Annotated in this window: 37 protein-coding genes and 1 tRNA gene (1 of these 38 cut by a window edge); 17 read left to right on the top strand and 21 right to left on the bottom strand. The window is 61.0% G+C overall.

Annotated features, from left to right (window positions below):
• Positions 1-506 precede the first annotated feature (506 nt).
• From Q0106_RS07630 to Q0106_RS07620, 3 genes are all read left to right on the top strand, one after another.
• Positions 507-1493, top strand: a complete 987-nt coding sequence (locus Q0106_RS07630; RefSeq protein ID WP_297611107.1) for a malate dehydrogenase — start codon at positions 507-509, stop codon at positions 1491-1493.
• A gap of 131 nt (positions 1494-1624) precedes the next feature.
• Entirely contained in the window at positions 1625-2149 is a 525-nt protein-coding gene (locus Q0106_RS07625; protein ID WP_297611105.1) for a putative toxin-antitoxin system toxin component, PIN family, read from the top strand.
• A 540-nt stretch (positions 2150-2689) separates the two neighbouring features.
• The gene (locus Q0106_RS07620; RefSeq protein ID WP_297611102.1) at positions 2690-4213 is read left to right on the top strand and encodes a sodium:alanine symporter family protein; all 1524 of its coding nucleotides are present in this window, start codon (positions 2690-2692) and stop codon (positions 4211-4213) included.
• Between the two features lie 104 nt (positions 4214-4317).
• Here Q0106_RS07620 and Q0106_RS07615 read toward each other — a convergent pair whose 3' ends face one another.
• Positions 4318-5169, bottom strand: coding sequence for a PHP domain-containing protein (locus Q0106_RS07615; protein WP_297611099.1), 852 nt, complete (start codon positions 5167-5169; stop codon positions 4318-4320).
• Positions 5170-5287: 118 nt separating this feature from the next.
• Between Q0106_RS07615 and Q0106_RS07610 the strand changes: the two genes are divergently transcribed.
• Positions 5288-6187, top strand: a complete 900-nt coding sequence (locus tag Q0106_RS07610; RefSeq protein ID WP_297611096.1) for an Hsp33 family molecular chaperone HslO — start codon at positions 5288-5290, stop codon at positions 6185-6187.
• An 11-nt stretch (positions 6188-6198) separates the two neighbouring features.
• Here the strand turns inward: Q0106_RS07610 and Q0106_RS07605 are convergent, their stop codons facing one another.
• The 8 genes from Q0106_RS07605 to Q0106_RS07570 form a co-directional block, all read right to left on the bottom strand.
• Entirely contained in the window at positions 6199-6633 is a 435-nt protein-coding gene (locus tag Q0106_RS07605; protein ID WP_152158851.1) for a septum formation initiator family protein, read from the bottom strand.
• Between the two features lie 125 nt (positions 6634-6758).
• Positions 6759-8048 carry a phosphopyruvate hydratase gene (gene eno / locus Q0106_RS07600; protein ID WP_297611092.1) on the bottom strand — a complete coding sequence of 430 codons (1290 nt, stop codon included), beginning with the start codon at positions 8046-8048 and terminating at the stop codon, positions 6759-6761.
• Between the two features lie 79 nt (positions 8049-8127).
• On the bottom strand, positions 8128-8982 hold the full coding sequence (gene kdsA, locus Q0106_RS07595; RefSeq protein WP_152158853.1) for a 3-deoxy-8-phosphooctulonate synthase: 855 nt from the start codon (positions 8980-8982) through the stop codon (positions 8128-8130).
• 115 nt (positions 8983-9097) lie between these two features.
• Complete coding sequence (locus Q0106_RS07590; protein ID WP_295488950.1) at positions 9098-10750, bottom strand: CTP synthase; 1653 nt, start codon at positions 10748-10750, stop codon at positions 9098-9100.
• A 210-nt stretch (positions 10751-10960) separates the two neighbouring features.
• Positions 10961-11875, bottom strand: a complete 915-nt coding sequence (locus tag Q0106_RS07585) for an alpha/beta hydrolase-fold protein (protein WP_297611087.1) — start codon at positions 11873-11875, stop codon at positions 10961-10963.
• A 90-nt stretch (positions 11876-11965) separates the two neighbouring features.
• Positions 11966-12997 carry a cation diffusion facilitator family transporter gene (locus Q0106_RS07580; RefSeq protein ID WP_297611083.1) on the bottom strand — a complete coding sequence of 344 codons (1032 nt, stop codon included), beginning with the start codon at positions 12995-12997 and terminating at the stop codon, positions 11966-11968.
• A gap of 273 nt (positions 12998-13270) precedes the next feature.
• Complete coding sequence (argG, locus tag Q0106_RS07575; RefSeq protein WP_139688728.1) at positions 13271-14599, bottom strand: argininosuccinate synthase; 1329 nt, start codon at positions 14597-14599, stop codon at positions 13271-13273.
• A 227-nt stretch (positions 14600-14826) separates the two neighbouring features.
• Complete coding sequence (locus Q0106_RS07570) at positions 14827-15501, bottom strand: NUDIX hydrolase (protein ID WP_297611080.1); 675 nt, start codon at positions 15499-15501, stop codon at positions 14827-14829.
• A gap of 365 nt (positions 15502-15866) precedes the next feature.
• Between Q0106_RS07570 and ansB the strand changes: the two genes are divergently transcribed.
• Positions 15867-16907, top strand: a complete 1041-nt coding sequence (gene ansB, locus Q0106_RS07565) for an L-asparaginase 2 (protein ID WP_297611077.1) — start codon at positions 15867-15869, stop codon at positions 16905-16907.
• A 204-nt stretch (positions 16908-17111) separates the two neighbouring features.
• Here ansB and tnpA read toward each other — a convergent pair whose 3' ends face one another.
• Positions 17112-17450: an IS200/IS605 family transposase gene (gene tnpA / locus Q0106_RS07560; protein WP_297611075.1), complete on the bottom strand. Its 339-nt coding sequence runs from the start codon at positions 17448-17450 to the stop codon at positions 17112-17114.
• Between the two features lie 127 nt (positions 17451-17577).
• Between tnpA and Q0106_RS07555 the strand changes: the two genes are divergently transcribed.
• The 9 genes from Q0106_RS07555 (at position 17578) to trpA (ending at position 26499) form a co-directional block, all read left to right on the top strand.
• Positions 17578-18732, top strand: a complete 1155-nt coding sequence (locus Q0106_RS07555; RefSeq protein WP_297611073.1) for an RNA-guided endonuclease TnpB family protein — start codon at positions 17578-17580, stop codon at positions 18730-18732.
• A gap of 123 nt (positions 18733-18855) precedes the next feature.
• Positions 18856-19689: an ADP-ribosylglycohydrolase family protein gene (locus tag Q0106_RS07550; RefSeq protein WP_297611070.1), complete on the top strand. Its 834-nt coding sequence runs from the start codon at positions 18856-18858 to the stop codon at positions 19687-19689.
• Between the two features lie 123 nt (positions 19690-19812).
• Positions 19813-20049 carry a hypothetical protein gene (locus Q0106_RS07545; protein WP_297611068.1) on the top strand — a complete coding sequence of 79 codons (237 nt, stop codon included), beginning with the start codon at positions 19813-19815 and terminating at the stop codon, positions 20047-20049.
• 49 nt (positions 20050-20098) lie between these two features.
• Positions 20099-20524 carry a helix-turn-helix domain-containing protein gene (locus Q0106_RS07540; RefSeq protein ID WP_297611066.1) on the top strand — a complete coding sequence of 142 codons (426 nt, stop codon included), beginning with the start codon at positions 20099-20101 and terminating at the stop codon, positions 20522-20524.
• A gap of 81 nt (positions 20525-20605) precedes the next feature.
• The gene (locus Q0106_RS07535; protein WP_297611064.1) at positions 20606-21244 is read left to right on the top strand and encodes a carbonic anhydrase; all 639 of its coding nucleotides are present in this window, start codon (positions 20606-20608) and stop codon (positions 21242-21244) included.
• Positions 21245-21702: 458 nt separating this feature from the next.
• Positions 21703-22761 (top strand): anthranilate phosphoribosyltransferase, encoded by a 1059-nt coding sequence (gene trpD, locus Q0106_RS07530; protein ID WP_297611061.1) that lies wholly within the window; start codon positions 21703-21705, stop codon positions 22759-22761.
• Complete coding sequence (gene trpCF, locus Q0106_RS07525; RefSeq protein WP_297611058.1) at positions 22758-24341, top strand: bifunctional indole-3-glycerol-phosphate synthase TrpC/phosphoribosylanthranilate isomerase TrpF; 1584 nt, start codon at positions 22758-22760, stop codon at positions 24339-24341. Before trpD ends, trpCF begins: the two co-directional genes overlap by 4 nt.
• Before the next feature lie 46 nt (positions 24342-24387).
• Complete coding sequence (gene trpB / locus Q0106_RS07520; RefSeq protein ID WP_297611055.1) at positions 24388-25620, top strand: tryptophan synthase subunit beta; 1233 nt, start codon at positions 24388-24390, stop codon at positions 25618-25620.
• A gap of 51 nt (positions 25621-25671) precedes the next feature.
• The gene (gene trpA, locus Q0106_RS07515) at positions 25672-26499 is read left to right on the top strand and encodes a tryptophan synthase subunit alpha (protein WP_297611052.1); all 828 of its coding nucleotides are present in this window, start codon (positions 25672-25674) and stop codon (positions 26497-26499) included.
• A 91-nt stretch (positions 26500-26590) separates the two neighbouring features.
• On the opposite strand, the gene panF is transcribed toward trpA, so the two are convergent.
• From panF to Q0106_RS07485, 6 genes are all read right to left on the bottom strand, one after another.
• Entirely contained in the window at positions 26591-28108 is a 1518-nt protein-coding gene (gene panF, locus Q0106_RS07510) for a sodium/pantothenate symporter (RefSeq protein WP_297611049.1), read from the bottom strand.
• Positions 28105-28455 carry a YhdT family protein gene (locus Q0106_RS07505; RefSeq protein WP_297611046.1) on the bottom strand — a complete coding sequence of 117 codons (351 nt, stop codon included), beginning with the start codon at positions 28453-28455 and terminating at the stop codon, positions 28105-28107. Before Q0106_RS07505 ends, panF begins: the two co-directional genes overlap by 4 nt.
• Before the next feature lie 223 nt (positions 28456-28678).
• On the bottom strand, positions 28679-29593 hold the full coding sequence (locus Q0106_RS07500; RefSeq protein ID WP_297611043.1) for a uracil-DNA glycosylase: 915 nt from the start codon (positions 29591-29593) through the stop codon (positions 28679-28681).
• The gene (gene rimI / locus Q0106_RS07495) at positions 29590-30084 is read right to left on the bottom strand and encodes a ribosomal protein S18-alanine N-acetyltransferase (protein WP_297611039.1); all 495 of its coding nucleotides are present in this window, start codon (positions 30082-30084) and stop codon (positions 29590-29592) included. The genes Q0106_RS07500 and rimI overlap by 4 nt, the downstream gene beginning before the upstream one ends.
• On the bottom strand, positions 30081-30818 hold the full coding sequence (gene tsaB / locus Q0106_RS07490; RefSeq protein ID WP_297611036.1) for a tRNA (adenosine(37)-N6)-threonylcarbamoyltransferase complex dimerization subunit type 1 TsaB: 738 nt from the start codon (positions 30816-30818) through the stop codon (positions 30081-30083). Before tsaB ends, rimI begins: the two co-directional genes overlap by 4 nt.
• Positions 30819-30966: 148 nt before the next feature.
• Complete coding sequence (locus Q0106_RS07485) at positions 30967-31467, bottom strand: hypothetical protein (RefSeq protein ID WP_297611032.1); 501 nt, start codon at positions 31465-31467, stop codon at positions 30967-30969.
• A 481-nt stretch (positions 31468-31948) separates the two neighbouring features.
• On the opposite strand from Q0106_RS07485, the gene ompR reads away from it, so the two are divergent.
• Together ompR and Q0106_RS07475 are read left to right on the top strand one after the other, a co-directional pair.
• The gene (gene ompR, locus Q0106_RS07480; protein WP_297611030.1) at positions 31949-32671 is read left to right on the top strand and encodes a two-component system response regulator OmpR; all 723 of its coding nucleotides are present in this window, start codon (positions 31949-31951) and stop codon (positions 32669-32671) included.
• A gap of 224 nt (positions 32672-32895) precedes the next feature.
• Positions 32896-34269, top strand: a complete 1374-nt coding sequence (locus tag Q0106_RS07475) for an ATP-binding protein (protein WP_297611027.1) — start codon at positions 32896-32898, stop codon at positions 34267-34269.
• Positions 34270-34366: 97 nt separating this feature from the next.
• Here Q0106_RS07475 and Q0106_RS07470 read toward each other — a convergent pair whose 3' ends face one another.
• Complete coding sequence (locus tag Q0106_RS07470) at positions 34367-34639, bottom strand: AbrB/MazE/SpoVT family DNA-binding domain-containing protein (RefSeq protein WP_139688709.1); 273 nt, start codon at positions 34637-34639, stop codon at positions 34367-34369.
• 742 nt (positions 34640-35381) lie between these two features.
• On the opposite strand from Q0106_RS07470, the gene Q0106_RS07465 reads away from it, so the two are divergent.
• Positions 35382-36914, top strand: coding sequence for a DASS family sodium-coupled anion symporter (locus tag Q0106_RS07465; RefSeq protein WP_297611023.1), 1533 nt, complete (start codon positions 35382-35384; stop codon positions 36912-36914).
• A 103-nt stretch (positions 36915-37017) separates the two neighbouring features.
• Here the strand turns inward: Q0106_RS07465 and Q0106_RS07460 are convergent, their stop codons facing one another.
• The 4 genes from Q0106_RS07460 to Q0106_RS07445 form a co-directional block, all read right to left on the bottom strand.
• Positions 37018-37512: a prolyl-tRNA synthetase associated domain-containing protein gene (locus Q0106_RS07460; RefSeq protein WP_297611020.1), complete on the bottom strand. Its 495-nt coding sequence runs from the start codon at positions 37510-37512 to the stop codon at positions 37018-37020.
• Positions 37513-37680: 168 nt separating this feature from the next.
• On the bottom strand, positions 37681-39099 hold the full coding sequence (locus tag Q0106_RS07455) for a DEAD/DEAH box helicase (protein ID WP_297611018.1): 1419 nt from the start codon (positions 39097-39099) through the stop codon (positions 37681-37683).
• 133 nt (positions 39100-39232) lie between these two features.
• Positions 39233-39309: transfer RNA gene (locus Q0106_RS07450), tRNA-Ile, on the bottom strand.
• A 144-nt stretch (positions 39310-39453) separates the two neighbouring features.
• Positions 39454-41427 carry the 3' portion of a sigma-70 family RNA polymerase sigma factor gene (locus Q0106_RS07445; protein ID WP_297611015.1) on the bottom strand. 342 nt of this gene lie beyond the right edge of the window, so only the last 1974 of its 2316 coding nucleotides appear in the window; its start codon lies off the right edge, out of view; it ends in the stop codon at positions 39454-39456.

Raw genomic sequence — 41427 nt, 5'->3', positions numbered from 1 at the left:
GCTGAAAATCAAAAGATTCCAGCTGAAATTAGAAATTAATGTGCGTCAGCCCTGGCTCGCGCGGAATCATCTTCCCGTTGTAGTGCTTCGTGGTGTAGCGCTCTTCGGCAAGACGCAGAAAGACATTCTTTTCCATTTTTATTGAATCTCCAAATCATTGGGAAAGGATCGAGAGATGCGGGGGCCGCGCGGAAAGCGCGCCCGTAGTCCCCGATCCCGGATGTAGAGAAGACTAGCAAACCTTCGGTTTGTTCGGCATCGACCAATCGGGGTAGCTGAAGCACTTTTCCGCAACATATTGTGTTTGAGGAGAGGCGCCGTCTCTCGAAAAAATGCAAATCCGAGAGCCTTATCCCTATGAAGCGCATAAGAAGGCCGCTTTCGGGCGCCTTCCTTTTGCGATTCATTGCTTCTTCACGCGCGTGCTTTGCTAGACTTCTCGCCAAATTTTTTCGCGGCGACTCAAAAGTCCCGACGACGGACATTTAATAAAAGAGAGAACTGAAATGAAGACTCCTATTCGCGTTGCTGTAACCGGTCCTGCCGGCAACATCGGCTACTCCCTCCTTTTCCGCATTGCTTCCGGAGCGATGTTCGGCGCTGACCAGCCCGTCATCCTGCAGCTTCTCGAACGCAACAATCCCGACAGCCAGAAGGCCGTGAAGGGCGTCATGATGGAGCTTGACGACTGCGCCTTCCCGCTTCTCGCCGGCGTCGTCAATTCGAGCGACCCGAAGACCGCCTTCCGCGACGCGGATGTCGCGCTCCTCGTCGGCGCCCGTCCGCGCTCGAAGGGCATGGAACGCGCGGATCTTCTCGACGCCAATGCCGCGATCTTCGTTGAACAGGGCCGCGCCCTCAACGAATCCGCGAGCCGCGACGTCAAGGTGCTCGTGGTCGGCAACCCCTGCAACACCAATGCCTGGATCGCCATGAAGAGCGCGCCGTCGCTGCCGGCAGAAAACTTCACCTCGATGCTGCGCCTCGACCAGAACCGTCTGATGGCTCAGATCGCCGCCAAGTCCGGGAAGACCGTCAACGACATCGTGCATCCCGCCGTCTGGGGCAACCACTCCCCGGCGATGGTGCCGGACCTCGAGCATGCCGAAATCTGCGGCCGTCCCGCCCTCGAAGGGATCGACCGCGCCTGGTATGAGGAAACGCTCATTCCGACCGTCGCGAAGCGCGGTTCGGCCATCATTGAAGCCCGCGGCGCGAGCTCCGCAGCTTCCGCCGCCTCTGCCGCGATCGACCACATCCGCGACTGGGTGCTGGGCTCGGGCGAGCGCTGGGTGACGATGGGCGTGCCGTCCGACGGCTCCTACGGCGTCCCCGAAGGCCTCGTCTTCGGCTTCCCCTGCGTCACGAAGAACGGCAAGTATGAAATCGTGAAGGGTCTTGAGCTCTCCGACTTCATCCGCGCGCGCATGCAGAAGTCGATCGCCGAGCTCGAGAGCGAACGCGACCACGTGGCGAAGCTCCTCGCCAAATAATCCGCGCCTTCCGCGGCCAAGCGCGCTCCATCAGAGAGCGCGCTTCTGAAAAAGCGAAAACGCGCGTCACCGGGACAGACCACCGGACCTAAAAGTCCGCTCTGTCCCGTTTTTCATTTCCGGGTCTTCCCATGATTTCTCCCTGTCTTCACGCCGCCGCAGCCGAACTCGCTTCCCGAACAATTCCCGTGGAAGGCTTCCGGACGCCCCACATCGTGCTCGATACGCACATCGTGATGGAGTGCTTCTTCTGGAAGGACGGGAAGGCAATGCCGCTTAAGACGGCTATTGAAGCGGGCAAGATTCGTCTCGCAGCCTCACGGGACGCCTTCCTCGAGCTCGCGGGCGTACTCTCCCGCCCGCAGTTCGGCCTCTCAGAAGAGGAAGTGGAGGCGATCCTGCGGCACACGGCTCAATTCTCCGACTTTGCGTCGCCCGAGCTCCTTGAGAGCGCGGCGGGAGGGATCTGCGTGCGCTGCCGCGACCCCGAGGATCAGAAATTTCTGACGCTCGCGCAAGCGTCGAAAGCCCGGGCGCTCGTCACCCGCGACAGGCTTCTCTTCAAGGCGGCAAAGAAGCTGAGGCGCGCCGGCATTGAACCGGCCTCTCCGGAAAGCCTCCCGGAGATTCTTCCGGACCTCTTCGGCGCGCCGTAGCCCGGACTCTCGTACCGGTCAGTTACCGGAATACGTACCAGATCATGCTCACGACGGCGTTGAGAATCCAGAAACCGCATGCAATGAGCGCGACCCAGATAAGAAAGCGGATGATGCGTGGAGCCATAGCGCGCAAAAGTCCTTTGAAAAGCGTTCTGAAGAGCCGATTATCTTAGACCGCTCAACTGGGGATTTCACCTAGCTCATTCCGGGGTTATCAAAAAACCGCTTTTTCAGACATTTTCCACTGTAAACAGTGATTATAAAATTTCCATATATTTCATAAATCTATATAGACCATCCTACCCTATTCACGGGATTAGCAGAAAAGACTTGTTGCAATCGCTCCTCATAGAATTGTGTTCCGGCATCGCACATCAGCTGTGATTTTTTAGTACAGCTTTCCAAGGTGTGAATCGAACTGCCGTGATTCATCCATCAATAACAAAAAGCAAGCCTGCCGGAACGGACCGAAACCTCACCGGAGCCGTTCATTTTTTTGAGGGGCAGAGCCCGCGTTTCTGAGGAGTTATCTTTCAAATGCAAATGGACAACCTGACTACCCTTGTCCAGAGCGTCAACAGTCTGCTCTGGGGCATGTACTGCCTGATACCGCTGCTTGTGGGCACGGGCATTTATCTCACCATTAAACTGCGGTTCATCCAGGTCCGCCGCTTCGGCGACGCCTTCCGCCAGGTCTTCGGCGGCTTCTCGCTTTTCGGCTCCAAAGCCGGCAAGGACGGCATGTCGTCCTTCCAGTCGCTTGCCACGGCGATTTCCGCTCAGGTGGGTACCGGCAACCTCGCCGGCGTCGCCACTGCGATCGCCATGGGCGGCCCGGGCGCCATCTTCTGGATGTGGCTTGCCGCCTTCTTCGGCATGGCGACGATCTTCGCCGAAGCCGTGCTCGCGCAGGTCTTCCGCGCCCGCGATGCTCACGGCCAGATCATGGGCGGCCCGGCCTTCTACATCAGCCGCGGCCTCAACAACAAGCCTCTTGCCGCCTTCTTCGCCGTCTCGATCATCATCGCGCTCGGCTTCATCGGCAACATGGTGCAGGCCAATTCCATCGCCGACAGCGTCTACACGGCCTTCTCGGTGCCGCAGTGGGCGACGGGCATCTTCGTCTTCGCGATCGCGGGCTTCATCTTCATCGGCGGCGTGCGCCGCATTGCGAGCTTCGCCGAAAAGATGGTTCCCCTGATGGCGGTCGTCTACATCGTGGGCTCGCTCACCATCATCTTCGCCAACTGGGAAATGATCATCCCGGCCTTCAAGGCGATCTTCGTGGGCGCCTTTGACCCGACCGCCGCGACGGGCGGCATCATCGGCGCGAGCCTGAAGGAAGCGATCCGCTACGGCGTTGCCCGCGGCCTCTTCTCGAACGAAGCCGGCATGGGTTCGACCCCGCATGCGCATGCGCTTGCCCGCGTGCAGCACCCCTGCCAGCAGGGCCTCGTCGCCTACGTCGGCCTCTTCTTCGACACCTTCATCGTCCTCAACATGACCGCGCTCGTCATTCTCGTCACGGGCTCGATCGACGGTTCGACGACGGGCATCGCCCTCACGCAGAAGGCCTTCACGGACGGCCTCGGCGCGATCGGTCCGGGCTTCGTTGCGGTCTGCCTCTTCTTCTTCGCCTTCACGACGATCGTCGGCTGGTACTTCTTCGGCGAACAGAACGTCAAGTACCTCCTCGGTCTTCGCTGGGTGCCGAGCTACCGCGTGCTCGTCCTCTGCTTCCTCATGCTCGGCTCCTTCCTCCATGTGGGCCTCGTCTGGGAGCTTGCCGACTTCTTCAACGGCATCATGGTGATCCCGAACGTGATCGCGCTCCTTGCACTCTCGGGCCTCGTCACCAAGGTGCTTAAGGACTACGAAGGGAAGTTCCTCGTCGGCGAAACGCCTGAATACGGCGCCCTCTCGCCCTCGCGCGGCGAGCCGATCGACCTCGCGCCCGAGAACGAAGGCGAACGCCGCCGCTTCCGCCTTCGCCGCAGAAACCGTCATGTGAATCTCGACGAAATGGATCAGCTGAAGGAAGAAGGCCTCGACCGCTTCTGATCAGAGATTCTGCTGAGAACCACTTAAAGGAAGGGCCGCATTCCCAAGAATGCGGCCCTTCTCTTTTGGGAAAAAGGAAAAACCGAATGCGGCTCAATGCGGGATTAATCCATATCGCGCGGGTAGCCGAACTTCACCCAGACGGGCGTGAGGTCCTTCGGGAGCGCGGGCTGCATGCCGGGAGAGGGGCGTGCGGACCTTGGAGAATGCCAGTCCGACCCCGTGCTCGCGAGGAACCCCATGTCTCGCGCCTTCTGCGCAAAGATGATGTCGGTCGCTCTCGACTGCGAGCCTGATGTGACCTCAATCGCCTCGCCGCCCGCCGCCTTGAAGTCCTCAAGGAGCTGGTCGCTCATCCAGTCGGCCGAGAATTCATAGCGGCCGGGGTGCGCGAGCACCGCGACGCCGCCTTCCTCGCGGATGAAGCGCACCGCGTCGACGGTGGCCGGCCACTCCACCCGCGCGTAGCCCGGGCGCCCGGGCTTGAGGTACTTGTCGAAGGCTTCCTGGTAGTTCTTCACGTGGCCTTTTTCAAGAAGCCAGAGCGCGAAATGCGTGCGCGAGAGCGAGGTCGAATTCTCCGCATAGTGGAGCGCCCCCTCGAGCGCGCCGTGAATCCCGACGCGCGCGAAGTTTTCGTCCATGGCGCGGCCGCGCTCAACGCGCTTCATCTGAGTGCCCGCGACGAATCCGGCAATCCCGGGACTATCCGGATCGAGACCGAGCCCCACCACGTGAATGCCCGTTCCGCCCCAGAGGGTGGAGAATTCAATGCCGGGAATGAACGCGATTCCGAGGCGCTTCGCCGCAGCCTCCGCAGCCTTTGTTCCCGCCATGGTGTCATGGTCGGTGAGGCTCATGAGCTTCACGCCGTTCTGAGCGCAGAGCTCCGGCAGGGCTTCCGGAGGGAGCTGCCCGTCCGAAGCGTTGGAATGCATATGGAGATCTACTGACATCGTTTTGTATCCGCTCGCAGAAAAACGCAAGAGAGTATTGCTTCTTCAAGTCTACTTTGACGGCGATCCCGCTAGAATCGCGGCCATCAGGAAACTTTTTTAGGATATTTAACTTCAAATGGACGCTCTTCAGAAGCTTCTTTTCGAACGCGCCAACGTGCGCGGTGAAACGGTAACCCTCGGCGACGAGCTCGCACGCGCCGTTGAACATCAGAATCTGCCCCTCGCCGCAAGGCGCTTTGCCGGGGAGCTCGCCGCCGCGGCGCTCCTTTCTGCCGGCGCCCTTCAGTTTGAGGGCACGGTTGCGCTTCAGATCGAGGGCGACGGCCCCATCCGCCGAGCGCTCGCCGAGGTCCGCCAGGGCTTCACCTTCCGCGTGATGATTCAGATGCGCGGGGACGCGGGCGAAATCGACCCCAACGCCGATTTGACGACCCTCGTAAACCAGACGGGCAAGGGCCGCTGCGCCTTCATCCTCGACCGCGCCAACCGGCCGGCAGAGGAAGCGCCCTATCAGGGCATCGTGCCGCTCGAGGGGAAGACCTTCGCCGAGGCGCTTGAAAACTACTTCGACCGCTCCGAACAGGTGGAAACGAAGCTTGCGCTCGCCGCCGACGAGCATGCTGCGGGCGGCCTCTTCCTTCAGAAGCTCCCGGGCGAAGGCGGAAAGCTCCCCAAGGACTTCGACCCCGAAGGCTGGAACCGCGTGAAGATGTTCGCCGACACGGTAAAGAGCGAAGAACTCCTCACGCTCGCTCCGGAAGACATCAACCGCCGCCTCTTCTGGGAAGAGTCGCCGCTCGTCACCTTCGAGACCACGCCGAAATTCGCCTGCACGTGCTCGCCCGAGCGCTTTGACGGCATCGTGCGTTCGCTCGGCGAAAAGGAAGCCATGGCGATCGTGGAGGAAACCGGCGGCATCGACATCAGCTGCCGCTTCTGCGGAAGCAAAAAGCACTACGACGCCGTCGACGTGAAGGCGCTCTTTGCAAACGCCTCAGGCCCGCACGAGGCCTGAAGCAGAATGGATTAATCGCGCCGGTCGCGGGCCCTCGGCGCCCGCAGGTTCTTCGGCGCGTGATAGAGATCCGACTTCTTGGGCTCAAAGGTAGGCTTTGAGCCCGCTTTTATATCGGGCGCATCGACATTTGGCATCGACTCGATGGCGTTCGTCTTCTTCTGCGCTTCTTCAGTCGTTTCGATCCGGAAGAGCACCTCATTGGGCCGGATCATGTTGAGGTCGTTTCTCGCGTGCTCCTCAATCGCGTCCTGATTGGAGACGAGAGAGGCGTATTCGGCCGCGAGCGCCTCGTTGCTTCTCCGCAGCTCCTCGTTCAGGGCCTGCTGCTGTCGCAGGCTCTCGCGCATTTCCTCAATATGGTCCCAGCTCGCCTTCCCCGCCCAGATCTGGTACTGGGCAAAGCAGAGACCGAAAAAGAGAATGAAGATGAAGAAGCGAACCATCGGTAAAAAAACGTGAGGATCCGACAGAGAGGGAATAGAAAACGGGCGCCGCAGAAAAGCCCTGAGGGTCATTTCTGCAGGACGCCCGCTTTTTTTGTCGTCAGCGTGTCCGCTAGCTTAGCAACTTAGCCGCGAAGCTGGTGGAAAGCACGGCGGCCCGGATAGCAGGCGACGCCTTCGAGATGCTCCTCAATGCGAAGGAGCTGGTTGTACTTCGCCATGCGGTCGGAGCGGCTCATCGAGCCCGTCTTGATCTGGCCGGCATTGAGGCCCACGGCGATGTCGGCGATGGTGCTGTCTTCCGTTTCGCCCGAGCGGTGCGAGATGACGGCCGTATAGGCGGCGGACTTCGCCATGTTGACGGCTTCGAAGGTTTCCGAGAGCGTGCCGATCTGATTCACCTTGATGAGAATCGAGTTGGCGATGCCGCGGTCGATGCCTTCGCGCAGAATCTTCGGGTTCGTGACGAAGAGGTCGTCGCCCACGAGCTGAACCTGATTGCCGAGCGCGGCGGTGAGCTTCGCCCAACCTTCCCAGTCGCCTTCGGCCATGCCGTCTTCGATCGAGATGATCGGATAGCGGCCGCACCAGTCAGCGAGGACGCCGATCCAGTCGTCGGCCGTCAAAGCGTCGCCCGAGGACTTCTTCATCACATAGCGGCCGTCGTCGAAGAATTCCGACGAGGCGCAGTCGAGCGCGAGGCAGACGTCGCGGCCCGGTTCGTAGCCGGCGGCGCCGATCGCGTCGAGAATCAGGTCGAGCGCTTCCTCGTGCGAGCCGATCGTGGGGGCGAAGCCGCCCTCGTCGCCGACGGCGGTCGAGAGGCCGCGGCCGTTGACGAGCTTTTTGAGGGCATGGAAGGTTTCCGCGCCGCAGCGAAGCGCTTCGCGGAAGCTCGAGGCGCCCACCGGAACGATCATGAATTCCTGCAGGTCGAGGTTGTTGTTCGCGTGCGCGCCGCCGTTGATCACGTTCATCATCGGGACGGGGAGCGTCACGGCGCCCGTGCCGCCGAAATAGCGGTAGAGCGGCAGGCCCGTTTCCTGAGCAGCCGCGCGGGCGACGGCCATGGAGACGGCGAGGATGGCGTTGGCGCCGAGACGGCTCTTGTTTTCCGTGCCGTCAAGGTCAATCATCAGGCGGTCGATGAATTCCTGGTCGGAAGCTTCAAGACCGATCACCGCATCGGCGATTTCGCCCGAAACGTTGCCCACAGCCTTGGTGACGCCCTTGCCCGAATAGCGGGCAGGATCGCCGTCGCGCAGCTCAATCGCTTCGCGAACGCCCGTCGAGGCGCCCGAAGGCACGGCAGCGGTGGCGATGCAGCCGCTTTCAAGCCAGACTTCGGCTTCAACCGTCGGATTGCCGCGGCTGTCAAGAACCTCACGGCCGATCACATCGATAATGGCGCTCATTGATTTACCTCTCAGAGAAAAGCCCTGCGGGGGAGCTCAACGCATTGATTGCCCGCAGGAGAAGAAAAATGGGGAAAGATCAGGCGAAGTTTTCTTCAAGATAGGGACGCGCCTTCACGATGCGGTCTATCTCGACGAGTTCGGAAAGAAGCTCCTTCATGCGGTCGAGCGGCACGAGGTTCGGGCCGTCCGAAAGCGCCTTTGCGGGATTGGGGTGCGTTTCCATGAAGAAGCCCGCAACGCCCACCGCGCAGGCCGCGCGCGCAAGCACCGGAACAAACTGGCGCTGACCGCCCGAGGAAGTGCCGTTGCCGCCGGGAAGCTGCACGGAGTGCGTGGCGTCCATGACGACGGGAGCATGGGTCGCGCGCATGATGGCGAGCCCCCTCATGTCGGAAACGAGGTTCCCGTAGCCGAAGCTCGCGCCCCTCTCGCAGCACATGAAGCGGTCGGGGTCAAGCCCCGCATCGACCGCAGCCGCGCGCGCCTTCTCGATCACGTTCACCATGTCGCCCGGAGCGAGGAACTGGCCCTTCTTGATGTTGACGGGCTTTCCCGACTGCGCGCAGGCGACGATGAAGTCGGTCTGGCGGCAGAGGAAGGCGGGCGTCTGAAGGACGTCCACGGCGGCGGCAACCGCCGGAACCTCGGCTTCGGTGTGAACGTCCGTGAGAACGGGAACGCCCGCGACCTCGCGGACCTTCTTCAGAATCTCAAGACCCTTTTCCATGCCGAGGCCGCGGTAGCTCTTCCCGGACGTGCGGTTCGCCTTGTCGTAGCTTGCCTTGAAGATGTACGGGATGCCGAGGCTGCCGGTGATTTCCTTCATCCGGCAGGCGATGTCGATCGCCATCTGTTCGCCCTCGATGACGCAGGGGCCGGCAATCAGAAAGAACGGACGGCGGTTGCCGACCTCAAAACCACAGAGCTGCAAGATGAATCTCCAGAAAAGGGATCCGGGACTTCGCGCCCGGAAGAAGTGAAAGGCGGCGCTTCATCCTTGAGGACAAAGGCCGCCTTCGCTTCAGAGTACTGATTGCGGGAGGCCTTTACTTGCCGGCCTTCGCTTCTTCGGCATGCTTCACCGCAGCTTCAATGTAGGCCTTGAAGAGCGGATGGCCGAAGCGGGGATTCGACGTGAATTCCGGATGGAACTGCACGGCGAAGAAGAAGGGATGATTCGGGAGCTCCATCATTTCCGGGAGATGTTCGCCCGGGGTCTTGGCGGAGATCACCATGCCCTTTTCCTCGAACTGAGCAACGTAGGAGTTGTTCACTTCGTAGCGGTGACGATGGCGTTCGGCAACGACGTCGCCGTAAATCTTGTGGCCGAGGGTGCCGTCGGCAACCGGAACTTCCTGACGGCCGAGGCGCATCGTGCCGCCGAGGTCCGAGGACTCGTCGCGGCGCTGCACCTGGCCCGAGCGGTCCTTCCATTCGGTAAGAAGCGCAACGACGGGGTGCGGCGTGTTGGGATCGAGCTCGGTCGAATTGGCGCCGCCCAAGCCGCAGACGTGACGGGCGAATTCAATCACCGCGCACTGCATGCCGAGGCAGATGCCGAGGAAGGGAATGTTGTTGACGCGGGCGTATTCAATCGCCTTGATCATGCCTTCCGTGCCGCGCTTGCCGAAGCCGCCCGGAACGAGGATGCCGTCGAGGCCCTTCAGAAGGTCGGTGCCTTCTTCCTCGATCTTGGTCGAGTCGATGAGGCGGGTCTTCACGCGGGTATCCGTGTGGATGCCGGCGTGGATGAGCGCTTCGTTGAGGGACTTGTAGCTGTCGGCGTAGTCGACGTACTTGCCCACCATGCCGATCGTCACTTCGTGCTTCGGGTTCTTGAGGCGCTCGACGATGTTCTGCCAGGCGGAGAGGTCGGCGGGCTTGGTTTCAAGGCCGAGCTTCTTGCAGACGAGTTCATCGAGGTGCTGCGCATGGAGCATGAGGGGCACTTCGTAGATGGTCGAGGCGTCAGCAACGCTGATCACGCAGTCCATCGGAACGTTCGCAAAGAGCGAAATCTTCGCGCGCTCGCCTTCCGGAACCATGCGTTCGGCGCGGCAGAGGAGGATGTCGGGGTAGACGCCTTCCTCGCGGAGCTTCTGCACGGAGTGCTGCGTGGGCTTCGTCTTCAGTTCGCCGGCCGACGCAATCCACGGGCAGAGCGTGAGGTGAATGAAGCAGGTGTTGTTGCGGCCGACGCGGAAGGACATCTGGCGGACAGCTTCCACGAAGGGGAGCGACTCGATGTCGCCCACCGTGCCGCCGATTTCGACGACGCACACATCGGGCTTGCCGTCCCAGGTGGACGCCGCGCCGCGGGCAATGAATTCCTGAATTTCGTTCGTGATGTGCGGAATCACCTGAACGGTCTTGCCGAGATACTCGCCGCGGCGTTCCTTGCGCAGCACGCTCTCGTAGATCTGGCCCGACGTGAAGTTGTTGGGCTTATGCATCTTCGTCGAGATGAAGCGCTCGTAGTGGCCGAGGTCAAGGTCGGTCTCCGCGCCGTCTTCCGTCACGAACACCTCGCCGTGCTGGAAAGGAGACATCGTGCCCGGGTCCACATTGATGTAGGGATCGAGCTTGATCATCGTGACCTTGAGGCCACGGGATTCGAGGATTGCCGCAAGCGAAGCGGCGGCGATGCCCTTGCCGAGAGAGGACACAACGCCGCCGGTGACAAATACGTACTTGGTCATGGTTCCAACCGAGAGGAAAGACGGAAACTGATGAATCCGGGATTATAAGCGGGAGAGGCAAACCGAACGGGACATTTTGCTTAGCGCGAACGCGACCCGCGAATGCCGCTCCTGTGATGGGAAAGGCCCGATGCCGCCTCATGAAGCGCCTTTGCCTTAATTCTAAGGAAAAGCACCTAGATTGCACAGCGTCGGAAACGCTTAAAGACTTCAGGGAGCCGGGACCGGCGGGTTCTCAGCCGGATAGAGCGCCTTCAGGGCGTCGTAGAGGACTTTGGGCGCAATGCTCTCGTCCGTGATGCCTGCGTAGGTGACGATCTCCGTGCGGATGCCCTGCTTTTGAAGAAGCGGCACTGCCTCATTGCGGAATGCGCTTTCATTCGTGCGCTCGAACTGCGTGCCGTCATCCATGATGAAGGTGCCGTAGAAAGCGGGCTTCGGGTCCTTCGCCGTGCGGGCGCCGGCCTTCAGAGCCCGGCGCAGAAGCGCCCCCTTGTCCCACCAGAGGGCGGGGTCGAGCACCGCGTAGCCGTCAAAGCTCTCCGGGTGGTGCAGAAGCGCATGGAGAACGAAGAGGCCACCCAAGCCTTCGCCCGCGATGATGCGGCGCCTCACCTTGAGCTGCTGCGGAAGGTTGAGTTCGATGGCGTTCTGCAGTTCCGTCGTGAGAAAGTGGTAGAACCCCTCCGCGCCGCCGCCCCGGGGCTTCATTTTTTCATTGACGTTTCCCTCCTCATCGGCGTTCGACGGGGTGGGCGTGAAGTCCTCGAGCGGATTCCCGCTCACAACCCCCACCACGACGCAGGGACCGAGCCCGGAGACGCGCGGGTCCTCAAGCCAGGCGGCTGAGGCTGCCGCGAAGGGGAAGTATTTTTCCGCATCCAGCACGACGAAGACCGTGACTTCCTGCGGAAGCGTTCTCTGCGCATAGGAAGGCGGAATTCGCAGCCAGTATTCGCGTTCCTCATTGAGAAGCCCCGAATGAAAGCGGTGCTTTTCGCCCAGAATCATCGGCTGCGAAGTGGGCGACGAAAGCACGGAGAGATCTCCGGGAGCCGCGCTCAGAGCGGCAGGGAAGAGTCCCGACGCTGCAAGCGCAAGGGTGAGGAGAATCTGTCGGAGCATGAGGAGAGGAGCTTTAATCTTTGTAGAACCTGAAAATTATGCTCTCTCCTCACTTGCCTCTTCCCCGGATGCCCACTAGGAATAACCCCGTCACGCGGTCTTGCTGCAGGAACACTTTTTAGTCTGCGAATCCTCGCATGAGGCGTTCTTCGGGCAAACCCACCAGGGCGTCATGCAGGCCCATTCGGGCTGCACCGTCACGTGATCAATGCCGAAGCGCCCCTTGATGCCCTCTCGGATCTCATGGAGGATCCTCGGCCAGCACTCGTAGGAGGTAATGAGCACATGGCACTGCACGGCATCGTGCCCCGGGGAAATCGTCCAGACATGGAGATCGTGCACTTCCTCCACATCCTTCACTGAGCGGATGTATTCGCCGACGGCGTCGTAGTCCGTATTCTCAGGCGTGCTGTCGAGCAGAATCCGGATGGAGTCGCGCAGAATCGTCCAGGTGGCGTGCAGAAGGAGCGCACCCACGAACATGGAAAGAAGCGGGTCGACGATCGCCGGACCGCCAAGCCAGATTACGGCGCCCGCAATAATGGCGGCGACCGACCCCATGAGGTCCCCCATCACGTGAAGGAGCGCCGCACGGGTGTTGACGTTCTTCCTGTCGCGCGAGAGCGACCAGGCAACGCCCACGTTGATGATGAGGCCCGTGAGTGCAATCGCCATCACGTTGAAGCCCGAAACGGCCGCCGGCTCGCGGATGCGCTCGAAGGCTTCAAGGAAAAGCCAGAGGACGACGCCGAGCATGATGAGGCCGTTCACGAAGGCGGCAATCACCTCGACGCGCCCGTGGCCGAAGCTGTGAACCTTGTCGGCGCCCTTCATCGCAATGCGGTTGGCGATGAGCGCAAAGAAGAGGCTCATCGAGTCGGTGAGCATGTGGCCGGCGTCGCCGATCAGGGCGAGGGAGTTCGCAAACCAGCCGCCGAGCAGCTCAACGGCGGAGAAGGTGAGCGTGAGGAGCACGGCGAATCCGAGAACGGAGCCGCGGGTCTTTTCCGAAGCGTGCGTGCGGGGGCTGTCGCCTTCGCCGTGCGTAAAGAATTCCGAGGGATTTTCGAGGGGCTGGACCTGCGCGACCGCAAGGGCGCCCTTTTGATTTTCGACTGTCATTTTTGAAATGACTCCTGCGAAAAAAGAAGCAGCAAAGGGCCTCGAAAATGAGAATGAATCCAAAAATCTGCGCCCGATAGAGCAAAACCGCTTTGAGGCGTTCGGGGCTTTTCCCCTCTCGCTTCAAAGCGGTCTTTCAAGGTCTCGATTCTACCGGCAAGAAAAAAGGGCTGCATCAGAATGATGTAACCCTTTGTTTCTCTTAAAGAAGAACGATTCTCAGAAGCGCTCTCTCCCTGAAATCCGGGCGAGCGCTTCCGGTGGCGAATCGCCTTACTTGTTGCCGCCGAGGAGCGGCGTCATGTCGCTGCCCGAAAGGAGGCCTTCCTTCGAGTAGATGCCGAGCTTCGCGCGGGTGTCGACGATGTCGAGGTTGCGCATCGTGAGCTGGCCGATGCGGTCTTCGGCCGTGAACATCGAGTCGCCCTTTTCCATCGTGAGGCGCGAGGGTTCGTAGGTGAGGTTCGGGCTCACGGTGTTGAGGATCGTGTAGTCGTTGCCGCGGCGGAGTTCGAGCGTCACTTCGCCCGTGATGGCCGAAGCCACCCAGCGCATGGCGGTTTCGCGCAGCATGATCGCCTGGCTGTCGAACCAGCGGCCCTGGTAGAGGTAGCGGCCGAGGCGGATGCCGTTCGTGCGGTACTGCTCGATCGTGTCCTCATTGTGGATGCCGGTGACGAGGCGTTCGTAGCAGATGAAGAGAAGCGCCATGCCCGGGGCTTCGTAGATGCCGCGGCTCTTCGCTTCAATGATGCGGTTTTCGATCTGGTCGGACATGCCGAGACCATGACGGCCGCCGATGCGGTTCGCTTCCATCATGAGCGCGACCGGGTCGGAGAACTTCTGACCGTTGATTTCGACCGGGACGCCGTCCTTGAAGGCAACCTTCACGACTTCGGGCTCGATCTTGCAGTCTTCGCGCCAGAAGGGAACGCCCATGATCGGCTCGACGATCTTCATGCTCGAATTGAGGTGCTCGAGATCCTTCGCCTCGTGCGTGGCGCCGAGCATGTTGGAGTCGGTCGAGTAGGCCTTCTCGGCAGACATGCGGTAGCTGAAGCCTTCCTTCTGCAGGAACGCGGACATTTCAGCGCGGCCGCCGAGTTCGCGGATGAAGGTGACGTCAAGCCAGGGCTTGTAGATCTTGAGATTCGGATTGGCAAGGAGGCCGTAGCGGTAGAAGCGCTCGATGTCGTTGCCCTTGTAGGTCGAGCCGTCGCCCCAGATGTTGACGCCGTCCTCGCGCATGGCGGCGACGAGCATCGTGCCCGTGACCGCGCGGCCGAGCGGCGTGGTGTTGAAGTAGAGCTGGCCGCCCGTGGAAATGTGGAAGGCGCCCGACTGAATCGCGGCGATGCCTTCATTCACGAGCTGAGCGCGGCAGTCGACGAGACGGGCCTTCTCGGCGCCGTACTCCATGGCGCGGCGGGGAATGGCCTCATAGTCCGTTTCATCCGGCTGAGCGAGGTTCGCCGTATAGGCATAGGGAAGCGCACCCTTGGTCTTCATCCAGCGCAGAGCGCAGCTCGTATCAAGACCGCCCGAGAAGGCAATGCCCACCTTCTCGCCAACCGGAACGCTTTGAAGAATCGTTTGAGACATGACTAGAAACCCGTTAGAAATTCTTTTCGTAACGCCCGGGGAAATATCGGGCCGTTCATCATTATCGGCGCTGAGCGCGTGATTTTGAGGCTGAAACCGCGCTTCGGATTGCTTTTTTGGAGGTGCGCAAAGAGTATAAGGAAAACACCTTATTTCCTTTGCGTAATAGGCTGTTTTTTGTCGACAATTGGTCGGAATTCACGAAAAATTCAGATGCTTGCCGGCGATCATTGCGCCGCGGGAGAAAGTCCGGAGCGGCTCCTCAGTGCGAGCGCGATAAAGGGCAGAACCTTCCGGTCGTTCGGACGGTTGAGGAAGTGAAGGAGTTCGTGCGGAGGGACGAGGCTCACGGCCTGGCTTTCCCAGCCCGCGTCCTTCGGCGACCCGGCAGCGCGCCTCGCGAGGTAGTAGCGCGTGATCGTCTTCGTCCTCTCAATGTCGCAGAGGTAGGAGAGGGGCTCGGCCACGATGCCGCTCTCCTCCCAGCCTTCCTTCACGGCATTGACGACGAGGGAGAGCCCGGGTTCGAGCCGCCCCTTCGGGAAGGTGGCCTCGACGTCTCCGAACTGATTGGTCGGGTGCGCGAGCCAGATGCGTTGATCGGGCTCAATGATCACGAGGCCGCTCGTGCGGCGCTTGGGACTCTCGGGTTCGGGCGGCTCCGGAAATTTCCGGCAGCGCTTCATGAGCGCGCGCCAGTCGTCCTCGCCCATTTCCTCATGCGTGAAGGGAATGCCGTTGAGACGCTCCGGGAGGATGCCCGGGTGCGTGACGGACCACGTGGCGGCCTCATCGGGGTTGAGCCACGTCCCGGGGGCCGAACCCGAAGTCGGCGAAAAAACGGGGACCGGGTCGCCGTTTTCGTCCCGCGCCGGATGAAAGTAGAGCGCTTCTTCCTGCATGCTGTTCGCAAATTTCTCAAATTGAAGAACGCTTCATTCTACGGGGCGATTTTTGCGGAAGGATGACATCGGCGGGAGTGCCTCGAAAATAAACCACTGGACAGCAACCACAGGCACGGATGCCTTCGCATCGGTAGAAACCTTAACTCAAGCTGAAAGGTAAATCTGAATCAAGAAGAGCACATAAAACCCTCCAGCCAGGTCCCACATGAATACACTGAAGCCATCTGCAGGAGAGCCCTCCGGCATACGAAATGTCTTCCTGCCGCACAGGCCTTCAAGCAGACCAGACAGGCTACTGAGCCCGATCAAGAGGCTTGCAGAGCCTATACCACCCGCTAAACGCAAAAAAGGAGTGTTGTCACATGAACTTTAAGCATTCGTTGCTCGCCCTGACGCTCGCTGCCGCTTCCTCCGCCGCGCTTGCTCTGCCGAACATCGCCGTGCTCGCCACGGGCGGCACGATCGCCGGCGCCGGCCAGTCGGCCACGGGTTCGGCCTACAAGGCCGGTCAGGTGTCGGTCAACCACCTCGTGGCGGCTGTTCCCCAGCTCGCCAAGGTCGCCAATGTGACCCCGGTGCAGGTTGCGCAGATCGGCTCGCAGGACATGTCCGATGAAGTCTGGCTCAAACTCGCCAAGACCCTCGCCTCTGACTGCGGCAAGTATGACGGCTTCGTCATCACGCACGGCACCGACACGATGGAAGAGACCGCCTATTTCCTGCAGCTCACCAACCGCTGCAAGAAGCCGGTCGTGCTCGTGGGCGCCATGCTTCCGTCGACCGGTCTCTCCGCTGACGGCCCGAGGAACCTCTATCAGGCTGTGATCACGGCTGCCGAGCCGAAGACGGCCGAACAGGGCGTCGTCGTTGCGATGGACAACGTCGTCATCGGCGCCCGCGACGTCTATAAGTCGAACACCACGCAGCCCGAAACCTTCCAGGCCATGAACTTCGGCAAGGTGGGCTGGATCTTCAACGACAAGGTCACCTACGAAGCCGTGGGCCTGCGCGCCCAGCTTCCGGCTCCGTTCGACGTGACGAAGCTTGATTCGCTCCCCAAGGTCGGCATCGTCTACAACCATGCCGGCGTTGAGAAGTATCAGGCCGAAGCGCTCGTGAAGGCAGGCTATAAGGGCATCGTCTCCGCTGGCGTCGGCAACGGCAACGTCCATAAGGACATCTGGCCCGTGCTCGAACAGGCCGCCAAGGACGGCATCGTTGTGGTCCGCGCCTCCCGCGTTCCGACCGGCTCCGCCACGAAGGACGCCGAGGTCGACGACCAGAAGATGCACTGGGTTGCCGCTCAGTCGCTGAATCCCCAGAAGGCCCGCGTGCTCCTGCAGCTGAGCCTCACGAAGACCGGCGACTGGAAGGAAGTCCAGAAGTACTTCGACAAGTATTAATTTGTCGCAGCGACCCTCACGGCCTCCTCAATGAGGAGGCCGGAGATGGAGGATAGAAGCCGGCCGTACCGCATTTCCGCGTACGGCCGGTTTTTCTTTTTCTTCTCTCCCTTAAGTCGTTTTCTGCCGCCCGCCGCATCAGAATGGCTTTCAGCAAAATCCGCCAGGAGCCCTCGCCCCGGAAGGGGCGGGGAGGAATGGCGGCTAATCGGTTGTCTGATTCTCAATGTACTTTTTAAGAATTTCCTGGGAAGCTCCGCCTACTGAACAAGCGAAGTAGCTGCGCGACCAAAATAGCCCTGTTTTGCCGACTTCAAGAATCCCTGGATACTCTTCGCGAATCTTCCGAGACGAACGCGTTTTAAAGCGGCTCACCATCTCGCTGATGCTCACCTTCGGAGGGTAGCTCACGAGCAGGTGTATGTGATCCGCCTCCCGTTGGCTGCAGCCTAAATCTTCGGCCGTAATTCCGAGTGAGACAAGCACGCTTTCCAGCACCTTCGGCGTCATCACTTTGCGCCGGTATTTCGTCGTGAAATGCACATGCAGTTTCGTTTCGCCGTGACGCTAAATTTTGAAGTAATGGAACATTGAATTCAACGTTGACTCCGCATTAACTATTGATATAAGATCATTTTATGATCCACTAATAAATCTTATTAACTCCCACATGCTCCGTGCGGCGAAATTCCGCATCTATCCGACTGCCGCTCAGGAGGCCTTCCTCTGGGCACAGTGGGGTGCTGTCCGCAAGTGCTGGAACATGGCACTCTTTCTGAAAAAGCATTACTACCGCACGAGGGGCGTATCGCTCAACCTCATCCACGAGATCAAGCCGCTCATCGCCAGAGCCAAGAAGTCGAAGAAATACGCATGGCTCAGGGAATACGATTCAATGGCGCTTCAGGAAACGGTGCGGAATCTCAACAAGGCCTTCCGTGCTTTCTTTGAGAGAAGAGCGGGCTATCCGCACTACAAGTCCCGCAGAGGTCCGCAGTCGAGCTATCACTGCACCAACGTCTCCGTCGGGCCCAACTACGTGCGGGTGCCGAAGATGGAGCCGATCAAGGCCCGGATCCACCGTGAGGTGGTCGGCAAGGTGAAGAGCATCACGCTTGAAGCCGATGCCGCCGGCGACTATTACGCCGCCGTGCTCTGGGAGGATGGTCTTGCTGAAAAGGAACCTCTGAAGGAGATCTATGAGGATCAGGTCATCGGCATTGATGTCGGCATCAAGGATCTTCTTACGGTATCGAACGGCCGTAAGGAACCCAACCCGAGGCATCTGAAGCGCGCCCGCAAGGCGCTTCGCCGCAGAAGCCGGCAGTTTTCAAGAACAAAGAAGGGCAGCCGCCGGCGCGAGAAGGCGCGCCGCAGGCTCGCACGCGCGCATAAGCGCGTGGCTAATGCCCGCAACGACAACCTTCACAAGGTCTCTTCGCGACTCGTGAACGAAAGCCAAGCGCTGGCTGCGGAGAGTTTGAGAATCATCAACATGCTGAAGAACCACTGCCTGGCGGAGTCAATAGCTGATGCCGCCTGGGGCGAGCTCTTACGAATGATTGCCTACAAAATGAAGCGGGAAGGAAAGTACTTCATGCAGATCGATACTTTCTATCCCTCTTCAAAGACGTGCTCCTGCAGCGGCTTCAAGCTTGAGAAGCTTGATCTGGCGACGCGCGAATGGACTTGCCCGTACTGCGGCGCTCACCATGACCGCGACGTCAACGCTGCAGCCAACATTCGGGCAGAAGGCATTAGAAAATTGAGGGCGGAGGGGCTACCCGTCCTGCGGAGAGAAATGTCCTCTCCTAATGCTCGCTGAGGTCGTGTAAATCCCGGAGACATCCGGGTTGTGACCGAGGAAGCGAGAAGCCTCGCCCAATCCGCAGGATTGGACGGGGAGTAGTCACCCATTCCTCCCGTTCCTTATCCGGAGAACTTCCTCATGCCGCTAATCGGCGCTATTGCCGGCGATATCCTCGGATCCCGCTACGAATTTGCAAACTTCCGCGGCTCTCCCGAAGCGCTCGTCATTTTTCCGCCGGGCGCATTCCCGACGGACGACACCGTTCTCACCTGCGCCGTAGCAAAGGCGCTTCTCGATGCCCGCACGCCCGATGGCTCGGTTGACCATGAGCGCTTCCAAAGTCTTATTGCGCCGACGCTCAGAAAGGTTGCGGGCGACCATGGAAGCGCCGGCTACGGCGCGCGCTTCATGCGCTGGGTGCTCAGCGACGACGCGCCCGCTCCCATGAGCTTCGGAAACGGCGCCGCCATGCGGATTTCTCCCTGCGCCTGGGCGGCGCGGACGCCCGCGGAAGCGCTTGAGCTCGCCCGCATAGCAACGCTCCCAACCCACGGACACCCGGAAGGTCTCATGGGTGCGGCCGCTACCGTTTGGGCGATCAACGCCTTCCGGGCGAATCAGGCCGAAAACGACATTCGAAGCGAATGGGAGAAGCGCTTCGGCAGCCTCGGTCCTCTACCGAAACTCGAGAGCCTCACGCCGCCCATCCCGACGGATCTTTCCTGCCGTGGCACCGTGCCGCTTGCGCTTGAAATCGCGCTTCAGAGCCGAAGCTACGAGGAGACCATCCGCCGGGCGGTTGCGCTCGGAGGCGACTGCGACACAATTGCCGCCATTGCGGGTTCGATTGCTGCGGGCCGCTATCCAATCCCGCAGGCGATCCGCGAAAAGGCGCTCGCGCTGCTCCCGGAGGATCTCCGCCGCATCGTGCTCGACTTTGCAGAAGCCTTCCCGCTCCCGTCTCTTTCCTGACGACATTCGCCAATTCGCGATTTTCCAGCCATACTCTCACCTGCCGGACGCTTCCGACCGATTGAAAAGCGCCGGCAGAACGCGGCGAAGAAATACCACACAAAAAAAAGGAAAAACAAATACATGACCCCGGATCTCGTTGAAGACATCCTTGAAGCCATGCGCTTTCACCCCTCCGTTGAAGCCTGGGACGAACCGGGCACGATCGTCAGCATGACGACGTCGAACGGCCCGTGCGCCCTCAAGGTGGCGGAAATCTCGCCCGACGAGGAGACGATTGCCGGGTACGACCTGAGGACCAAGAGCTTCGTCGTCTGGCGCTTCAGCCAGATTTCCGACGTCAGAATTCTCGAGCGGTGAGATCCGGGAGACTTCCCGTCTCTGATCCGCTTCCTTCGAGGTCTTTGCCATGCCCAGAGTCAAGCTTCATCGCCCGACCTCTCCCGACGATCGTCCTCTGGAACAGAGGGACGAATTCGAGGCGGGCCTCTTCCCGGAAATTGCCCCGGAACCCGCTCAGCCCGAAAAGCCCAAGTACGAGGCCTGGCCCGACTACGTTCCGCAGGAACTCCCGCATGAGCGGACGTCGTATCTTCCCAACATCAAGCAGCAGGCGCTTGAGCTCTTTCGCGAAGGCTGCGGCTACAAGCGCACCGCAAGCCTGCTGGGCGTCCCGGCGTATACGGTGCGCGACTGGGCGCGCCTTTACAGGGAAGGGAAGTTCCATCCCCAGGAGGATGCTCCGGATCTCTTCGAAGGGCTCGAGCCGGAAGAGGAAGTTCAGAAGGACGGCCTCTTTCATCTTCCGGACATCGTGCTTCCCGGGAAGCCCTGAAGCCTTCCGGCGGCGCCATAATTCCTCTCCCATCATTCCGGACGCAGCAGAAAACGCCCGAGAGGACCAAGGAACGCCGTCATGTCCGTCAACTTTCACGAATTAATCGAAGGCTTTCACAACTTCAAGGAATCCTATCTTCTCAAGGAACACGAGTTCTTCGACCGTCTTGCGCACGGACAGAACCCGAAAACGCTCGTCATCGCCTGCTGCGACTCAAGAGCAGACCCGGCAATTCTGATGGGCTGCCGCCCGGGCGACCTTTTCGTCGTGCGAAGCATTGCGGCGCTCGTACCGGGCGCTCAGGATGCAGGAGACCCCGATGCCGTCCTCGCAGCGGTTGAATACGGCGTGAAGCACCTTGACGTCGACCACATCATCGTCATGGGGCACTCCAATTGCGGCGGCATTCAGGGGGCGCTTTTTCCCCACAAAATCGCCGATGAAAAATGGATCTCGCGCTGGGTGATGCTCGCTCATCCGGTAGCCGAGGAAATCCGCCGCGAGGAGCCCTCGGGCGAAACGGAGCTTCTCGCTCGCCGCACGGAAGAAGGCGCGGTGCTTCTTTCGCTCGAGAATCTCCTCTCCTACGCGTGGCTGCGCGAAAAAGTGGAATCGGGCGCGCTCTCGCTTCATGCGCTCTACTACGACATGAAGGCGAAGACCATGAACATCTGGAACGCCGAAAGGGAAGACTTCGAGCCGATCGTTCCCGTCTAACTCATTTTCCCTATTGACGAAACCTTTCTTCATCAGCAATCATGTTTTCACGCTCCGTCGTTCAGGAACGAGGAGCGATAGAGAAAACATCCTCACCTTGGCAGCTGAAATGCAGAACACCTTCACGCACACGCTTCCCGTCTTCACGGGTTACTGGTGGTGGCGCCTCTCGAAAGAGCGGGTGCTCTCCCCACGTGCGCGCATGAACTGAAAGTTCGAGCAAGCATTTCAGAGAAAAAGCCCGCGGAACTCCTTCCGGCGGGCTTTTTTCATACCTGGGCTCCCAAAAGACAGATTCCGCGGCAGACCGAAATCCCAATCCCTTCCGAAGGAATCTCCATGCAGAAGCATCAAGCGAAAACCGGTTTCCGATGGCCGATGGGCAGTTAGCCCCGCCTTCGCCCTAATCCCCGATTTTCTCCCTTTTTTCTGCTTTTTCATCTCTTTCGGAGTCCGTCATGCAGTCCTATTTTGAAACCCTCGCCGCCCGCCATAATCTTTCCCGTGAGGATGCCCGCGCGCTCTTTGCTCAGATTTTCGAGGGCAAGCTCGATGCCGCGCAGCTCGCCGCCTGCCTCACCGCCCTCAAGATGAAAGGCGAAACGCCCGAGGAAATCGAGGGCGCCGCCAACGCCATGGTGAATGCCGCCACGCGCTTCCCGCGTCCCCGCGGCTTCGAGATCGGAGAAATCGTCGGCACCGGCGGCGACGGCGCTCAGACCATCAACGTCTCCACAACGACCGCGCTCATTGCGGCCGGCATGGGTCTGCACATCGCGAAGCACGGCAACCGCGGCGTGTCGTCAAAGAGCGGCGCTTCCGACCTTCTGAATGCGCTTGGGGTCGACATCCGCCCGACCCCGGACGAAAGCAGCGAACTCCTTGCCCGCACGGGCTTCTGCTTCTGCTTTGCGCAGCTCTACCACCCGGCCATGCGCTTTGCGGGCCCCGTGCGCGCGAGCCTTCGCACCCGCACGATTTTCAACATCCTCGGGCCCCTCACGAATCCGGCCCGCCCCGACTACGCCCTGATCGGCGTTTACGATCCTGCGCTTCTTGAGACGGTCGCCGCGACGCTTCGCGAGCTCGGCATGAAGCGCGCCTTCGTGGTTCACGGGGGCGGCCTCGATGAAGTCGCGGTCCACGCCGATACGGATGCGGTCGAACTCACGGAATCGGGCGAACTCATCCGCCGCCGCTTCACGCCCCAGGATTTCGGCATTGTGGAGCCCCATGCGCTCGAAGACCTTCAGGGCGGTGATCCGGCCGACAACGCCGAAATCACGCTCGCGCTCCTCTCTGGCCGCGGCACCAAAGCGCAGAAGGACTTCATCGCCGCGAACCTCTCGCTCCTGCTTCTTCTCGGCCACCGCGCGAAGACGCTCCCTGAAGCGCTCGCCATGGCCCGCCACGGGATCGCGCTCGGCTGCGGCCTGAAAACCCTCGAAGCCCACCAGGCTTTTGCCGAAGCCCATCGAAAGGCCCTCGGCGAAGCTTCCGCCCGAAAGGCCGCATGATGACTGAAGCGCGCTTTTCCCGTCCACTGCCGGGTCGCGTCGCTGAAGCGGCCCGCAGAAACCCGTTCATCGCCCCCGCAAAAATCGACGGTACCGTTCTTGCGCCCATCGTTTCGGCGGCCTCTGAACGGGCGCATGCGCTCCCTCACGCCTCGGCTGACGAAGAAGCCAGAGCCCGGAACGAGCGCGGGGCGCTCTTTCAGAAAGCGGGCCTCCAAACGCCGCGCACCGGGTGCTTCGAGGCAGCGCTTCGCCGGGAGGGAAGCCGCATGATGCTCGAAGTGAAGGCCGCGTCTCCCTCGAAAGGCCTCATGCGCGGGACCGTGGACCTCAACGATTACGCGAATGTGTACGGACGCTATGCCGATGCGGTTTCCGTCCTCACGGAGCCCCGGTTCTTCGGAGGCTCCTTCGAGCGCCTCGCCGCGCTCCGGCTTCTCACGGACAAGCCGCTTCTTGCGAAGGACTTCATCGTGAGCCGGGAGCAGATCCTCGCCGCCTTCCGTTCGGGAGCCGATGCCGTTCTCCTCATGCTCTCCGTCCTCTCGGACGAGGGCTACCGGCTGCTCGCGGACTACGCTCACTCGCTCGGGCTCGAAATTCTCACGGAAGCCTCCACCCCGGAAGAAGCCCGGCATGCCGCTGAGTTCGGCGCCCGCGTGATCGGCATCAACAACCGCAATCTACGCACGCTCGAGGTCGACCTCGGGAGGGCCCCGGCCATTGCCGAAGAGATCCCGGGGAGCCCCGTCATCGTTGCGGAATCGGGCTACCGGAATGCCGCCGACATTCTGAAAGCGCGCGCCGAGTCGCCTGCCATCAACGCCTTTCTCTGCGGGTCGGCGCTTTCGCTTGCAGGCGACCTCTCGACGGGCGTCCGCGAACTTCTCTACGGTCACTCAAAGTGCTGCGGCATCACGCGCGCCGAAGACGCCCTGAACGCTCTGAAGGCCGGCGCCTCCTCGATCGGCATCATTCTCACTCCGAGATCAAGGCGCGCGGTGACGCTGGATCAAGCCGGGAGGCTCGTGAAGGAGATCCGCCGGAGCGCCCGGGAGCTCGGACTTTCCGCCGAAATCGCCGCCGTCATCGATGCGGCTCAGTCGGGCGAGGTCTCCGCCATTGCGGCTGCCCTCGAACCCGAAGTCCTGCAGATTCACGGCGCTCTTTCCGACGACGCATTGAGAGCGCTTCATGCAGCCTTCCCGGCGCTCCGGCTCGCTCCTGCCGTGAGCCCCGAAGGGCTCTCTCGGGACCAACTCGACTCGCTCGCGCGCCGCATCGGGCAATTGATTAAGGAACAGACCATCGACCGGGCGGTGCTCGACAGCGCTTCTGCCGGTCAGACCGGCGGCACCGGAAGATCCTTTGATTTTTCGCTCCTCGCCAGTTTCCGGGACATTCCCCGGATCGTCATTGCGGGAGGGCTCTCCGAAGCCAACGCAGCTCAGGCTGCCCACGCCTTCGGAGAGAACTTCTTCGGCCTCGACTTCAATTCCGGCGTCGAGGACGCGCCCGGCATCAAGTCCAACGGGAAGCTTCGCGACGCCTTCGGCGCCATCCGGGGCATCCGCAGCTAAAAAAAACAGAACTTACTACGCAAACTTTTCTCAAACGGATTTCGCCATGAAGCTCAACCCCTATTTCGGCCGTTTCGGCGGTCAGTTCGTTCCGGAAGTTCTGATTCCGGCCCTGGATCAGCTCGAGGACGCCTTCATTGAAGCTCAGAAGGATCCCGCCTTTCAGCGCGAGCTCGCTGATCTCCTCGTCAACTACGGCGGCCGCCCGACGCCGCTTACGCGCTGCCGCAACCTCACGCAGGGAACAAAGACGACGATCTACCTCAAGCGCGAGGACCTCATGCACGGGGGCGCTCACAAGACCAACCAGGTGCTCGGCCAGGCGCTCCTCGCCCGCCGGATGGGCAAGACCCGCATCATTGCGGAAACGGGCGCGGGCCAGCACGGCGTCGCCACGGCGCTCGCCTGCGCACTCCTCGGCTTCAAGTGCCGCGTCTACATGGGCGCGAAGGACGTCGAGCGCCAGAAGCCCAATGTCTTTCGCATGGAGCTCATGGGCGCAGAGGTCGTGCCTGTGACGGCCGGCCGCGGCACCCTGAAGGAAGCCTGCAACGCGGCGCTTCGCGACTGGGCCGGGAGCTTCCATGACACGCACTACATGCTCGGCACCGCTGCGGGTCCGCATCCCTTCCCCACCATCGTGCGCGAATTCCAGAAGGTGATCGGCGAGGAGGCCTGCAGACAGTTCGCGGAATTCGAGGGCGGGCTGCCCGACGCCGTCATTGCCTGCGTCGGAGGCGGCTCGAACGCGATCGGCATCTTTACGGACTTCGTGCCCTTCAGGGACGTGAAGCTCTTCGGCGTCGAACCCGCGGGCAAGGGCCTTGAGACGGCCTTTCACGGCGCGACGCTTGAAAAGGGAACGCCCGGCATCTTCTTCGGCGCCCGCTCCTACAACATGCAGACGCCTGAAGGGCAGATCGAGGAATCCTTCTCCATCTCGGCCGGCCTCGACTTCCCGTCGGTAGGCCCCGAACACGCCTACCTCATGGAAACGGGGCGCGCAAAGTACGTGAGCGCCACCGACCGCGAAGCCCTCTCGGCCTTTATTGAGCTCTCGCGCCGCGAAGGCATCATCCCGGCGTTGGAAAGCGCCCATGCGCTTGCCTATGCACTGAAGCTCGCCCGCGAAAATCCCGGGAAGGAGCAGAAGCTCATCGTGAATCTCTCCGGACGCGGCGACAAGGACATCTTCCAGGTGAGCGCCCGGCTCGAGGAGGAAGGGCTCTTTGCGAACGGAAAGCTTTCGCCCGATGCCGCCGAAGCGCTTCTCAAATAAGGCGCCTCTCCAAAGAAACCTAAATCTCAACTGCTGCCGGATACACCCAAAATGACTGAGCCCAATCGTTTTCAGAAACTCTTTGAAAGGCTTCGCGCCCGCCGCGAAGGCGCCTTCGTTCCCTTCGTGAACCTCTGCGACCCGGATCCCGAAACCTCGCGCGAGGTTATTGAAGCGCTGATTGAGGGCGGCGCCGATGCGCTCGAACTCGGCATTCCCTTTTCCGATCCCTGTGCGGACGGTCCCGTGATCGAAGCTTCCGCCGGACGGGCGCTTGAAGCCGGATCCACCACGGAAAAGTGCCTTGCGATCGTGAAGAGCGTCCGCGGGGCGCACCCGGAGCTCCCCATCAGCCTCATGCTTTACGTGAATCTCGTGACGGCCCCTGGGATCGACAACTTCTTCAGGGCCGTTCATGCCGCCGGAGCCGACGCCGTGCTGATTCCGGACGTACCCATCTCGATGCGCGAGCGCGAGCCCGAATGGGATGAGGCCGCCGCGGCCGCCGGCGTCTCCCTCGTTGCGATTGCCCCTCCGAAGGCGTCGCCTGAGCTCCTCAGGAAGGTTGCCGAACGCTCCAAAGGCTACGTCTATCTCCTCTCCCGCACCGGCATTACCGGCACGGACCGCGCGGCCGAGATGCCGCAGCTCGATGAGGTCGAAGCGCTCCGTGCTGCGCACTCCGCGCCTCTTCTTCTCGGCTTCGGCATTTCCCGGCCGGAACATGTCGCGGCCGCGGTCAAATCGGGCGCCGACGGCGCCATTGCGGGGTCAGCCGTCACGAAGATCATTGCGGAAAACCTCGGGGATAAGGGAAAAATGCTCGCTTCCCTTCGCGCATTCGTGAAGGAGATGAAGGCGGCAGCCCGGCTCTCCTGAGAAATTCGGAAGGACCAATGGAAAGAAGCGCATCACCATGACGGAATGCGCCTCTTTCCTTATGGAGGATCCCGGAGAGCCCGGATCTTCCTCAACGCTGCGGGAAGAAATAGCGGAGGTCGGGATTCGACTTGTCGCGCGTCACGAGGCTCACGGCGACAAAGACGAGCACTTCAACGGCAAAGGCGGGAACGATCGCATGAAATCCACCGAGGTCGGGCTTCATGAGAAGCGCCCAGGCGTAGACGGCAAAGCCCGCGACGATCGAAATGAGGCATCCTGCGGCCGTTGCGCGCCTCCAGTAGAGACCGCCCGCGAGCGGAAGGAGGAAGGCGAGCTCGAGCCCTCCGAAAGCGCCCATGTTGATCCAGGCCACAAGATCAATGGGGTGGAGCGCAAAGAGCATGGCCGCGATGCCGAGGACGAGCGTCGTGCCGCGCGAGAAAAGAAGAAGCGCCCGGGATTTCTCTTCAAATTCCGGCCGCATGGCGATGAGGAGATCCTTCACCACGGCCGCCGACGCGGCAATGAGGAGCGAGCTCACCGTCGACATGGTGGCGGCGAGCGGCCCGATCAGCGTGACGCCCGCTTCAAGCGGGGTCATGTGCTGCGCAATGAGGCGCGGAATCAGATGATCCGTTGAGGCGCCGCCCAATTCAAGCCCGGGAACGCCGCGCGCGAGAACGCCGATCGTGGTTACGCCCACCATCAGGGCGCCGCAGACGATCGTGCTCACGATCATCGCGCGGTGAAGGTCGCCCGAGGTCCGGTAGCTCATGCAGCGGACCGCCGACTGCGGGAGCCCCGCCGTGCCGAAGCCGACGAGCACCCAGGCCGAAAAGAGAAGCGACCACGGCAGCGCCCCGCCCGCATTGGGAGTAAGCATCGTGCTCGCTGCCGCGCCGGCGGCGGGGTCGCTCAAGCCCGCCGCAGCTACGCGCTCCATTGCGAGCTCAAGGCCTCCGGCCTCGTGAATGACGGAGCTCCCGAGCATCACCATGCCGACCAACATCAGAATTGCGCAGACCGTGTCGGTCCAGGCAACCGCCCGGAAGCCGCCGAAGGCGGTGTAGAAAACCGTGAGCGCGCCGAAGAGAAAGAGCCCCGCTTCAGGCGTAATGCCGGCCGCTTCGGAAAAGATGGCCGCGCCACCGATGAACTGTCCCGTCATCATGGCGGTGAAGAAGACGAGGAGCGCAATCGAGAGGATGACGGAGAGTGCCGGGCTTCTGAAGCGCTTGTCGATGAGCCCCGTCACCGTAATCGCGCCGCAGGCGCGCGAGACGATCGCCATCTTCTTCCCGAAAAGGCCGAGGATGAAGAAGCCCGCAATGATCTGCGGGGCGGCGAAGACCACCCAGCCGAGGCCGAGCTTCCAGGCGATGCCCGGACCGGAGACGAAGGAAGAGACGGAGCCGTATGTGGCAATAAGGGTCATTGCCAGCACGAATCCCGAGAGAGAACGGCTTCCCAGAAAAAATTCCCCGCTGAAGGCGCGTCCCGCCTCAAACCTGCGACTGCGCGTACGCTCCGTCCAGAGCATCGTGAAGACGAGAACGAGGAAGAAAAGGATCAGAGGAATGAAGATGAGCATGGTGTCCGTCATCATTTCGCTCCTTCGTTCGCTTTGACTTCCCCCGCGTCATCAGGCGTGATGTCGAGCGGAATATCCCGGAAATAACGCCTCACGATCCAGACCACCGCGACGATGGAAAAGAGGTAGCCCCCGGGCACGGCAATCATGAACCAGAGCGGGAAGCCCCAGAAAAGCGCCTTGCTTGAGGCTGAGAGATAAAGCGTCCCCCAGAAAAAGACCGTCACGGCGACGGCTGCCGCGAGGGTCGCCGCCGCTTCGCGCGAGCAGGCCCGGAGCGCTTCATCGTATTGCGCTTGAGGAGCGCTTTCGACAGGATTCCTTTCTGCCGGGCCGGCCGCCCTATTTTGAATATCAGACATCTCTCGCTCAGGACCGCAGAATCCGGGAGCGCTTCACGGAGAGCTCTCGGATCCCGATAAATCCTTTAATTTAAAAGGTAAACATTGTACATTGTAGGAGCACCTAAAAGCGAAGACGCCCCGCAATCATGTTCATGAAGCCTAGTCCGTACGGGCGAGGATATCTCAAGAATCCTGCACCAAAATGCCCGCACCGAGCTCCCTGCGCCCGGCCGCCGGAGGCTTAGTTCCAGCGCTTTTCCTTTTCGGGAGGCAGTATGCCGGCATCCCGCATGGCGCCCTTGAGAAGGAGCAGATCATCCCAGGACTTTGCTTTTTCAAGGGGCGAGCGGAGCAGATAGGACGGGTGATACGTGACGATTGCCGGTACGGTTTTCCCTCCGATCGTCACCTGATGAACGCGTCCGCGCTGCCGCCCGATCGAGAAATTCCCCTCGAGCTTCAGAAGCGATCCGACTGCAAAGCGGCCGGCAAGAAGGAGCACCTTCGGCGCAAGAATCTCGAGCTGGCGCTCGAGATAATGCCCGCAGCAGGTGATTTCCTCGGGTTCGGGATTGCGGTTCATGGGCGGGCGGCACTTGAGGACATTGAGAATGACGACGTCCTTTTTGCGCACGATATTTAGGGACTCGAGCATCGAGGTGAGAAGCTGCCCGGACTTTCCAACAAAGGGTATGCCCTGAAGGTCTTCCTCCGCTCCCGGAGCTTCGCCCACAATGACGAGACCGGGACCCGGATCGCCGTCGGAAAAGACCACGTGCTGACGGCTCGACGCCATGGAGCAGAGCCTGCAGGCATTGGCGAGCGTTCTGAGTTCTTCCCAGCCGGCCGCGCGGATCTGTTCCGCAAGCGCCTCGGGCATTCCCATGTGCGCGGTCTGAACGGGTTCCGCCGGCGTCTGAGGCGCCTGAGCCGCCTGAGGCGCAGTCGCCCGAGGGGCGGGTCTGACGGGCGCGCCGCCCGCAGGCTTCTGAGCCGCTGCACCCGTCTGAGGACGAGCGGATGCCGCGGGCTCCCGGAGTTCCCTCACGAGCGTGCCGAGTTCAGGGAGAAACGGATCCTCCGTTTCTCTCAGAAGCCAGACGGGGCCGAGCCCCATCGCTTCAATCAGTTCGCAGTCTTCGCGGGTAAAGCTCATGATGCGCTCCCGTCGGCCTTGTCGTTCCCCGCGGGAATCGGCGAAAGGGTCATGAGAAGCGCATCCTCGCGGCCCGCTCCTTTTTCTCCCGGATAGTATCCGCGACGGATCCCGGTCTGAAGGAAGCCGAAGCGCTTATAGAGCCCGATGGCGGGAAGATTTCCCGCCCGGACCTCGAGATTCATGAGAACCGTTTTGCCGTGAAGCTCGCCGAGCACGAAGGAAAGGAGACGGGAGGCGAGCCCCTGCCGCTGCAGGTCGGGACGAACGCCGATGATGAGGAGTTCGGATTCATCGAGCACCGTCATGACGACGGACCAGGCGGCAATCCTGCCCTCTTTTTCGAGGACGTAGCCAAGGTGCCCTGCCTGAAGCGAGTCGAGAAAATTCCTTTCGCTCCAGGGAGAAGCCTCAACGAGCGCCTCGAGGCGGGCGAGTTCTGGGGCATCCTCCGCCCTCATCGGGCGGATTGCGGTGAATTCCCCCTTCATTGAAGCCTCTCGCCGCGGGCGCGTTCAGCCATGGTGAGCGCGACGCGGTTGCGGACGTAGACGGGAGCCGCGAGCTCAGGGCGAACCACTTCGCCTGCGTCAAGCATCATTGCCGCAATGCGGCCGATGGCTTCCGGGCGCGAGCTTCTGCTCGCCGTGTGATGAAGCGTCTCGGAAAGCGCCATTTCGTCGCCGTAGACGAGTTCGGCGCTCCCGATCAGATGACCGGCGCCGAAGCGCGCGAGAAACGCCGCCGCATCCGCGGGCGCCGCGATTTCCGGGCCCGCGAGAAGTTCGAGCCGTGCCGAAGGATCCTCCGGCACGCGCCAGACGCCGCCGTAGCATTCATGCATGCGGGCGTCGTTCAGGACCGCAATGACCTCTCCGGCGGGGAGGTGTTCGGAATCTCTCAGCCACTCGGCCTGCGCTTCAAGGCTCGAAACCGGCGCCGTCATGCATTCGAGCGCCCAGGCAAGCCCCTGCGCCACGCCGCAGGCGACACGAAGACCGGTAAAGGATCCCGGACCGGCGCCGAAGGCAATGAGGCTCAAGTCCGTCTTTTCGACCCCGGCGTCCTTCAGAAGATCGCGGATCATCGGAAGAATGATCTCGCTGTGACGGCTTCCGACCGTCTCCACCCGACTGCCGATCAGCTCGGTCCCTTTAAGGAGCGCCGCTGCACAATCTTCCTGCGCGGTATCGAGCGCAAGGATCAGAGGTAAGGATCCGGACATAAAAAAGACGCCTCTTCTCGGCATGAAATATAGGAAGTTCAGATTATACGAGAGGGCGAAAGAGCGAAAGAGCGAAAAAAGCCGGGTCTTCTCAGAAAAGATCCGGCTCTTTATGAAGAATTTTCTGCGCTCAGTCGGGAGCGGCGAATCACCGTTCCGAATGATGCGGTCCGCGGGCGGCGGGAGGCGGCAGGGGCTGCGCCGAGCCGTCATGCGCGCCGTGCGCGCGTCTGAACTGCATGTGCACTTCCATGATCTGCTCGCGCATCAGGCGGCGCTCTTCGCCGCAGAGCTTCGGGCGAACGAGTTCGCGGCCGTTCCTCGCGTCGAACGAGAAGCGCCGGCGAAGGGCTTCGCGGTCGCGTTCGGAAAGACACATTCTGAGGCTCTTTCTCTCTTCGGGCGTCATGCCGCGCCAGTAGGAGAGCTTTGAGGACTCATCGAGAAACGGCCAGAGCCTTGCGCGTTCTTCAGCGGACATGCTGCCCCAGAGCTGCACGCAAGGCGCCTCCGCAGTCCCGCAGTCCTTCGCCTGAGGGACGCCCGCCACGGTACCGAGCGGCTCATCCGTAAGCTCGGCCGCAAAGGCCGGCCCTGCCGCAAGGCAGGCTGCAAGCGCGAGAACTGGAGAACAGTAACGACTAACCATGAAATAAAGTCTCAAAGAAAGGAGGAAAGCCCGGACGCAGGCGCTTTCCTAGAGTAAGCGCGGTGCTCGCGGAGTCCCCTCCGGGGGTCTCTGTCGAATTTCAATATATCAGGGGGAATCTCTCCGATTTGCGCCAAGAATTAGTAAACCGTGACAGAACATTGCCGCTCGTGAGCGCGCTTTCCTGAGGAAAAACGCCTTCCTTGCCGCTCAAAGCGTCATTTCAAGTCGCATTGAGCGATAAAAGTTCACTCTCATGAAGCGCCGCATTTACATTTACCCCTGAAGAAAACTGACTTCAGCTGCAATTTCAGCGGAAATTGCCCGTCATGTATCTTTGAGCGCGTATTTGTAACATCGAATTGCCCGAGGGTGACGAAGCGGGGAATAAGGTGAAACAATTGAAGCATCGAAATTCATTGGGAAGTCCGCAGCGAGAAGCTCGCCTGCCGCTTCCTTCCTCGCCATCAGGAGCGAACAAATGGTTGAACGCACCCCCAAGATTCTTGTCGTCGACGATGACCCCCGTCTGCGTGATCTTCTGCGCAGGTATCTCGGCGAAAACGGCTTCACGGTCTTTGTGAGCGAAAACGGCGAGGCGATGAAGCGTCTCTGGGTGCGCGAGCACTTCGACGTTCTCATTCTCGACCTCATGATGCCGGGCGAAGACGGTCTTGCCATTCTGAAGCGCCTGCGCTCCGAAAAGGACACGACCCCGATCATCATGCTCACGGCCCGCGGCGAGGACGTCGACCGCATTCTGGGTCTGGAGCTCGGCGCCGACGACTACCTCGGCAAGCCCTTCAATCCCCGCGAGCTTCTCGCCCGCATTCACGCGGTGCTGCGCCGCCGTCCGCGTCAGGACGCGCCGGGCGCGCCCTCGCTCGAGAATGAAGTCGTCCGCTTCGGCGACTTCGAGCTCGACCTCGGCACGCGCGTTCTCAAGAAGAACGGCGAGGTGGTTCCGCTCACCACCGGCGAATTCGCCGTGCTCAAGGCCTTTGCCCGCCATCCGCGCCAGCCGCTCTCGCGCGACAAGCTCATGGAAATGGCCCGCGGCCGCGAATACGAAGCCTTCGACCGCTCGCTCGACGTTCAGGTTTCGCGCCTGAGAAAGCTCCTCGAACCCGATCCCTCGAAGCCCCGCTATCTCCAGACCGTCTGGGGCCTCGGCTACGTCTTCATTCCGGACGGCCACGCCTGATTGACATTTCAACGACGCCCGTTTACAAAAAGAGGACGTACGGTCTCAAAAGAAGTCCGTGCGTCCTTTTTGCCTTTTGTTCCTTCTTCTGATATCGGCGGCTCCCGAGCCCGAACTCATTCTTCTCTCCTTCTGCCGTGTCCTGGATCTCACAACTCAAAACGAGCCGTCCGAGTCTTTTCTGGCGGACGTTTCTCCTTCTCTGCGGACTCCTCTTCTTCTCCGTGATCGGATGGCTGCAGAGCTTCCGCGTGCTCTCCGAACTCCCTTATTCGCAGGGCGTTGCGCAGCACATCGTCTCGACGGTGAATCTCACCAAGTACGCGCTCGTCACCGCCGATCCCCTCTACCGCGTGGATCTTCTGAAGACGCTCGCGGCGCGCGAAGGGGTTCTTATTTCCCCGCGCGACCCCACCGACAAAATCTTTCGCATTTCAGGCGAAGGCTACAACGGGCTCATTGATCAGCTCGTGAAGACCTCGCTCGGTCCCGACACCATTCTCGCCACGCGCGTCAACGGCAACGACGGCCTCTGGGTCACCTTCGACATCGACGGCGACACCTACTGGCTCCAGACGAAGGACGACGTGCTCGATCCTCCGTACGGCACCACCTGGCTCTGGTGGGCGCTCGCAGCGGGCATTGCGTCCCTCTTCGGCGCCACGCTCCTCGCACGCCACGTCGTGCAGCCGCTCGCAAGACTTTCGGCATTCGCGCGCGAAATCAGTCAGGGGAAGAAGCCCGAACCCCTTCCGGAGGATGCCAGCACGTCTGAAATTCAGGCGGTCAACGTGAGCTTCAACCGCATGGTGGAGGATCTCGGTCATATGGAAGCCGACCGCGAGCTCCTTCTCGCCGGCGTCTCGCACGACCTGCGCACCCCGATCACGCGTCTTCGCCTCGAGGTAGAGCTCGCCGACCTTCCCGGAGACTCCCGCGAAGCCATGGTGAGCGACCTCGAGCAGATGGAAAACATCGTCAACCAGTTCCTCGCCTATGCGCGCCGCACAAACGAAGACCAGGTGATGGTGAATTTCGGCGAAGCCGTGACGGCCGCCATCCACAATGCCCGCATTGAGACCGATTCTTCCGTGGAACTCACGGCGGAAAAGCTCCCCGACGACATCTTCGTCATGGCGCATCCGCTTGAGCTCTCGCGCGCCATTCAGAACCTCATCGTCAATGCCCAGCGCTACGGCAGAAGCGACGACGGCATTCTGAGGCTCTCGATGACGCTCACGAAGAGCCCCGACGGAAGGACGGCAACGCTTGCCGTTGCCGACCAGGGTAAGGGACTCCCGGAAGACCAGCGCGCCCGCGTGATGCGGCCCTTCGAGCGCGGCGAATCTGCGCGCTCGGGCGTTACGGGATCCGGCCTCGGACTCGCCATCGTCGACCGCATCGTGAAGCGCTCCGGCGGCTCCGTCGAGCTTGCGGACGCTGATCCCCACGGGCTCCTCGTGCTCGTCAACTTCCCGGTTCTCCAGCCTTCCACCCTGAAGAAGGCGCTCAAGGAACAGGACAAGGCGGCGCAGAAGCTCGCGAAGGAAGAAGGCCTCGTGCCGCCTTCAGCAGCGGAAGACCAGAAGAAATCCTGAAGCCGCAAAGAAAGAGAGTCGTAAAGAAAGCCCGGAAGAGTTCATGCTCGTCCGGGCTTTTCTCAATTCTTTTTCCGCCCGTTTGCGCAGGCTTCCGTCAGAAGCCTCCGGCGAGAAGGGCAAGCACTCCGCCGCGGTTCATTTCGCGGCTGCGGCCCGAACATGCCTGCTGCACCGAACGGGCAGCACGCTGGGCGCGAGTGCGCAGACTCGAAGCGTGAGCCGCTTCGCCTGCTTTTTTAACAACAACTGTACCGTCAGGCGCAATGGAGAAATCCACGCTCGAATTGCCTTCTGCGAGACCGAGATAATCGCGAATTTCCTTGGGGATTGTGACCTGACCCTTGATGGTGAGACGATGCGTCGCCATGACCGTTGCTCCTCTTTAGCCGTCTTCAGGCCCCTTGCCTGGGCGCGGCAATTCGAAACGAAATCCAGCCCGGAGCATTCGCGTGCCTCCTTTGCACGCCGCGGGCGCTCCCACCCTCACTCGCCGTCAGTCGGAACGCCTCAAATCCTTTTGGGTGCATTGCGGCCTGTTCCCTCAGAAGGGAATGACGGCGTACTCAAAGAGAATGAAAAGCCTTCCGGCGACCAAGACATCACGGATGGGTTCAGATTCTGAACCCCTGTTGCCTATGCCCGAATAATGATGTGTTTCCCCCGCAGGGAATTGGGCGCAACTCGCACAGACCGGGAGGGACCCGGCATTGTGCTTGGGTTCCCCGCTCGAGTCTGCGGGGAATTCCGGGAGCGTTTGAATCAGAATCTGCTGATCCGGCTCCCGGCATCGGGAAAAGAAACGCTTTCCTTTCCGTTCATGATGCTGTGAGGGTTAACGCTATAGCTATTTATGCGGAAAAGCAAGCCTGAAGAAGGATGCATCCCATTGATCCGCTACGGCAACTACCTTACTCCACACGACTTAACTCTGTCGGATCTCCAGTGAAATCAATGCGCTAATGTGAAAATGACATCATTCCCCTGCAATTTCCCTCTTTTTCTCCCTAAAGCACCTCAATTCCCCCAAAGCAGAACTCGCGTCCAGCGTATATTCTGATGGCACGTAAAGGATTTTTCCTCCCTTTGACTTTTATCAAGGAGCGACAACCATGCCACTCCAAACCTCATCGGTCTCGGTTGATGCCGTTTCGAATTCGACCAAGATCTGGGCGTTTATTCTGGGGCCTGTGCTCGCCATCCTCGTCTACTTTCTCCTGCCCGACAGCTTCGTCAATACGGCAGGCAAGGTGGTCGAGTTCGGCCACGCCGGCAAGGCCTGTGCGGCAGTCACGACCCTGATGGCCATCTGGTGGTTCAGTGAAGCGCTGCCGATTGCCGTGACGGCGATGCTGCCGATTCTGCTTTATCCGCTTCTGGATATTGCAACTCCCGTCAACACGATGCGCCACTATGCCTCGGGAACGATCTTCCTCTTCCTCGGCGGCTTCCTCATCGCTGCGGCGATTCATCGCTGGCACCTTGACCGGCGCATTGCGCTCGTGACGATTTCGCTCTTCGGCACGAAGCCGAAGCAGATGATTTTCGGTCTCATGATCTCCACGGCCTTCCTTTCGGCCTGGGTTTCCAATTCCGCAACGGCAGCCATGATGGTGCCGATTGCCGTGGCCGTGATGGGCGTCATCCGCTCCACCCAGACGAGCCCGGAAATCTCGAAGGACGAGAGAAATTTCGCCGTCTGCGTGCTTCTCTCCATTGCCTATGCGGCCTCGATCGGCGGCATGGCGACCCTCGTGGGTTCGCCCCCCAACGGCATCTTCGCGCGCTTCGTTGAAGACACCTATCACGTGCAGGTTTCCTTCCTCGGCTGGATGAAGGTGGCGCTTCCCGTGACGCTTCTCCTCCTTCCCGCGACCTACTTCCTTCTCACGCGCTTCCTCTTCCCCGTCAACATGGAAGGCATCCCCGGCGGCCGTGAATGGATCAAGGGCGAACTGAGAAAGCTCGGACCCCTTTCGCGCGGCGAAAAGATCGTTCTCGTGATCTTCGTGCTCGCAGCTGTCCTCTGGATGTTCGGTCCGGTTCTGCGCGGCCTTGAAATCAACGGCGCAAGGCCCCTGAAGCCCCTCTCCGACGAACTCATCGCCATGGGCGCAGGCATCCTTCTCTTCATGATTCCGGTTGACGCCAAGCGCGGCATCCACGCGCTCGACTGGAACAGCGCCAAGGATGTGGTTGCCTGGGACGTGCTCCTCCTCTTCGGCGGCGGCCTCTCGATGGCGGCGGCGATTCAGTCGACGGGCGTCGCGGCCCTCATCGGCGCCCAGGCCTCCGTCTTCCAGGGCGTGAGCGACCTCGCCTTCATGACGGGCATTTCCACCGTGATCACCTTCGTCTCTGAAGTCACGTCGAATACGGCTCTCGCTGCAACGATGATGCCTGTGGTGGCAGCAGCTTCCGAAAGCCTCAACATCAATCCTGAAGCGCCGCTCTTCGCGATGGTCATCGCCTGCTCGTGCGCCTTCATGATGCCGGTGGGCACGCCTCCGAACGCGATCGTCTTCGGCACGGGGCGCTTGAAGATCGCCGACATGGTGAAGGCCGGCATCTGGCTCAACATCATCGCCGTCATCATCGGCGTCGGCTGCAGCTATTTCCTCGGCCGCGGACTGATCCCGATGTAATCGGAACCCATTCAGCCAGACCTGAGTAAAAAAAAGACCGGCGGGAGCCATCCTGCCGGTCTTTTTTCGTACTCTTCGTGCTGTCCGCGCTCGCGCAGAAGCGTCACTCGATCTCCACTCCTTTCCATTCGGCGTGTCCCGTTGCCGGAAGCCAGACTTCAAGAATGTCCTTCATGGCGAGCTTGAGAGTCGCCGCGTTGCTGCAGGGGTGCGCGTCGACGAAAGGCACCTCGAGCAGGTCCTTGTCGACCAAAACCTCAACCTGTTTCTTCTCGTCAAAGAGGAGTCCGAGGCACGTCACGGCGCCCGGATAGGTCTGCAGGCATTCGGCAAGCTTCTCCGGGCTCCCGAAGGAGATGTGCCCGCAGCCCAATTGCTTCGCGAGCGCTTTGGAAGAGAAGCTCTTTTCCGACGGCATCATGAGGAGGTAGAAGCGTTTTTTCGTCGTGAGAAAGAGATTCTTCATGCAGAAGGAGCCGTACTCGCGCGCAAGCACCCGACCTTCCTCGACCGTCATAATGGGCGCATGATCGTGCCGCTCGTAGGGAATTCCGAGTTCACGGAGCTTCTCCTCAATCCTCTCTTCGGGCTTTTGCATCTCGTTGACTCTCCTCGTAGAAAAAATCCGGAAAAGCCCCGCACCAGACAAAGCCTCTCCGCAACCCGGGCAATTTTCGGCTTCCGCTCGCCGCAGACAGCACCAGACAGCAAAAATCCCTGGTGGACTGAATCCTTCCAGGGATTTTTAAGCGACAGCGTCTATTCGTCAATGGCCCGTGCCGCCAAGGAGCGCGGCAACCGGGCGGCGCTTTTCACGGCGCTCGAGGTAGAGGGGCTCATCCGCCTTCTTCGTGGTGCCGGGGTTGCGCTCGATGTAGGGCATGTCGAAAATCGGATCGCGGTGGCGCTGAGCAGGCGGCACGTAGGCGCGGGCGCGCTCGCGTGCAAGACGCTCGTCCTCGGGCGTATCGACGCGCTCGACGTACCCCTGATCGCGGCGGCGCGACATCGCATTTCTGCGGTTTCTCGGCATCGGAGAGATGGCGATCGGCTTGAAGGTCTGCTTCGTAAGCGCTTCGATAGCCTCAACGAGACGCTTGTCCTCGGGCGTGGCAAGCATCGTGGCGACGCCCTTGGAACCCGCGCGGCCCGTGCGGCCGATGCGGTGCACGTAGTCTTCGGCGCTGTAGGGAACGTCGTAGTTGATGACAAAGGGAAGTTCCTTGATGTCGAGGCCGCGGGCGGCAACGTCCGTTGCAACGAGGACGTGGATCGCGCCCGTGCGGAAGCCTTCGAGCGCCACCTGGCGCTCTTCCTGCGTCTTATCGCCGTGAATGGCGTCGGCATTGATTCCGACGCGCTCGAGCGTGCGGGCAAGGCGCCGGCAGGTGATCTTCGCGTTCACGAAGACGAGGACCTGCGTGAGGGGGCCTCCCTCCGGACCGCGCGTCTTCAGCATGTCGATGAGGACGTCCGTCTTTTCGCGGTCTGAAACCGTGAAGAGTTCCTGAGTAACGGTTTCCGCCGTTGAGTTCTCGCGCGCCACCTCAATCACGCGGGGATTGGGCTTGAGGAAGTTCTTCGCGAGCTTCTTGATTTCGGGCGAGAAGGTCGCCGAGAAGAGAAGGCTCTGTCGGTTGGCCGGAAGAAGCTTCAGGATGCGCGAGATGTCGGGGAGAAACCCCATATCAAGCATGCGGTCCGCTTCGTCGAGCACCACGATTTCAACCTGAGAGAGGTTGACGGCCTTCTGTTCGACATGATCAAGGAGGCGCCCCGGCGTGGCGGTGAGGATTTCAACGCCTCTTCTGAGCATCTCCGCCTGCGGACGGATGTCGACGCCGCCGTAAACAACGCCCGCACGGAGCGGCGTGTCCTTTGAATAGGCAACGAGGTTTTCCGACACCTGGTCGGCAAGCTCGCGGGTCGGCGTCAGCACGAGCGCGCGCACCGGATGGCGCGCAGGCGACATTGACGTATTGGCCTTCGGGAGAATTCTCTGAATCAGCGGGAGGCCGAAGCCTGCGGTCTTCCCGGTACCGGTCTGCGCCGCCCCCATCACGTCGCCGCCCATCAGGACGACAGGAATCGCCTGCTCCTGAATCGGCGTGGGCGAGCTGTAGCCCATGCTTTGAATGGCGGAAAGAATGCGGGGATCAAGACCGAACTGTTCGAAGGAAGACATCCGAAAATTCAAGAGGGGAGAAGAAGACGAAGGGAAAATCAACCGCAGGGCAGCTGATCCGGCCCTTGTTTGAACGGGCTGATGCGCGGCTCGTCCGGGAATTCGAGTGCGGCATCGTCCGGAAAGGAAGATCTGGTAGGCCCGCTGGGACTTGAACCCAGGATAGCCGGATTATGAGTCCGGTGCCTTAACCAACTTGGCTACAGGCCCGCCATGCATTCATGAAAGAGGAGGATTCTACCCGAGAATCAGGACGGGAGGAAACTCCGCAACCCCGTTCGAGGAGATAAAAACGCCCTGAGGCACGTTCTCATGCATCAGGGCGTTGCTTATGAGCGGCTCAGATCCCGGACATCAGTTCGAGAGGTAGTCGCGCAGACGTTCCGTGAAGTCCGGCGTGCGGAGCTTTCTGATCGCCGCCGACTCGATCTGGCGCACGCGCTCGCGCGTGAGGCCGAGCGTGCGGCCCACTTCCTCGAGCGTATGGTCCTGATTCGTGCCGATGCCGTAGCGAAGGCGCAGCACCTGGGCTTCGCGCGGGGTGAGCTCATTCAGGGACTTCTGAATGCACTCGACCATCGACTGATCCTGGAAGGCAATGCCCGGATCGTCGTGCTCGTCGCCCTTCACGAAGTCGAGCTTCGTCGCGTCCTCTTCGTCGCCGATCGGCGCATCGATCGATTCAACGCCGCGCATCGCCTGCGTGAGGAGAAGCACCTTCTGAAGCGGCAGGTCGGCAAGCTCCGCGAGCTCCTGCTCGGTCGGCTGACGGCCGTGCTGCTGCAGGAACTTCTGCTTCTGGCGGCGCAGCTTGTTGTAGGACTCGGTCATATGCACCGGGATGCGGATCGTATTGCCGAAATCCGCAACCGCGCGGGTAACGGACTGGCGCACCCACCAGGTGGCGTAGGTCGAGAACTTGTAGCCGCGGCGGTATTCGAACTTGTCGACCGCCTTCATGAGGCCGAGATTGCCTTCCTGAATCAGGTCGGTCATCGCGAGGCCGCGGTTCACGTAGCCCTTGGCAATCGAAATGACGAGGCGCAGATTCGCCTCAATCATCTTTGCCTTCGCCTGCATGAGGTTCGTCTGGGCGAGCTTCATGGCGCGGCCGAGCTCGCGCTGCTCGGAAAGCTTCAGAAGACCGTTCTTCTCAGCGCGGATCAGAACGTCCTGCTCTTCCTTCAGAATGGCGATCGAGTGCGCAACGCCCTTCGACCAGGGCTTGTCGAGCCCCGCAATGCGGTCGAAGCAGGCGGGATCCGTCACTTCGTCGCTCTTCAGGAGATCAACGGCATCCTTCTGCGGCATGCGGCACTGATTGACGAGCGTGAGGCGCATCTTCTTCAGAGTGTCGTTCACCTCGTCCATGTGCGAGCCGATGTGGTCCGTAATCTGCGTGACGAGCTTCACGGAGAAGCGGATGGGCGACAGCGCATCCGACATGTCCTTGAGGGCGCTCCTGTAGGCGCGCACGTGCGCCGGATCGCCGTAGTTCGCGCGCACGCGCTCGAGGGCGCCGCGGGCGGCGTCAAAGAGCGAGAGCACGCGCTCGCGCATTTCGGAGAGCTGGTCGACCGTCATGGCGGCGGCGCCGATGTCGGTAGCGATCTCGTCGCCGTTCGTGGAGTCGGCCGTCTCGCTCGCTTTCTGAGCGGCGTCGTTGAAGCCGTCCACCACCGTGTCGACCGCGGTATTTTCGTCGCGAAGCACTTCTCCCAGGCGCAGGATTTCCTCCACCGCGCTCGGGTACTGCACGATCGTCGAAACGAGACGGATCGTGAACTGTTCGATCGACTTCGCAACCTCGATTTCGCCCGCACGGGTAAGGAGCTTGTGGGAACCCACACCCCTCAGATACGCGCGCAGCGGATCCTTCGAGAGGCCGGCAGACTCTTCGGGCGTAAGCATCACGGCGGCATCGTCTTCGTCGATGTCGTCGCCCGTGTCGCCGCCCATGCCGTTGATGAGGATGTCGTCCTCATCGGGCGGGGTTTCAAAGACCTGAATGCCGAGGCGGCCGAGCTGCTCGGTCACTTCCTGGAGGTTTTCCGAAGTGCGCAGCGCGCTTTCGGGGAGATAGTCGTTGATGTCGGCGAGCGTCACCCAGCCGCGGGTGCGGCCGAGGCGCACGAGTTCGCCGTAGCCGTTCTTGGGCTGGGTGCCCGACTCGCGGACGCCGTCGCCGTCAGCGCCGGCCTCATCCTCGGGAACCTTTCCTTCCTGCCAGGCATCAACCTCAGCGGCATCCTCGTCCGAATCGTCAACGGAAATGTCGTCGGCTTCTGCGAGATCGTCCGGATCGATCGAATCGACGTCATCGGCAAA

The sequence above is a fragment of the uncultured Sutterella sp. genome (genome assembly GCF_937923675.1).
Classification (GTDB): domain Bacteria; phylum Pseudomonadota; class Gammaproteobacteria; order Burkholderiales; family Burkholderiaceae_F; genus Sutterella.
Note: the sequence above shows the minus strand (reverse complement) of the source record. Positions and strands in the feature narration are given on the sequence as shown.

Excerpts from the sequence above, each read along its gene's own strand:
- Q0106_RS07630 (WP_297611107.1), top strand. The coding sequence starts at position 507 with ATGAAGACTCCTATTCGCGTTGCTGTAACCGGTCCTGCCGGCAACATC.
- Q0106_RS07625 (WP_297611105.1), top strand. The coding sequence starts at position 1,625 with ATGATTTCTCCCTGTCTTCACGCCGCCGCAGCCGAACTCGCTTCCCGA.
- Q0106_RS07620 (WP_297611102.1), top strand. The coding sequence starts at position 2,690 with ATGCAAATGGACAACCTGACTACCCTTGTCCAGAGCGTCAACAGTCTG.
- Q0106_RS07615 (WP_297611099.1), bottom strand. The coding sequence starts at position 5,169 with ATGTCAGTAGATCTCCATATGCATTCCAACGCTTCGGACGGGCAGCTC.
- Q0106_RS07610 (WP_297611096.1), top strand. The coding sequence starts at position 5,288 with ATGGACGCTCTTCAGAAGCTTCTTTTCGAACGCGCCAACGTGCGCGGT.
- Q0106_RS07605 (WP_152158851.1), bottom strand. The coding sequence starts at position 6,633 with ATGGTTCGCTTCTTCATCTTCATTCTCTTTTTCGGTCTCTGCTTTGCC.
- eno (WP_297611092.1), bottom strand. The coding sequence starts at position 8,048 with ATGAGCGCCATTATCGATGTGATCGGCCGTGAGGTTCTTGACAGCCGC.
- Q0106_RS07590 (WP_295488950.1), bottom strand. The coding sequence starts at position 10,750 with ATGACCAAGTACGTATTTGTCACCGGCGGCGTTGTGTCCTCTCTCGGC.
- Q0106_RS07585 (WP_297611087.1), bottom strand. The coding sequence starts at position 11,875 with ATGCTCCGACAGATTCTCCTCACCCTTGCGCTTGCAGCGTCGGGACTC.
- Q0106_RS07580 (WP_297611083.1), bottom strand. The coding sequence starts at position 12,997 with ATGACAGTCGAAAATCAAAAGGGCGCCCTTGCGGTCGCGCAGGTCCAG.
- argG (WP_139688728.1), bottom strand. The coding sequence starts at position 14,599 with ATGTCTCAAACGATTCTTCAAAGCGTTCCGGTTGGCGAGAAGGTGGGC.
- Q0106_RS07570 (WP_297611080.1), bottom strand. The coding sequence starts at position 15,501 with ATGCAGGAAGAAGCGCTCTACTTTCATCCGGCGCGGGACGAAAACGGC.
- ansB (WP_297611077.1), top strand. The coding sequence starts at position 15,867 with ATGAACTTTAAGCATTCGTTGCTCGCCCTGACGCTCGCTGCCGCTTCC.
- Q0106_RS07555 (WP_297611073.1), top strand. The coding sequence starts at position 17,578 with ATGCTCCGTGCGGCGAAATTCCGCATCTATCCGACTGCCGCTCAGGAG.
- Q0106_RS07550 (WP_297611070.1), top strand. The coding sequence starts at position 18,856 with ATGCCGCTAATCGGCGCTATTGCCGGCGATATCCTCGGATCCCGCTAC.
- Q0106_RS07545 (WP_297611068.1), top strand. The coding sequence starts at position 19,813 with ATGACCCCGGATCTCGTTGAAGACATCCTTGAAGCCATGCGCTTTCAC.
- Q0106_RS07540 (WP_297611066.1), top strand. The coding sequence starts at position 20,099 with ATGCCCAGAGTCAAGCTTCATCGCCCGACCTCTCCCGACGATCGTCCT.
- Q0106_RS07535 (WP_297611064.1), top strand. The coding sequence starts at position 20,606 with ATGTCCGTCAACTTTCACGAATTAATCGAAGGCTTTCACAACTTCAAG.
- trpD (WP_297611061.1), top strand. The coding sequence starts at position 21,703 with ATGCAGTCCTATTTTGAAACCCTCGCCGCCCGCCATAATCTTTCCCGT.
- trpCF (WP_297611058.1), top strand. The coding sequence starts at position 22,758 with ATGATGACTGAAGCGCGCTTTTCCCGTCCACTGCCGGGTCGCGTCGCT.
- trpB (WP_297611055.1), top strand. The coding sequence starts at position 24,388 with ATGAAGCTCAACCCCTATTTCGGCCGTTTCGGCGGTCAGTTCGTTCCG.
- trpA (WP_297611052.1), top strand. The coding sequence starts at position 25,672 with ATGACTGAGCCCAATCGTTTTCAGAAACTCTTTGAAAGGCTTCGCGCC.
- panF (WP_297611049.1), bottom strand. The coding sequence starts at position 28,108 with ATGATGACGGACACCATGCTCATCTTCATTCCTCTGATCCTTTTCTTC.
- Q0106_RS07505 (WP_297611046.1), bottom strand. The coding sequence starts at position 28,455 with ATGTCTGATATTCAAAATAGGGCGGCCGGCCCGGCAGAAAGGAATCCT.
- Q0106_RS07500 (WP_297611043.1), bottom strand. The coding sequence starts at position 29,593 with ATGAGCTTTACCCGCGAAGACTGCGAACTGATTGAAGCGATGGGGCTC.
- rimI (WP_297611039.1), bottom strand. The coding sequence starts at position 30,084 with ATGAAGGGGGAATTCACCGCAATCCGCCCGATGAGGGCGGAGGATGCC.
- tsaB (WP_297611036.1), bottom strand. The coding sequence starts at position 30,818 with ATGTCCGGATCCTTACCTCTGATCCTTGCGCTCGATACCGCGCAGGAA.
- Q0106_RS07485 (WP_297611032.1), bottom strand. The coding sequence starts at position 31,467 with ATGGTTAGTCGTTACTGTTCTCCAGTTCTCGCGCTTGCAGCCTGCCTT.
- ompR (WP_297611030.1), top strand. The coding sequence starts at position 31,949 with ATGGTTGAACGCACCCCCAAGATTCTTGTCGTCGACGATGACCCCCGT.
- Q0106_RS07470 (WP_139688709.1), bottom strand. The coding sequence starts at position 34,639 with ATGGCGACGCATCGTCTCACCATCAAGGGTCAGGTCACAATCCCCAAG.
- Q0106_RS07465 (WP_297611023.1), top strand. The coding sequence starts at position 35,382 with ATGCCACTCCAAACCTCATCGGTCTCGGTTGATGCCGTTTCGAATTCG.
- Q0106_RS07460 (WP_297611020.1), bottom strand. The coding sequence starts at position 37,512 with ATGCAAAAGCCCGAAGAGAGGATTGAGGAGAAGCTCCGTGAACTCGGA.
- Q0106_RS07455 (WP_297611018.1), bottom strand. The coding sequence starts at position 39,099 with ATGTCTTCCTTCGAACAGTTCGGTCTTGATCCCCGCATTCTTTCCGCC.